The sequence below is a fragment of the Methylicorpusculum sp. genome, assembly GCF_030651835.1.
GTDB lineage: Bacteria > Pseudomonadota > Gammaproteobacteria > Methylococcales > Methylomonadaceae > Methylicorpusculum.
The window spans coordinates 1-46,308 of sequence record NZ_JAUSBX010000052.1; the positions used below are offsets into that span (position 1 = coordinate 1).

The 46,308-nt window shown below is 48.7% G+C and carries 28 protein-coding genes and 3 pseudogenes; 28 read left to right on the forward strand and 3 right to left on the reverse strand.

Translation table 11 applies throughout. The features are described 5' to 3' along the window. The 5 genes and pseudogenes from Q7V32_RS06840 to Q7V32_RS06860 form a co-directional block, all read left to right on the forward strand. Window positions 1–432 (forward strand): annotated as a pseudogene (locus Q7V32_RS06840) (hypothetical protein); the annotation flags it as partial. A 393-nt stretch (window positions 433–825) separates the two neighbouring features. Beyond that, window positions 826–978 (forward strand): hypothetical protein, encoded by a 153-nt coding sequence (locus Q7V32_RS06845; protein ID WP_304896237.1) that lies wholly within the window; start codon window positions 826–828, stop codon window positions 976–978. Between the two features lie 29 nt (window positions 979–1,007). After that, window positions 1,008–1,709 carry a UPF0149 family protein gene (locus Q7V32_RS06850; protein WP_304896238.1) on the forward strand — a complete coding sequence of 234 codons (702 nt, stop codon included), beginning with the start codon at window positions 1,008–1,010 and terminating at the stop codon, window positions 1,707–1,709. 190 nt (window positions 1,710–1,899) lie between these two features. Further along, a complete protein-coding gene (locus Q7V32_RS06855; protein WP_304896239.1) occupies window positions 1,900–2,697 on the forward strand; it encodes a J domain-containing protein in 798 nt (265 codons plus the stop codon). Between the two features lie 5 nt (window positions 2,698–2,702). Next, window positions 2,703–3,137, forward strand: a complete 435-nt coding sequence (locus tag Q7V32_RS06860) for an HIRAN domain-containing protein (protein ID WP_304896240.1) — start codon at window positions 2,703–2,705, stop codon at window positions 3,135–3,137. Between the two features lie 586 nt (window positions 3,138–3,723). Here Q7V32_RS06860 and Q7V32_RS06865 read toward each other — a convergent pair. Together Q7V32_RS06865 and Q7V32_RS06870 are read right to left on the reverse strand one after the other, a co-directional pair. Continuing rightward, window positions 3,724–4,125: a type II toxin-antitoxin system MqsA family antitoxin gene (locus tag Q7V32_RS06865; protein ID WP_304896241.1), complete on the reverse strand. Its 402-nt coding sequence runs from the start codon at window positions 4,123–4,125 to the stop codon at window positions 3,724–3,726. Window positions 4,126–4,127: 2 nt separating this feature from the next. Next, window positions 4,128–4,424: a type II toxin-antitoxin system MqsR family toxin gene (locus tag Q7V32_RS06870; RefSeq protein ID WP_304896242.1), complete on the reverse strand. Its 297-nt coding sequence runs from the start codon at window positions 4,422–4,424 to the stop codon at window positions 4,128–4,130. Window positions 4,425–4,630: 206 nt separating this feature from the next. Between Q7V32_RS06870 and Q7V32_RS06875 the strand changes: the two genes are divergently transcribed. The 17 genes and pseudogenes from Q7V32_RS06875 to Q7V32_RS06955 all read left to right on the forward strand — a co-directional run bounded on the left by Q7V32_RS06875 (window position 4,631) and on the right by Q7V32_RS06955 (window position 39,924). Next, window positions 4,631–5,104: a transposase gene (locus tag Q7V32_RS06875; protein WP_304896243.1), complete on the forward strand. Its 474-nt coding sequence runs from the start codon at window positions 4,631–4,633 to the stop codon at window positions 5,102–5,104. A 463-nt stretch (window positions 5,105–5,567) separates the two neighbouring features. After that, window positions 5,568–5,813 (forward strand): MbtH family NRPS accessory protein, encoded by a 246-nt coding sequence (locus tag Q7V32_RS06880; RefSeq protein ID WP_304896244.1) that lies wholly within the window; start codon window positions 5,568–5,570, stop codon window positions 5,811–5,813. Beyond that, window positions 5,813–6,721, forward strand: a complete 909-nt coding sequence (locus Q7V32_RS06885) for a 4'-phosphopantetheinyl transferase superfamily protein (RefSeq protein ID WP_304896245.1) — start codon at window positions 5,813–5,815, stop codon at window positions 6,719–6,721. Before Q7V32_RS06880 ends, Q7V32_RS06885 begins: the two co-directional genes overlap by 1 nt. 8 nt (window positions 6,722–6,729) lie before the next feature. After that, the gene (locus Q7V32_RS06890) at window positions 6,730–7,710 is read left to right on the forward strand and encodes a cupin-like domain-containing protein (protein WP_304896246.1); all 981 of its coding nucleotides are present in this window, start codon (window positions 6,730–6,732) and stop codon (window positions 7,708–7,710) included. Between the two features lie 10 nt (window positions 7,711–7,720). After that, window positions 7,721–16,993 carry a non-ribosomal peptide synthetase gene (locus tag Q7V32_RS06895; protein WP_304896247.1) on the forward strand — a complete coding sequence of 3,091 codons (9,273 nt, stop codon included), beginning with the start codon at window positions 7,721–7,723 and terminating at the stop codon, window positions 16,991–16,993. A gap of 282 nt (window positions 16,994–17,275) precedes the next feature. Next, window positions 17,276–19,480: a TonB-dependent siderophore receptor gene (locus Q7V32_RS06900; RefSeq protein ID WP_304896248.1), complete on the forward strand. Its 2,205-nt coding sequence runs from the start codon at window positions 17,276–17,278 to the stop codon at window positions 19,478–19,480. Window positions 19,481–19,777: 297 nt separating this feature from the next. Next, window positions 19,778–21,097 carry a PepSY domain-containing protein gene (locus Q7V32_RS06905; protein WP_304896249.1) on the forward strand — a complete coding sequence of 440 codons (1,320 nt, stop codon included), beginning with the start codon at window positions 19,778–19,780 and terminating at the stop codon, window positions 21,095–21,097. Window positions 21,098–21,192: 95 nt separating this feature from the next. Next, window positions 21,193–21,312: pseudogene (locus Q7V32_RS20795) on the forward strand (PepSY domain-containing protein); the annotation flags it as partial. Window positions 21,313–21,486: 174 nt separating this feature from the next. Then, entirely contained in the window at window positions 21,487–22,896 is a 1,410-nt protein-coding gene (locus Q7V32_RS06915; RefSeq protein WP_304896250.1) for a cytochrome P450, read from the forward strand. Window positions 22,897–22,955: 59 nt separating this feature from the next. Beyond that, window positions 22,956–30,728, forward strand: coding sequence for a non-ribosomal peptide synthetase (locus Q7V32_RS06920; RefSeq protein ID WP_304896251.1), 7,773 nt, complete (start codon window positions 22,956–22,958; stop codon window positions 30,726–30,728). A 15-nt stretch (window positions 30,729–30,743) separates the two neighbouring features. Next, on the forward strand, window positions 30,744–33,119 hold the full coding sequence (locus Q7V32_RS06925; protein WP_304896252.1) for a penicillin acylase family protein: 2,376 nt from the start codon (window positions 30,744–30,746) through the stop codon (window positions 33,117–33,119). Window positions 33,120–33,123: 4 nt separating this feature from the next. Then, the gene (locus Q7V32_RS06930; protein WP_304896253.1) at window positions 33,124–34,836 is read left to right on the forward strand and encodes a cyclic peptide export ABC transporter; all 1,713 of its coding nucleotides are present in this window, start codon (window positions 33,124–33,126) and stop codon (window positions 34,834–34,836) included. A 233-nt stretch (window positions 34,837–35,069) separates the two neighbouring features. Further along, window positions 35,070–36,500, forward strand: a complete 1,431-nt coding sequence (locus Q7V32_RS06935) for a diaminobutyrate--2-oxoglutarate transaminase (protein ID WP_304896254.1) — start codon at window positions 35,070–35,072, stop codon at window positions 36,498–36,500. A 223-nt stretch (window positions 36,501–36,723) separates the two neighbouring features. After that, window positions 36,724–37,512: an energy transducer TonB gene (locus Q7V32_RS06940; protein WP_304896255.1), complete on the forward strand. Its 789-nt coding sequence runs from the start codon at window positions 36,724–36,726 to the stop codon at window positions 37,510–37,512. A 13-nt stretch (window positions 37,513–37,525) separates the two neighbouring features. Next, window positions 37,526–38,191, forward strand: coding sequence for a MotA/TolQ/ExbB proton channel family protein (locus tag Q7V32_RS06945; RefSeq protein WP_304896256.1), 666 nt, complete (start codon window positions 37,526–37,528; stop codon window positions 38,189–38,191). Between the two features lie 2 nt (window positions 38,192–38,193). Next, the gene (locus Q7V32_RS06950; RefSeq protein WP_304896257.1) at window positions 38,194–38,604 is read left to right on the forward strand and encodes a biopolymer transporter ExbD; all 411 of its coding nucleotides are present in this window, start codon (window positions 38,194–38,196) and stop codon (window positions 38,602–38,604) included. 306 nt (window positions 38,605–38,910) lie between these two features. Further along, window positions 38,911–39,924, forward strand: coding sequence for an IS4 family transposase (locus Q7V32_RS06955; RefSeq protein WP_304896264.1), 1,014 nt, complete (start codon window positions 38,911–38,913; stop codon window positions 39,922–39,924). On the opposite strand, the gene Q7V32_RS06960 is transcribed toward Q7V32_RS06955, so the two are convergent. Further along, a complete protein-coding gene (locus tag Q7V32_RS06960) occupies window positions 39,862–41,994 on the reverse strand; it encodes a recombinase family protein (RefSeq protein ID WP_304896258.1) in 2,133 nt (710 codons plus the stop codon). The genes Q7V32_RS06955 and Q7V32_RS06960 overlap by 63 nt on opposite strands. A 283-nt stretch (window positions 41,995–42,277) precedes the next feature. Between Q7V32_RS06960 and Q7V32_RS06965 the strand changes: the two genes are divergently transcribed. The 6 genes and pseudogenes from Q7V32_RS06965 to Q7V32_RS06990 form a co-directional block, all read left to right on the forward strand. Beyond that, window positions 42,278–42,640, forward strand: coding sequence for a hypothetical protein (locus Q7V32_RS06965; RefSeq protein WP_304896259.1), 363 nt, complete (start codon window positions 42,278–42,280; stop codon window positions 42,638–42,640). Continuing rightward, the gene (locus Q7V32_RS06970; RefSeq protein ID WP_304896260.1) at window positions 42,633–43,178 is read left to right on the forward strand and encodes a hypothetical protein; all 546 of its coding nucleotides are present in this window, start codon (window positions 42,633–42,635) and stop codon (window positions 43,176–43,178) included. Before Q7V32_RS06965 ends, Q7V32_RS06970 begins: the two co-directional genes overlap by 8 nt. A gap of 418 nt (window positions 43,179–43,596) precedes the next feature. Continuing rightward, on the forward strand, window positions 43,597–44,058 hold the full coding sequence (locus Q7V32_RS06975; RefSeq protein ID WP_304896261.1) for a hypothetical protein: 462 nt from the start codon (window positions 43,597–43,599) through the stop codon (window positions 44,056–44,058). 77 nt (window positions 44,059–44,135) lie between these two features. Further along, window positions 44,136–44,633 (forward strand): DUF4755 domain-containing protein, encoded by a 498-nt coding sequence (locus Q7V32_RS06980; protein WP_304896262.1) that lies wholly within the window; start codon window positions 44,136–44,138, stop codon window positions 44,631–44,633. Between the two features lie 82 nt (window positions 44,634–44,715). Further along, a complete protein-coding gene (locus tag Q7V32_RS06985) occupies window positions 44,716–45,084 on the forward strand; it encodes a hypothetical protein (protein ID WP_304896263.1) in 369 nt (122 codons plus the stop codon). 732 nt (window positions 45,085–45,816) lie between these two features. Next, window positions 45,817–46,308 (forward strand): annotated as a pseudogene (locus Q7V32_RS06990) (hypothetical protein); the annotation flags it as partial.

The window sequence follows — 46,308 nt, forward strand, 5'->3', positions numbered from 1 at the left end:
CTTAAATCCCGTCATCCATGCCTGGAGGTGAGTGCGATCGATACCGGTATTGATACGCCTCATGAACGCAACGCATGGATGGCTAAAAACGTAGCGGCCATGCCCAAAGATCGGCCCGTGGTCGTTTTGGTCGGCTCACACCATACGTTAAAAGAAATTAACTGGCTCACCAGCAAAGGCGTACCATCAACAGCAGAAATATTGCATAAACAAGGTTTTCTCGTGAAATCGTTTCCTCAAATCTGGATACCGAAAAAATGCAATAGCGAGTATGACAGGGCATACCGTTTTGTCAGCATTGATAAACCGGAAGCTTTGACTTTACTTGTCGATGACCTTTTTGCAACGCTCAATGCCAAAGAGCCGGAACAAGTCGAGGGGGTTGTCGACGGGTTAATTTTGTGGGCGTGCGACAACCTGACGCGCGACTAAAAGCCACATTCCATATATACCGATTAGTAGTTAAAATGGTGGTAACCCAATTGCGATGCGATTGTACCCATATATCTACCCTCTCAAATGCGGCTTTTTAGCCGCATTTTTTTGCCTAAAATTAGGCATAGGCTGATGGAATACTTTCATTTTCCGTGGTGATAGTTAACTTCTAAGTTTGAAAGTAGACAATTTTAGTAAAATAAATTTTAAATTTTTGAGGCGAGTTGCAGTAAGCGAAAGCGGAGGCCTTGCGCGATTACCTGAATCTGACCCAGACCCAGGGGTGATGACGGTGCAGTTTAGGCGAAGGTACGGGGAATACTCGGTGGAAATCAACAATACAGGCTACAATGCGCTCGGTTCAGTGCCCACTACACTTCGTGATTTGTTATGAAATACCCCGATTGTGAAAACATTATTGAAATCGAACCCTGGATGGTTGACGAACTTTTCGGATGCCCTCATTGTTGGGCGATTCTCCAACTTGTAACGGATAAAGGTGGTTATTACAACACCAATGACAAACGGTTTGGTGCTTTGTGATTACGTCTGAGCTAAACCTAATATCGCCATTGACCAAAGCCGAACAGGATAAACTCCAGCAATTCTTGCTGACAAGCACGACCTCGAATGAAACGATGTTACTGGATAACTTGAACGGCTATTTGACGGCGATTGCCATTGGTCCTACGACATTACCGTTTGATCTTTGGTTTTCGCGCATTTGGGGACCAAACGAAGAAGATATGCCGAATTTTGCTTCGCAAGAGGAGGCTCAGCATATCTTTAATCTAATCATGCGGTACTTCAATAGCATCATTGCCGTGCTAGAACATGACCCAGACAGCTTTGAACCGGTCCTTGATAGTTATATTTCGCCCGAGGGAGAGAAATGTTTCGACGGTGAGATGTGGGCTTATGGTTTTATAGAAGGGGTTAATTTGTGTCAGCAAGATTGGCAACCCCTGATTGAAGACCCTGAGGGAAAAGACGCTTTTTTACCACTCTTCTTATTGGGTTCCGATGAGATTTCGCCTGAGCAGGAAAAATTGGTCGAAACCCGCATGCAAACCGCCGCATTGTCCAAATACATTCCGGAATGTATTGCTTTCATTTATCGATTCTGGCAACCCTACCGGCTAGCTATGCTAGAACGGACAGTTGCTAAACAAGCAAGGAGAGATGGCGTCAAAGTCGGGCGAAACGATCCTTGTTCCTGCGGCAGCGGCAAGAAGTTCAAGAAATGCTGCGGTGCTGCGGCGGATCTGCATTAATGGTTAACTCATGACATTGATACATCGTTAGCGTTGAGCTTTTAGTGTGGGTCAGAGCTGTATCAATGCCAAGCATGTTAAAGGTCATGTAAGCTAGGTTGCTTCCTCTATCGCAAATCGGAGCTAAGTGGACTAAAATTCTCCTTTCTCGTCCAAAACAGACCCTTTGCTAGCCGCTTGGAAAAAAGTCATGGATCAAACCGGTAGTGAGCAAGCAGAAATCGTTCTGCTATCGCAACAGCTTGCTGCGCTCCTGGAAAATCTGGAGCAGATGCTGCAGCAGGAAAAGCCCTATTTAGTGGCACTCTATCAGTCAAACCTGGGTGAATTGGAGTATCGCTTGCTCGGTTTACAAATCGAATGCCGCGCATTAAAAGAGCGTATCGAGTTGGCTACACGCACCCTAAATCAGGGTGAAACCCTGACCCAAAGCCATTTAGATGCCATTGAAGAACAAATTAAGCAAGCTTTCCTTCTCTGGCAAGTGCAACTTAACGAACAAGCGCAGGCTCTTTCAGACAGTTTTACTTATTTAAACGGTTTAGTCCCGGTCGATGTTGCGGTGGTAAGTCGCGCCAAAAAGGCTTACCGTCGACTTGCGCGCTTGTTACACCCCGATGTCAGTCCAAAGCATCAGGCGCTCTTTGAGCATTATTGGCCATCGGTACAAGACGCTTATCGAGCTATTGATGCCGACTTATTAGAGGCTTTGCTACACGTTATAGAAACTACGGCGATACAAGATACCGGCAACGAGGATGCAGAGGCCACTAAAAATAGGCTTATCCACATGATCGCTAAAGAAACTGAACGCCTACTGACGCTACGCAACGATCCACCTTTTTGTTGGGCCGAACAGTTGCAAGACGCGCATTGGTTGAATGAGCGGCGTGCGGTGTTGGATTTGGCTATTCAGCAGGAAAGTGAGCGCTGGGCGGCACTGACCACTCGTTACGTGGGCATTACAGCCCAAGTCAATCAGGAGTAGCTCCTATGAAAGACCTGCTGCCCTTGTCTGTATTAACACAGCAATTAATGCAGCGTAGCCTGCAAAAAAAGGCTATTGAGCTACCGTTTGCCAAAACTATTTTCTTGTTAGAAACCCACATTGCTGGCCTACACTACCACGACATCAAACAAGTAACAGAAACAGTGCAGGTCCATGATGCGCTGAAATTGCGCAGGGAACCAGCCAACACTTATGATGAGCTGGCTATCGAAGTCTTGACCATAAACCAGTGTAAACTCGGCTACCTGCCAAAGCATCGTAACCCTATCTTGGCAAGGTTGATGGATGCCGGCAAGTCTTTGATAGCCGAAGTGGCCAGCATTAAAAAGGGCGATGATAGCTTGCCATACTATCGGCAAGAACCAAGCGAAGACAATGCCATCACTGATATCCGTTTAAAAATATCTTTATATGAATAAATGGGTGATAGGGGGGGTAGATCAGTTTGGTAAGACTGTGGGTCATTGACAATTACCCACCCCATCAATTCCCCATAATCGCCTTGTAGCGATGTCTTTCCGAAGACGTAAAGGATTCCTTCGTAGGGGTTAGAAATCAGAACGATTCCTATTTTTTAATCGCGCCGTTTTTGCAAAACAGGGTTGGATCGTTGATGAGCGAGGTAGCTTGTTATGTGCAATAGTTGGTTGGGATCTCAATGTTCGTTACCGGCCAAAACCGGACTGCTGTCTATAATTTTGAGAGACAGTAATTGAATGAGTAACCGCCTTTCAAATTAGCCCTACATGCTTGTTTGAAAGACCTGACCCGATTTCCCTGACAATAGTCTGGATCGTATTATGGAATTGCTTGGGTATGGCCTTTCCGTTAGGAAGATTGCCGAAGTGTTGGGTTATTCGAGTCACATCGCGCTCAATACTTATATCAATAAACGCGGTTTACAGCCGCTTATTAAGAAGGTTGGTCTAGATTCATGTGATTTTGCCAAAAAGTTATCTTAACTGTTTGATACATAAAACCCATCTCGTTGAATTGTTATATGCCTCAGACGGATCTTACTTCGTTGAGTAGATCAGGGTGACGGTCTAGCAGCTTGAGCAACTTAACCAAGGCCAGTGGGGGCTTAGTCTTGCCACTCTCATAGCGTGAGAAGGCATTGATGCCCCCGCCAAAGATTTCAGCGGCTTCGCGCTGATCCAGGCGAAGCTTCTTGCGTACATTGGTGATAAAACCTGGATCGACATAGGCAGCATTCACTTGTTTGTTGAATTGCAGCATCAATTCGTTGATGCGGATCGATTCAGCCATATCCAGAACAGCTTCATCACACACAGGACAAAAGTCGCCGGTAACCGCTTCGATAGTGATAGTAACACCCTTGTAGGTATAGGGCTGGTCGCGGGTATCATGGATCAGTTCCGCCGCACCGCAAACAGGACATTTCATGGTCAAAGCTCCTTAAAGGATACAATTAGCACGTCATCGATGACCGTTAATTTCAGGTATACGTCACCTGCCTTTGTACTCGGCCGGTACACATCCTGCCAGACCGTATGATCGGCATGGGTGGTCATACTCTTGTAGAAATCCGCTGTCGTGAGTGCCTGTACGACAGCCAGCATATCGGATACGCTCAACCCCATTTGCGCCGCTCCCTGTTCTGCCGAGTAAGTGGTTCGCACTTTGCCCGTTTCAACCAAGGTTTTGATCACTGATAGCTTGCAATGAGGGGTTAGTTTCTCCATAGGTTAATGCTAACCTAGTTGGTTATTTTTGGCAAATTGGTTAATTGAAATAGAAGGAGAAAGCTATCGGAAAAAACAGCGCCTAAAAAAATGACCCTTATTTTTAACTAAAACCGGCCAGGGTAATTGACGTCAGCCGGCCAAGATAGTTGACGCCGGACAAGCTCCGCCTAATACGCGTTGAACTGAACAATGGCGAAGTTGAAGTGTTGATCACCAACTTGATGGCTGAACAGGCTTTTCCGGTCGACGAATTCAAGGAATTGTACCATCTAAGATGGGGGGCGGAAGAAAACTACAAGCGTCTTAAACAGTGGGTAGAAATTGAGAACTTTTCCGGCAAATCGGCTTTGTCGGTTAAACAGGATTTTTATGCCAAGGTGCTCTCGACCAATCTTACCGCCGTGGTCGCCAATAGCTCTCAACGACAAGTAGAGAAGACAGCCGCCCATCGACAGCACGACTACCAGGTCAATTTCGCGCAAGCGCTCACCAAAATGAAAAACACACTGATTGAACTCCTTTTACTTTCAGTTCAGCAATTGCAGCGCCGACTCGAAGTGCTGATTGATTACATTGCCTGCACTATAGAGCCCATACGTAAAGGAAGAAGCTACAACAGATCGTGCTCAAAATCAAAAAACAGAATTTTCTATTGTAGTTACAAGAGGGCAAAATAAATCAAAGAGTTATCTCTTAACTTAATGACATTGCTCCGGGTAGGGTTTTAAAATGAGAATTGCTGAGGTTTTGGGTGTTCAAATAAATCTGAATACGCAGGCCGGAATAAGTACACGCCGTTAACAGTTATTAACCGCACTGATTGCGGTTCGAAAAAATATTTTTTCAAACAAAAATGCAGCGGATTTTATTAAAATGTGGTTTATGCCATAAAAATTTTTTAGTGTTGTGTGGCCTAACATAGTTCTTGATTCTCTGGCTGCGACAATATACCGCGCGACATTTTGTCGCATTTAGTTCCCCGTCTTCAATGCCTAACATCACTCCCGGCTCTTTAACGAGTTCATAGACCTTTTCCAAGCGGCGACACCTCATCACCGCTCTTTTTGGAAATTTTGTCCAACGAAGTTTGGCGCACTCAATTCAGCGCCAGTCTTAGATGCTAATGAAAGTGGGTGGAGTATGGCTTGGGACGAAGACGAAGATACGACGATCTATCATGTGGTTGTTAATCACGAGGAGCAATACTCCATCTGGCCGGAGTACAAGGAGGTGCCTAAAGGCTGGAAAACTGTCGGCAGAACCGGCCCGAAACAGGAATGCCTGGATTACATTAAAGACGTTTGGACGGATATGCGTCCTTTGAGTTTGCGCAAGGCAATGGCGGAAAACGCGGAGCTTAGCGACATCGGGGCAGCGAGCTGTTAATGGCAACGCTCATCCAGGCAGCCGGACGGGTAGAGGTCGGGCAAAGCTGTTCGCACCTTCTACAGTCGTTTGAAGAGGAGACTCAAAAGCTCCCGGAGATTGGCGAAGTTCATGTTTGGTCGGCTCGGCTGACCCTTCGGCAAGGCTCAGGACAGGTTTCGACGCAAAATAAATTTGAAATCTTCTATGGATCATTGTCGACGGATGAACGCAAACGAGCGGAAAGCTTCGTTCAAGAACGCGACAGAAACCGATACATTATCGCACGCGGGATCTTGCGAGAATTGTTGGGACATTACCTCGGCATGGCTCCTGAACAAGTTTGTTTCTCTTACGGGGCCAACGGAAAGCCTTATTTAGCCGATTCACTGGCCGGGAGCGGACTGGAATTCAATCTCTCTCATGCGGCCAATTCAGCGGTCTATGCGTTCGCCAACCGCACGCAAGTAGGAATCGACATAGAGCCGCTAAACAAGGGCCTGGCTTGGCGGGAATTGGCGCCGATCGTGTTTTCTGAGAGGGAGCAGGCGGAACTGGCCGAAATCCCGGACGATGAAAAAGCGGAAGCCTTCTTACGGGGATGGACTCGTAAGGAAGCGTTTGTCAAAGGATGCGGTGCAGGTTTGTCGTTAGACCTTAATGCTTTCGACGTACCCTTGGGACGGCTCGAAAATCCGAGTCCCGTTCAACTAGCTAACAAGCAAAAACAGTCTGACGTCTGGTGGCTATGTCCGATCGATCCGATTGCGGATTTCGTGGCGGCGCTAACCGTGAACGGCATGCCGCCGCTACGCGTCATAGCAAATCGCTGGATCGATTGGCCAACCCTGGTCAACCTGACCGTGACAGCCGTTCAGCAATCCGTAGGAGCGATGCCTCCGGCGCGATTAGAGAAAAATCCACTTTAGGAGGCCACATGGAAAATTTGATGGCATTGAATCCGACTGCCGACTTACCGGTGGTACCGCCTTCGAAGGCGACATTGTTAAAAAACCGCTATCCAGTGGTGGAACGCAGAGAGAACCTATCCTCGATAAGTTTCTTTTCCGATTTTGTGGCAAAGAATCGTCCCGTGGTGGTTCCGAAGGCATTGAAACATTGTCCGGCGCTCTCCCGCTGGTCAGCCGATCATCTTCGAAAGATTGCCGGCAGCCGCACCGTCAAACTCAAGCAAGGTTTGAACGAGGAAGGTGTTGTCGGCCTGAAAACAATAGCATCACGATTGAACGACTATCTGGATTGTGTGGAGCTTTTTGAAACCCGGCTGCAACGGAACGAAGTATCGGCCAAAGATAGGCCGCCCTATTTGCACGACTTACCGTTATTGAGTGTTCTGCCCGATGCTGCAAACGATCTCGACGGATTTCCGTCCGACTATTTTCCGGACTGGTATCGGACCGATTGGTTTAAGTTCGCCCAATTCTTCCTTGGGCCGAGTCATAGTTTAACGCCCTTACATTTCGATTGCCTGCTCACTCACAATCTGTTCTTTCAGGTCAGAGGACGCAAACGCTTCATCCTATTGCATCACGACCAACTGCCGTTCTGTTATCGCTATAAATGGCGCTGGTGCGAGGTCGATGCCGAAAGCCCCGATTTTATGCGCCATCCTCTTTATCGGGAAGCGCAAGTTCAAGAATGTATTGTAGAACCCGGAGACATGCTTTACATGCCGCCGGGGATGCTTCATCACGTCCGCAGTCTCGACTGTGCGATGTCATTTAATGTGGATTGGCATACGCGCGGTAGCGCTATTCAGGGGATGTTAGCGCTGAGGCGGGGAATGCCCATTAAAAACGTTTATTACAATGCGGTCATCGCCCTTGGGCAATGCACCGGACAATCGGCCGGACGGGTGCTTCCCTGGTACCGTTCATATCTGAACTACGTCTCATAGAGAGGTCATTGTGCGCTTCATTGAAGAACCCGGACTAACTGCGAATATTCAAACAACCTACCCCAACTTTGTGGAGCTGGCGTGCAGCAGGGCGAATGAAAAGCCTGAGCAGACGGCATACGTTTTTCTGCAGGACGGTGAAAACGAAAGTGGCCAGTTAACGTTTGCCGAACTGGATCGGCGCGCCCGCGCTATCGCCGCCCGGCTTCAAAGTATGGGCATGACCGGCGAACGGGCTCTGCTGCTGTATCCGCCGGGGCTTGATTACATCGAGGGCTTTTTCGGTTGTTTGTATGCAGGAGTTGTCGCGGTACCTGCCAGCCCTCCTACGCGTCGGCAGAAATCCCGGCTTTTGGCCGTGATTAACGATGCTACACCGGCCGTTATCATGACCACAGCGGATCTCGCAGCGAAATATCGGACAAATTCGCCTGGAGCGAATTTGAACAGCCAACGGCTGGCCCGAAGGGTGAAATACAAGGATGTATTTCATAGTGAATTCGAAGGAATGGCTGAGCGCAACAATAACGGCTTAAATTTAAGCAGTGGAAAACCCTCTCCAGAGGGAGAAGGACGCGACGAGACTAAAGCGGGTACACCGGCATGGTTTACCACGGATAAACCGGAAGTCGCATTTGCCGAAAGTTGGGTTAAACCAGCGCTTAGCTCCGACAACCTTGCTTTCCTCCAATACACCTCTGGGTCTACTGGGGATCCCAAAGGCGTGATGGTCAGTCACGGCAACCTGATGGCCAACCAGGAGGCCATCAAACAAGGTTTCGGACATACCGAACACACCACGGTAGTCGGCTGGCTACCCCTTTATCATGATATGGGTTTGATCGGAAATCTACTGCAGCCGCTTTATCTGGGAGCCACCGCTATTTTAATGCCGCCCATGGCGTTTCTGGAAAAGCCCATACGCTGGCTTAGGGCGATTTCAAATTATCAGGCGAACACTTCCGGTGGCCCCAATTTTGCCTACGACCTTTGTCTGCGCAAGGTGACTGCCGAACAAATGCAAGGTTTGGATTTGACTGCCTGGAGCTTGGCTTTCAATGGTTCAGAACCGGTACGTGCCGCCACCATGGAAGGTTTTTCAGAAAAATTTGCCGATTGCGGCTTTCGCCGGGAAAATTTTTTCCCTTGCTATGGTTTAGCCGAAGCCACGCTGTTTGTGTCAGGAGAAAAACTGCCCTCTGTTGGGTACGCCAAGCACCCCGAAGAAAAGCCCCAAGTCCGCTCGATTTCTTGCGGCTCAACGTCTGACCATCACGAAATCCGCATTGCCGACCCCGAAACAGGTAGCCCTTGTCAGGAAGGCCGCATCGGTGAAATCTGGGTGGCAGGCCCCAGTATAGCCAAAGGATACTGGAACCGCCCGGAAGAATCGGAACAAACCTTCCGTGCCCGATTGGCCGATAAGACGGGTATGGATCGGTCAATTATTGACTCTCTTTCCCACAAGAAAGAAAACAACACGCAACCTTTTCTTCGCACCGGTGATTTGGGGTTTCTCGATAACGGCCAGCTTTACATCACCGGTCGCATCAAGGATTTGATCATCATCCGTGGCCGGAATTTTTACCCGCAAGACATCGAACAAGCACTGACCGAGGAAATTCCGGCACTCATTCCCGACGGTTGTGTAGCGTTTTCGGCAACCCATGAAGACGAGGAACAGCTGATTGTGGTCGCCGAGATCACGCGTGTGGCAATGCGCTCGGGCGACTACGAGGCGATTGCCGCCGCAGTGCGAAAAGTCCTTGCCGAAGTCTGCGAACTGGCTGCCGCCGAATTAGTCCTGGTGCAAGCCGGTACGGTCCCCAAAACGTCCAGCGGTAAAATTCGGCGCCAACCCTGCAAACAGATGTATTTGGAAAATTCATTGCCTGTGTTGTTCCGTTCGGGCGAACAACCAAGTGCTAAATACTCTGGAGTGAGAGAACAGACTAATACTGTTGACTTAAGCACTGCAAAGCCCTCTCCAGAGGGAGAGGGTTGGGTGAGGGGAAATCAGAATAAGGAAAAAAATTTGATTATAACCCCAATGAAACAGAGCAGCCCTACTTCATCGCCGGACCATTTCGCCGGGAGCGAAATGGGACGCGCAGCGGCCCGTCAGGGCGGAGTCCATGGAGGGACTCCGCAATATCAAATCTTGCAGCAGGCGCTATTGGCCGTGCCTCAAGCGCAGCGTGCGCCATTAATCACCCGTTTTCTTAGCCATAAGATTGCCCTTCTGTTAAAAGTTGAAGAATCAGCTCTATCTACTGATTCGCCCTTACGATCATTGGGGCTCGACTCTCTCAAAGCGGTCGAGCTCAAACATGCGACAGATGATCTACTGGGCATGGATGCGGCTTTGTCGTTGTTTCTATCCGATGATTCGCTGGAAAAAATAGCCGAAAAACTATCTGAAACCGCCGAATCTACAGCAGGGTGCACCGTACACACCGATCCTTCAGCCGCTACTGAGCAGGATGCTCACAGCCCACTTTACAATTCAAACCTGTCTGCGACCCAATTCTCCATGTGGACGATGCAGCAATTAGAGCCGAACAGTATCGTCTACAACCTCCATCTGGCATTGCGCATCGCCGGAGCGATCGATCAAGAACGGCTAAAACAAGCTTTCCGTTATCTGACGGCCCGTCATACTATGCTGCGTACATTGTATCGCGCCGGCGACAATGATGAGGTTATTCAACAGGTACTGCCAACGTCCGAATTACCGGATTTCTTTACAGCCATCGACGCATCCGCGTGGACGGAAGCTCAACTTCAGGATGATATGGCCCGACGGGCCAGAGAATCTTTCGATTTGGCGATAGGGCCGCTACTCCGTATCACAAGTTATGGGCATGGAAAGCAAGGTAACGGTCAATCTTTACCCACTGACACCTGCCATACCCTTTTAATTTGCGCCCACCATATCGCCGTCGATCTGTGGTCGGTGCTCATTCTCGTCAGCGAACTAAAAACAATCTATACCGAGTTGTCCTCCGGCAGAGAGCCGCTATTAAACGATCTCAATTCAAGCTATACCAATTTTGTCGCTTGGCAACGGCAGTATCTGGAAAGTCCGGCCTGTGATAAAGCCTGGAATTACTGGCATCGGCAATTGACCGGAGAGCTTCCCCTGCTCTCTCTGCCGACGGATAATCCGAGACCAGCGGTTTCGGATTATCGCGGCGCTTCGGTGGCGTTCCGGTTGAATCGGGACGAAACCGAACGACTCAAAAAACTGGCCGGACAGCAGGGTGTGACGCTGTTTGCCTTGCTGCTCACAGCATATAAGGTATTGCTACATCGCTATACCCATCAAAAAGATGTAATCATCGGCGTTCCCACCAGCGGACGCAGCCAATCGCGTTTTGCCCCGGTCGTTGGAAATTTCGTTAATCCGCTGCCCTTACGCAGTTACCCTTCCGGCAACAAAGCCTTTACGGATTATTTGGCGGAAATCAACGAGACCTTGTTAAGTGCGCTGGAATACCAGTATTTTCCTTTTTCCCTGATGGTGGAACGCCTGCAACCCGAACGCGTCGCCGATCATTGGCCGATTTACCAGACTTTGTTTGTGTTGCAGCAGGCTCAGGCGGGTATTGATACTGAACTTGCACAATTTGCTCTGGGAGAGGATGGCAAAACTTCGGCTTGGGATGATATGCAAATCAGACCCTTAGCGATACAACAGCGGGTCGAGAATTTCGACATTAAACTGATGGCGGCAGAGTGTGAGCATGGATTGCAGTTTTCTTTCCAGTATCGCAGCGATTTATTTGAGCCAAGTACTATTGCAGCTTGGTCTACACATTTTCAAGGACTAATTACAGGTATCATAAACAATGCCAATGTAAAATTGAGCGAGTTGCCTTTACTCTCTACCGATGAACGACATAAATTAACGGTTGATTGGAATGCAACAAAAACTGAATATTCAGGCGCGAGTTGTATTCATCAATTATTTGAAACACAGGTAGAAAAGACTCCAAATGAAATTGCCTTAATCTATCAAGGTCAGCAACTTAGCTATCGAGAATTGAATGCTCGTAGTAACCGTCTAGCCCACGCATTGGTAGCGGCAAAATTTAAGCCTGATACGCCTATTGGGATTTGCGCTCAGCGGTCATTAGAAATGGTGATTGGGTTACTGGGAATACTAAAAGCAGGCTGTGCTTATTTACCGCTAGAGCCTGGCTATCCACATGAACGCCTTTCAGCAATGCTGGACGACTCCGATGCACCTTTAATTCTGGTTCAAGCAGAGTTTGCTCATATATTCTCTGATTTTACGGGAACAACTCATACGCTTGATGCGGAATTATCAAGTTTTATTGATTTTTCTGAACAGAACCCTGATGTTCAAATCAATGAGGGCAACTTGGCTTATGTGCTGTTTACTTCTGGTTCTACAGGACGACCTAAAGGCGTAGCAGTGCCTCACAAAGGGGTTCAAAACCATCTTCTTTGGATGCAAGAACACTTTAGTCTCAATGAAAGTGATACGGTAATGCAAAAAACACCGTACACCTTTGATGTTTCGGTCTCAGAGTTCTTTTGCCCTTTGATAGCGGGCGCACGTCTGCTGATGGCCGCTCACGATGATCATAAAGATCCTGAACGGCTGGTAGATCTGATTGAACAATACGGTGTCACCACACTGCACTTTGTACCTTCTATGCTGGGGGCTTTTCTTGGTGCGGCTGATTTTAGCAAATGTATATCTTTGCGGCGGATTATTTGTAACGGTGAAGCATTGAGTTTTGACTTACAAAAACACTTTCATGAGTGTTCCAATGCCCAACTTTACAATCTGTATGGTCCTACCGAAGCCTCTATTAATGTTACGGGATGGCTCTGCGACCGAGATCAACTAGAAAATTCAATTCCGATTGGTAGACCCGTTGGCAACACACAGATTTATGTTTTGGATGAACAGTTTAACCCAGTGCCGATAGGCATTATCGGTGAACTTTACATAGGTGGTATTCAATTAGCACGCGGGTATTTAAACCAGCCCAGTTTAACTGCTGAACGGTTTGTACCGAATCCATTCGCTAATACAGGAGAGCGTTTATATCGTTCGGGCGATTTGGCTTGCTACCGCCGGGACGGTGCTGTTAATTATCTGGGTCGAGTTGACCATCAAGTTAAAGTTCGTGGTTTTCGGATTGAACTAGGCGAAATAGAATCCGTATTGCGACAAAACCCTAACGTTAAAACAGCCATTGTAATGGTACGCGAAGATGGCCCTGGCGGTAAGTATTTGGCAGCATACTGGGTAAGCAATCAAGAGAAAAACTCTCCTGATACAGAGGTGTTACAGGATTTTCTTAAGGAACATCTTCCTGATTACATGATTCCAGCGGTGCTAATCAAACTAGAACATCTTCCCTTATCAGCTAATGGCAAGCTGGATCGCAAAGCGTTACCTGTGCCAGATTTTAGCTCACAATTTGCCGACCGGTACGTTGCGCCACAAAATGAAGTGGAATACATGTTGGCTCAAGTTTGGTCAAACCTGTTAGGAATCGAACGAATCGGCATACATGATAATTTCTTTGCTTTAGGCGGCGATTCTATTCTTAGTATCCAGGTTTCAAGTCGGACTCATCAAGCTGGCTGGTCTGTTACACCACGGCAGCTCTTTAAATATCAAACAATCTCTGAACTAGCGACTGTGGTTGAAAAAAACTCACAAGAATCAAGCGCTACTCAGCTTGAGCAAGATAGTAAAGATTATGTTCCTTACTCAATAAGCAAGCTTTCTCAAATAGAGTTGGAATCTTTATTAGAAAGTCATGTAAATATTGAAGATGCTTACCCTCTTTCTTCCATGCAGGAAGGAATATTATTTCATACGCTTAGCAGCCCGGGGTCAGGCGTTTATGTGATGCAGGATCGCTATGAAATCTGTGGAAAAATTGACTTGGAAGCGTTTCGTCTAGCTTGGCAAAATGTGATGGATAATAACCCTATCTTGCGCACCTCATTCGATTGGAATTTAGGAACACGTCCGTTACAAATAGTAAATCGTGACGCTATTCTGCCTTTCGAGTATCTGGATTGGAGTAATTACAACGAGGCAGATCAACAAGTTCGTTTAGAAACCCTATTACGCTCAGAGCAGGTAAAGGGTTTCGATCTTGGCAGTGGGTTGTCATTTCGTATCCGAATTATAAAATGTGGAGACCAACGTTATTTTTGCATTAGAAGTTATCATCATATCCTTATAGACGAATGGTGTACTTCAACTATGTTTCTAGAGTTCCGAGAATATTATGGGGCTTTATCTCAAGGCAAGCCTCTTCCCGTTATACAAACACATCCATTTCGAGACTATATTGCTTGGCTTGAATGTCAAGATAAAGCGAAAACTGAATCTTACTGGCGTAGTTACTTGCAAGGTTTTACCGAACCGATGGCGTTGAGTGAGAAACAAGGCTATCGCCCGACTCATATCGAAAGCACGGTAGACGATATTACAGTACAGCTCTCTACTGCTGATACCGAAGCACTCAATATTTTGGCGCAACGGTATCGACTTACTCCCAATACATTTGTACAAGGTGCGTTAGCATTATTGCTCTGTCGGTATGAGGGACGCCCGGAAGTTCTTTTCGGTGTAACAGTGTCAGGAAGACCTAGCACTTTAGCGGGTGCCGAGACAATGCTTGGGCTATTAATTAATGCATTACCTCTTCGTATTGCCATCAATGTTGAGCAACCTTTGTTGGAATGGTTGCAAGATTTATTAGAACAAAATTTAGACATGCGTCAATACGAATATTCTTCACTTGTTGATATTCAATCCTGGAGTTCTATTCCCCGTAGTGAAGGAGAATTATTCCAACATCTCCTGACATTTGAGAATGCGCCTATCGATTCCAGTTTGTTGACTGAAAATGACATCATTAACATGAGTTTGGTATGGAATCGTGTTCATACGAATTATCCGATAACATTCGTCGCTATTCCAGGTAAACAATTAAACCTACGGATTACTTATCAGACAGCACAGTTTGATTCTCAGTATATCAAACGGATGATTGGACATTTTCAGACTCTGCTGGAAGAAATGATCCATCATCCTGACAAGCGAGTAGGGGAAGTGAACATACTTGCTCGTCATGAACATCAGCAAATTCTACTGGATTGGAATCAAACGAAACATTCGTATCCAGAGCCGTGCGATATTGTGGTACTTTTCGAAGCGCAAGCGGTGCTGACACCCGATGCTATCGCCACCGCTTTTCAGGGACAAGAGCTTACTTACTTCGAACTCAATAACCGCGTCAACCGTGTTGCCCATGCGCTATTGTCAGAAGGTGTTGGTCACGAAACGCTGATTGCTATCTTTAATGATCGCGGCATCGATTATCTGGTGATGCTGCTGAGTGTATTCAAAGCCGGTAGCGCCTATCTTCCGCTCGATCCCAGCCACCCCGACGGAAGAATTGCACAGGTGCTGAAAGAAAGTGGAGTCGGATTGATATTGACCGGCACTTCCTATTTTGAACGTGTACTGGCTTTGGCTGGTATGGTTGGAGATAGCATGGATACAGGAGGTGGGGTTACGCATGGCGCAGTTTCCGTGGAACAAACGCCAACAACTCGGGCGTGCGCTTCGTTAAGCGTTCAGTTGCTATGCCAACCTGACGTGCTCCTCCTGGAGGAATTGGAATCCTGCGAAAACGAGGTAGAAAACCCGCCCGGAGGCCATACCCCGGAAAGTCTGGCTTTCGTCATCTTCACATCGGGTTCTACCGGTATGCCGAAAGGCGCCATGGTCGAACACAAGGGCATGTTTAACAACCTTATTACCAAAGTCCCGACTTTGGGATTAACGGGAGGTGACGTCATCGCGCAAACGGCCGGGCAGTGTTTCGACATTTCCGTTTGGCAACACCTGACCGCGCTGGTGTGCGGAGCGAGAGTAGAAATATTCCCTGATGAGATTGTCAAGGAACCTAACCAGCTACTAGCGCAACTGGCGGAGCGCGGCGTTACCGTTTTGGAAGCCGTTCCATCCATGATACAGGCGTTGTTGGATATAGCTGACGATGTCCTTGAACTGCCAAAATTACGCTGGTTGATCGCTTGCGGCGAGGCATTCCCGCCGGAATTATGTAGGCGCTGGATGGACCGGTTTCCTCATGTCAAGGTGCTCAACGCCTACGGCCCCGCCGAATGTTCGGACGATGTGTCTTACTATGAAGTACCCGCTAGACCGGGTGATACGGAAACCCTCGTACCAATCGGTAGACCGGTCCATAACACTCGATTGTATCTTCTGGACCGTTGGCTGGAGCCTGTACCCATCGGCGTGCCGGGCGAAATCTGCGTGGCCGGCATTCAAGTTGGGCGCGGCTATCTCAATCGTCCGGATTTTACGGCCGAAAAATTCATTCCGGATCCCTTCGATGAAGCAGGCACGCGGTTGTATCGCACCGGCGATATCGGCCGTTATCGCGAGGACGGTGCTATCGAATTTCTGGGCCGGATCGATCATCAGGTCAAAATTCGTGGCGTTCGCATCGAACCCGGCGAAATTGAGGCGCAGCTCCTGACCTTTCCTAACGTGGAACAAGCCCTGGTCACGGTCCGGGAGGACGGTGTGAGCGGTAAACGCCTAGTGGCTTATATCGTATGCGGCGAAGAGGACATAAACAGTGACGCTGAATTAATCAGTCGCATCGATTCCCTACCGATTGCGACCCTTCTGACCTCCATGGATGGAGGAAATGCCGACGACGGCCGGGAGCAGTCGCGGCCGCCCCCCTTGGCAGTCGGAAAACTGCGCGAGCATCTGGCCGCCAGATTGCCGAACGCGATGATGCCGTCGGCTTTCGTCCGGCTGAATGCCATGCCGCTTGGCGCTAACGGCAAGATCGACCGCAAAGCATTGCCGGAGCCGGATATGGCAGGGCAAAGCGACCGTGCTTATGTCGCACCGCGCAATCCCGCCGAGGAAGCGCTAGTCGGTATCTGGAAAGAAGTACTGGGTATCGAAAGGGTCGGCGTCGCGGATAACTTTTTCGATCTGGGCGGCCATTCGCTGTTAGCGGTGCAGGTGTTGTCACGGCTACGCCGAGCTTTTGGCATTGAGGTGCCGCTACGTCGGCTTTTCGAAGCGTCCACTATCGAGGCATTGGCGCTACTGGTCGAAGAGCTTCTGATAGAACATTTGAACAGCCTGTCGGAAGAAGAAGCGGAGGCCTTATTGATTGATGATGAAGAAGGTGTTTCGACGGACCTCAAACAGCAGAGAGATTGAATGGATCCATCGTTCCCGAGCTCTGCGTCACTGCCTGCAGTTAAGTCGTTCGTGCTGAGCTTGTCGAAGCATGAACAGCTTAACTGTGGGCTTGAGATTTTTCCATTCACCCTTCGACAAGGCCTTTAGTTCTGAGCGCAGCCGAAGGATCAGGGCGAACGGAAAATTCCTTAACTTAATGGCAGTGACAGAGACCGTGGGAACGATGCAGGTAAGAAAATATAAAAAACCGTTGCTGAAGTGCAAATACTAATACCAAAAACAACCTTACACGGAATGGAAATGACAAGAAAAAAAACCAAATGCATCCTTTTACATCCGGCCTCATTAACACTAGCTTTGCTAATGTCCGATCCCTGCATGGCCGCCGATGAATTAAATGATAAAAAACTACCTGCCAAGAATACCAAAGAGGCTGCGTCGGTTTCCAAAACACCCGATACCATCGAGCTGAAGGCGATGACAGTGACAGGGGAGGCAGTTCAAGATCCGAATGACCCTTATAACGAAAGCTACACCGTCACTAACAGCTCTATTGCCACTAAAACCGACACGCCGATTATGGATACGCCGTTGTCGATTGAAGTAGTAACCCAAGAAGTTCTAAAAGATCAACAAGCATTCCGGATACAGGATGCAGTAAAAAACGTCAGTGGTGTTCAGCAAATAGCTAATGATGGATATGATGATTTTATTATAAGGGGGTTTAATACAACTCGAATTGGATATCGTAATGGCGTTAGGGTTCCACTATTAAATCTTGATTTTGCCAACATACAACAGATTGAAGTTTTGAAAGGGCCGGCCAGCATTCTGTTTGGCCGGATAGAGCCTGGTGGAGTAATCAATGCGGTTACCAAGCGTCCTCAAGAGGAAGCCTATTATTCACTGGAACAGCGCTTTGGTTCTTATGATTTTTATCGGACTGAAGCGAATGCTACCGGTGCTATTACCGATGATAAATCGTTATTGTATCGCTTAGATTTCTCCTATCTGGATAAAAACTCCTTCCGGGATTTTGTTTTTAATGATCGTATTTTTATTGCCCCCAGCCTGACTTGGAGGCCTTCTGATCGCACCGAATTCAATTTATCCTATGATTATCTCAACGAAGATCGTGTATTTGATCCTGGGCAACCGGCAATGGGTGGCAGTGTTGCTCAGATACCGATTAGTCGCAACTTCGGGCAGCCCGGACTTTCCGATCATTTTGGTAGCGATGTGATTGATTTTAACTGGAGCCATAAATTCAGCGATCAATGGCAAGTACGTAATGGTGTAGTCGCAACGTTTCTGGATGAAGATTGGAATGAAATTTATACATTTTTTCCGAACGATGAGAATCGTACTGTCGATAGGTTTAGCTGGTTTGGCGGACGGACAACCAGTTCGCAGACGGTTTATCTGGATTTGAACGGTAAGTTAGACACCTTCGGTATAAAACATAATATCTTGATTGGAGGCGATTATTATTCTCTGGAGCAAGACGGAACTGCAACAGATCAGTTTGTTGATACTGTTGATGTTTTCAATCCAGTTCGTTCGGATTTGGATATCGATGCTTTGAGGAATGGTCCACGTGGTTTCAATAACGTGGTAGAGAATTCGTGGTATGGCATTTATTTTCAAGATCAGATAACGTTATGGGATAAATTACATATCCTTGGCGGCGGTCGTTATGATATTACCACTTCAGGTAGCGGTTTTTCTGGCACATCTCTCGCTGATGCCCACGCAAATTTTACCGATATTGAAATAAACAAATTCAACCCAAGGGTAGGTATTTTGTATCAACCTTGGCAGTGGCTCTCGGTATACGGAAATTATGTCGAATCGATTGGAGCTGGGAATCAAGGGGCTTCAATATCTGGGACACCTTTTAATCCTGAAACTGCCGAGCAATATGAGGCTGGCTTTAAAACGGAATTGTTCGATAGCCGTTTGACTTCGACAGTGGCGTTCTTTCATCTGACTAAAGATAATATTCTCACATCTGATCCCGTTAATCCTAATTTCAGGGTTGCGATTGGAAAAGCACGAAGCCAAGGTATTGAAGTAGATGTTTCGGGGCAAATTACGGATGAATTGAGCCTGATTGGCACTTATGCGTGGACTGATACCAAGATTTTGCAAGACAACTCAGGCAATCAAGGCAATCGCCTCGGTCTTGTTCCACTCCATTCCGGCAGTCTTTGGCTTAAATACGATTTTCAACAAGCATTTTTAAAAGGATTCAGTTTTGGCGCCGGAGTGTTCGCTGCGGACAAGCGTTTCGGTGATAGCGCAAATAGCTTTTCTGATGGCGCCTATGCGCGTGTCGATATGATGGCAGCGTATAAATTCAACATTGGCCCTACGCGGCTCACCACGCAAGTTAATATCAACAATGTTACTGATGCTGAGTATTTTTTATTGCCAAATGATAGGGCTAGAAACATTCCTGCCGAACCTTTGAGTGTATTTGGCTCAATTCGTTTGGAGTATTAGTATGCAGCGACGTTGGGCTACCGTCTTTTTGGCAACCCAACACTTATGTATTACGGGTTTGTTGGGTTAACGATACCAAAAGCAGGCGCTTTAGGCGAAGCTGTTAGCCCAACCAACTCACTGACGTTTGGGATCCGAATGTCACATAACCGCTACTGCGGCAATGTGACCTACGGTTCTGTGTAATCGCGACGATATAACATGATGAATATTTTAATCGTACTCTCGTACCCGTGTTATCAACCGACAACGCTAAAAAAATTACAAAATTAATGTCTTACGAAAAAGGAATAGGCCATGACACGTTATTTCTGGGTGTTGCTGCACCGTTACGCCGGTCTGGCAATGGCCGGGTTCCTGATTATTGTCGGCCTGACCGGCAGCTTGCTGGCGTTTTTCACGGAACTTGAGCGAATCATTAATCCACACTGGTATCCCGTTCATACCCAGGAAAAGGCGCTGGATGCTGCTACGCTGGCCGAATGGGTCGGAATGCGAGAACCGCGCTTGCAGGTTAAAGAAATCAATCTTGAAAGTTTCTACGGTGGCGCCACGGGAGCTTGGGTTACACCGCGCACCGATCCTGCAACGGGCGAACCTTACGAATTAGGTTACAACCATATCATTCTCGACCCTGTTACCGGCGCTGAAATAGAGCGGCGTACCTGGGGTGTGATTAGTGAAAGCTGGGGCAATCTGATGAGTTTTGTGTACAACTTACACTATTCTCTGGCGCTGGACATGACCGGCATCTGGATACTCGGTATCTGCGCCTTGATCTGGACACTGGATTGCTTTGTCGGTTTTTATCTGACACTACCAGCGCGGCGAAAGCCACGTAGTCTGGATGCAGCCCGACAAAATCCGGGGATTACCGTGGACAGCCCGCTACCGGATTCCGCCCGCGCTGTATCCGGGCGACAAAGTAACCGCTCTTTTTGGCAACGCTGGCAACCGGCCTGGAAAATCCGCTGGCGGGCAGGCAGCTATAAGCTCAATTTCGATTTACATCGAGCCGGGGGCTTATGGTTGTGGGCGATGTTACTTATTTTTGCCTGGTCGAGCGTGTACATGAATCTGTGGGATACGGTTTATACCTGGACAACACGAGCGGTGTTCGATTACAAAGCGCCTTGGACTGAACTTCGGCCTTTGGCCAAACCCATCGAGCAGCCGCTTTTAAGCTGGCGGCAGGCGCAGGCCAGAGGTGAGGCTCTGATGTCCGAGCAGGCACGTTTGCATGATTTTGTTGTGGAACGTCCGGTTGCGCTAAAGCTGGATCGGGAAACCGGCACTTATACTTGGCAAGTGCACAGCAACCGGGAAATCGACGATCATAGTCGCCGCTACACGACGCAAGTCATTTTTGACGCTAACAATGGCGAACTTAAACTGGTCTTACTGCCTAGCGGCCAATACACCGGCAACACCGTCAGCAATTGGCTCTATGCCCTGCATATGGCAAACGTTTTCGGATTACCTTACCGGATTTTTGTTTGCCTGCTGGGTTTGGCGATAGTTATATTGAGCATCACCGGCATTGTTATTTGGCTCAGGAAGCGACGGGCGGCACGCTTGATGAGGAAAGCCGGGGCGGTCAGTTGCGATTGCGGTTAAGCTGTCTGTCAAATGCCCAGCGGACATGTTCTTTCACCATGTCGGAATTGGTGGCAAGGCCGTAAGCTAGGGTACGCATTGCGTATCTACGGAGCTCAGGCCAAGCGTTCGGCTGGACGGAGCGTATTCTGGTATTTTTAAGTGGCTTGGTTTGCCCGGTGCTATTTGTGACTGGTGTGATCCGCTGGCTACAAAAGCGTCAAGCCGCCCAGAAAAAGCGCCATAAAATCGAAATAGGTATTAATACTGGAGAAATTGATCGAGAAACTTCTGGCAGAGCCGTTGGAAAACTTGAGCTTGGAAAAAATTTTGGGCATTTTGATCAGCGCCGATAATCGCGAGCCAGCGGAGGCGATTTAAACTTTTAAACTAGAGGATTACCCACATTTATGAGCATTACCAAAAACATTTCTGAGCTTCCCTGCCATCCTGACCCAGTGACAATGAAACCCGATTTAGACCGGGCTCATGAAATATTTGAGCAATTGGCTGACCAGTATGGAAAAATTTTCATGGTTCAATTTGCGAACCAACCTATGGTGGTTGTCTCAGACGCTAAACTGATCAACTTCGTTCTTTGCAAAAGGCAAGAGCTTTTTGGCCCCTATCACAGAAATAGCAAAATTCTTGAAGCCATAAAATCAGATGGAATCGAAGCCGCTGACGACCATGACTGGAAGCAGCAAAGAGAGATTATAGCGGCATCCATGGAGTCCAGCCACCTAAACCGATACTTCGAGAATATCAAGGCGGTTACCGAAGATTTGAAAAACCGCTGGATAGCCTATGGAGAAAACCTTTCCAAAACCGATCTGGAAGCGGAGATTTTTGGCTTCTCAATTTCAGTATTTACGGCGATAGTGTTCGGCGACATGGCAGATAAGCCAGAGGATGAGCGGGAGACTGCCAAAAATCTCTTGCATAACTTGCTCGTCATCTTAAGCAAACGCATTGATGCTCTGCTACCGCAAATGCACCTAGAAAGCTTCACCAGGGATAAGGATTTCGACGAGCAGATAAAGGAGGTCTTGATCATCATCGAAAGCCTTATCGCACATAATAGAAATCTTTTGACCGACAATAACGGAACTGGCAAAGCGGCAAATATGCTTCAGGTTCTCATTGAAATCATGGAAGAAAAGGGTGTGGATATCCGCAATGTAAAACTTATCGAAAATATCCTACTGATACTGCTAGCCTCAGAACCTACCACGGCGGACACGCTGCTCAGGGTGCTCCACTACATTGGCGCGAATCCTCAAGTTCAAAAAGAAATTCAGGATGAAGTCGATGCCATATTGGGCAAGTGTGACATTATTGAGAACATCAAAGATATCAAAAAACTCAGATGCATTGATGCCGTTATTTATGAGTCGATGAGAATGTCTCCGGTAGCTCGCTTTGTTCTTGTCGAGGCGAAAGTGGATTTGCTATTGGATGATATTGAAATACCCTGCGGAACTCCACTGGTGCTACTGATCGCGTATTGTGCTATGGATGAGGAAAACTTTCATCAAGCTGCAACCTTTGAACACCGGCGATGGTGTAGCGAAAGTAAAGAGGATTTCTCGCATAACAACAAGGCCTTTTTAGGTTTTGGAGCCGGACCACGTTCCTGTCCGGGGCGTGGTTTGGCGATGCTGGTTATGAAAACCGTCTTAGCAATGATTTGCGGAAATTTTCAAATCTGCCTCGTATCCGGAAAACCGGTTCTCGATGAAACCGTTTCCAAAGACAAGCCATTTCCTTTGGATTTTACCGTCGAAATTCGTGGCAAGAACCACGACTTTGAAGCTTAGGAGGCGTTAACCTTAATGCTTTACCAATAACTGGTTAATCATATTTTTGGAATAACATCATGTCTAATGTTTTGGTTTCACATAAGTCAAACCTTTCCCCAGCCAAACAAGCTGTCCTGGAAAAATACCTTAAGGCAAGGATAAAAGGCCAGCATCTTAGCGAAGGAATTCCCAAAAAAAACGCTGCAATCGCGCCTCTTTCTTTTGCCCAGCAACGCTTATGGTTGCTTTGCCAATTGGAACCCAATAGCGCTGCCTATAACATTCCAACAGCCTTAAGAATATCGGGGAAGATTGACCTTCCTGCTATGGAGAAGGCCGTTAATGAAATCATTCGTCGGCATGAGATATTAAGAACCAAGTTCGTGACGATAGCTGAACAGCCGCAGCAAGTGATTGTTCCGGAAATTAAGATTTCAATTCTTATCGACGATATCAGCGAATTTCCAGGTGGACTGAGGGATTCGGAGGTGCAAAATAGAATCAAAGCGGAGGGCTTAAAACCATTTAATCTTAGCGAGTGTCCGCTATTTCGTACAAGTTTGCTTCATTTGGGGCAATCGCCTGGAAAAGAAGAGTATGTATTTCTTATTACTATGCACCATATTATTTCCGACGGCTGGTCTGCGGCAATTCTATTCCGCGAATTTACTACGTTATATACCGCTTACCGCAACGGAATGCCGCCTTCTTTAGCTGATTTACCGGTTCAATATGCCGATTTTGCTTGCTGGCAACGCAATTGGCTGCAGGGCGAACGACTTGAAGAACAATTAAATTACTGGCAAGAACAATTGAGAGGCATACCGGGCTTATTAAAGCTGCCTATCGATCATCCTCGTCCTGCAGTTCAAAATGAAAATGGCAAAACTCATGCATTCTCTATTTCCAGTGATTTAACGCAAAACCTCCATTTGTTTTGTCAGCGTAGGGGAGTGACTTTTTTTGCAACCCTGCTTTCCGCTTTAGATATCCTTCTGTACCGCTATGGCGGGCAAAGCGATATTTGTGTCGGCATACCGGTTGCGAACCGAAACCGTCTCGAAACGGAAGGTTTAATAGGTTTTTTTGTTAATACCTTGGTGTTACGGTCTGATTTGTCAGGAAACCCTTATGTCAAGGATTTGTTGCGGAAAATCAACCAAACTGCCCTGGAAGCCCAGAGCCATCAAGATCTACCGTTCGAGAAGCTGGTCGAGGCTATCCAACCGGTACGTGACCTCAGTTATAGCCCTCTTTTCCAGGTCATGTTCGTGCTTCACAATGTGCCATTGGAAGCCCTGGCTATTGAAGGCCTGACTATAAGCCCTTTAGACGTGGATTACGGCACTTCCAAGTTCGATTTGCTCTTACATATCACGGAGCGTAACGGGCAGGTCGATGCTGCGTTGGAATATAGCACCGACCTTTTTGAACAAGAAACCATAATGCGTCTTGCTGTCCATTTCGAGGCTTTGTTGAAAGGCATAGTCCAAGCATCTGACTATGTCAGGCTATCCCAATTACCGCTGCTATCGGATAGCGAACGCCAAAGAATGCTGGTTGAATGGAACAACACAAAAACAGAATTTTCCAAAACCCTTTCCTTCCCCGGTCTTTTTGAAGCGCAGGCGGCCACAACACCAAACGCACAGGCCGTTGTTTTTAGGAATGAATCCTTAAGCTATAAAGAGCTAAACCGGCGCGCCAACAAGGTTGCACATGCGTTAATCAAATTGGGCGTTAAGCCCGATATGACCGTTGCTTTATTGGCTGAACGTGGCATCGACTTGCTGACGATGATTTTAGGTGTCTTCAAGGCTGGCGGCGCTTATTTGCCGCTTGATACGAACCATCCGGTGCAACGGCTACAAGAAATACTCGATTTGGGCCGGATATCCTTACTGGTAGTGGAAGAGAATCATTTTGGTAAAAGTAGTGCAATGCTTGGCTTTAAAGAGAAAACAGCTTTATGCCAAGTGGTGTCATTTGGTTCTCTGCTATTTGGAGAGTCAAATGAAAATAATCCCAAAGTGTCGGTATTACCGAATCAGCTTGCCTATGTCATTTTCACTTCCGGTTCCACTGGAATACCGAAAGGTGCAATGGTAGAACAGAAAGGGATGCTCAACAATTTACTTAGTAAGGTTGCTACACTGAATTTGACAACATCCGATGCCATAGCCCAAACAGCGTCGCAATGTTTCGATATTTCCGTCTGGCAGTTCCTGGCTGCTCTGGTTGCCGGAGGCTGTATTCACATTTTGCCAGACGAGGTTTCTCACGATCCTCAGAGGCTGTTAGAAATTGTTGAAGGTCAAGGCATAACTGTGCTTGAAAGTGTGCCTTCACTAATCAAGGAAATGTTGGAAATTGATTCGCATGTTTTATTATCGAAACTGCGTTGGATGTTGCCAACGGGAGAAGCTTTACCTCCAGACCTATGCCAACGATGGCTAAAGCGCTATCCCTATATCCCCCTTTTGAACGCTTACGGGCCTGCTGAGTGTTCCGATGATGTGTCATATCATCTCATTACTGAAAGTCCTGGATCCGGTGTGGCTCAAATGCCAATAGGGCGTCCGATCTCAAACGTCCAGCTATATATCCTGGACAGTTTTTTAGAGCCAGTACCGATAGGCGTTGTCGGCGAGCTCCACTGTGCAGGTTTTGGTGTGGGCAGGGGATATCTAAACGACCCTTTAAGGACTGCAAAATCCTTTATACCAGACCCCTTTACATCGCATCCAGGGGGCAGGATTTATAAAACCGGAGATCTTGCCCGTTACCTTCAAGACGGCACCATAGAATATCTTGGTCGAATCGACCACCAAGTCAAGATTCGGGGTTTTCGCATCGAACTGGGTGAGATCGAGGCGCGGCTATTGCAACATTCTGAAGTTAAAGAAGCCGTTGTAGTCGATTGGGGGGACACGCCGAGTGACAGACGCTTGGTCGCTTATGTAGTGAGCAAGGAAGAAAATCTTGCCATTGCGGCACTGCGCGATCATTTGAAAACGGCCTTGCCTGACTATATGGTGCCCGCCGCGTTTGTATTTCTGCCAGCTTTGCCGTTGTCACCCAACGGCAAACTGGATCGCAAGGTTTTGCCCGATCCCGATGTTACGGCTCAATTTATCCATCAGTATGTGCCGCCGCGTAATGCTACCGAAGAAATCCTGGCCGGGATTTGGGCCGAGGTGTTAGGTGTGGAACGCGTTGGCATTTATGACAACTTCTTTGAACTCGGTGGACATTCGCTGTTGGCGGTGACCTTGATCGAACGTTTGCGTAGACGGGGGTTGTTGGTGGAGGTGAGAACGCTGTTCGGCACGCCGACGGTAGCAGAGATGGCTGCGGCGGTAGTGAAAGGAGAGTGTGTTCTTGAAGTACCACCCAATGGGATTCCAGACCATTGTGAGGCAATTACACCGGAAATGTTGCCGCTGGTGGATCTGTCGCAAGTCGAGATTGAGAACATCGTCGGGCAGGTGCCGGGAGGTGCTAAGAATGTACAGGACATCTACCCTCTGGCACCTTTGCAAGAAGGCATTCTTTTTCATCACTTAATGGCGACCGCAGGAGATGCCTATCTGTCTTCCACCCTGCTGGCGTTTGATACGCGCGAACGATTGGACGGGTTCTTGATTGCTTTGCAGGCTGTGATTGATCGGCACGACATCCTGCGCACAGCAATAGCTTGGGAAGGGACACCGGAGGCGATTCAAGTAGTCTGGAGGGATGCGCCCCTGTCCATCGAAGAAATCTTGCTTGATGCCGGGGCGGGGGATGCCGCTGAACAATTGTGTACCCGCTTTGATCCGCGTCGTTTTCGCTTGGACGTGCGCCGGGCTCCGCTCCTGTGTGGTTTCATGTCCAGCGATATAGCGCATGAGCGTTGGCTTCTGCTGCTTCTTGTTCACCACTTGGCTCTTGATCATACGGCGCTGGAAGTCGTGGTGGAAGAAATACAGGCGCAGGTGCGCGGTGAAACCCATCGGCAGTTTGAGTCGCAGCCATTTCGGAGTTTCGTCGCCCAAGCTCGTTTGGGAGTGAGCCGAGAGGAACACGAAACGTTTTTCCGGGCGATGCTCGGTGACGTAGAGGAGCCTACGGCACCGTTTGGGTTGCTCGATGTTCAAGGGGATGGGGTAGGTGTCGAGGAAGCGAGTTTGCTACTGGATGTGGAGTTGGCCGGTCGTCTTCGTCGCCATGCACGGGTTCTGGGAGTCAGCGCGGCGAGTTTGTGCCACTTGGCTTGGGCTCAAGTATTGGGGAGGGCTTCCGGACGCGATGATGTGGTGTTCGGTACAGTTTTGTTTGGGCGTATGTATGGTGGAGAAGGTATCGACCGTGCGTTGGGATTATTCATGAATACCCTTCCGATCCGTAACCGGCTTGAAGAAGGAGTCGTAAAGGCGGTAAAGGATACGCACGCTCTATTAGCCGAATTACTGCAGCACGAGCACGCATCGCTGGCGCTAGCGCAACGGTGCAGTGGGGTGTCGGCGCCGATGCCGCTGTTCTCAGCCTTGTTGAACTATCGCTACGACTCGCAGGGGCATCCCACTGCTTCGTCCCAACCTGCCTCGCCATGGGAGGGGATGGAGGTGTTGGTGAGCGAAGAACGCACCAACTATCCACTTACCTTATCGGTGGACGATTTTGGTGACGGGTTCCGGCTGATCGCGCAGGCGCAATCGCCGATTGAGCCACAGCGTATTTGCAGATATATGGAGACAGCGTTGATTCATCTGGTGGTTGCGCTGGAAACGGCTCCGAAAACAGCAGTACGATCCATCGAAATATTACCCGATCTGGAGCGTTACCAGCTCCTTGAGGACTGGAACGCAACGCAAATCGAGTACCCCAAAGACAAACTCATTTATCAATTGTTTGAGAGTCAGGTGGAACAAACGCCTGAGGCTGTTGCACTGCTGTTCGAAAACCGGAGCCTTACCTACCTGGAGCTCAACGCTAGGAGCAATCAACTAGCTCATCACTTGCAGAGTCTAGGCGTTGTTTCGGACACCATCGTGGGTCTGTGTGTAGAGCGCTCCTTGGAGATGGTTATCGGCATTCTTGGGATTCTGAAGGCAGGTGGAGCATACTTGCCGTTGGACCCGGACTATCCGAGGGATCGGCTGGAATTCATGCTGGCCAATGCCAAACCGGCGGTGCTGTTGAGTCAGGCGAAATGGCGAGAAGCCCTGCCCGAGTATCCCATGGTTATCTATCTGGACAGCGACTGGTCGAAGATTGCAGTTGAGCGAGAGCAAAATCCAATGAACCGGATGGATGCTCGTAACTTGGCTTATGTCATCTACACCTCGGGGTCTACCGGCAGGCCCAAGGGGGTGGGCGTGCCCCACGAAGGCCTGTTAAACCGCCTGCAATGGATGCAGGAACGTTTCGAATTAAATGCGTCCGATGCCGTGTTGCAGAAAACCCCGTACAGCTTCGACGTGTCGGTGTGGGAGTTTTTCTGGCCGTTGATTGCTGGTGCACGGCTAATCGTCGCGGGCCCGAATGACCATAAAGATCCGGAACGGCTGATTTCTCTCATCGAAACACACTCGGTTACCACAATCCATTTTGTGCCTTCGATGCTGCGCGTTTTTCTAGAAGCGACCGCCGCAAATTGTTGTCCTACGCTCAAGCGGGTTATCTGCAGCGGCGAGGCGCTGACGCCAGAGCTTCGGCAACTGTTTTTCTCACGGCATAATGCCGAGCTGCACAACCTTTACGGCCCAACTGAAGCCTCGATCGATGTTACGGCCTGGCAATGTCAAAAAGACGATTCCGCCCCCTGTGTACCTATCGGACGTCCGATCGCCAATACTCGTACCTATATCCTCGACCGTTATTTTAATCCTGCGCCGGTAGGCGTTCCCGGCGAACTCTGCCTTGGCGGGATACAGTTGGCAAGAGGTTATTTAAATCGCCCCGATCTTACGGCGGAGCGATTCATTCCTGATCTATACGGTGAGCTCGAAGGTGAAAGGCTCTATCGGACGGGTGACCTGGCCAGTTACCGGGCCGATGGGGTTATTGATTATCTGGGCCGTATTGACCGCCAAGTTAAAATTAGAGGTTTTCGGATCGAACTCGGCGAGATCGAAGCCCGGTTGCTGCAACATCCTCTAGTCAAGGAAGCAGTTGTGATTACTCAGGAAGGGCAGTTGACAGATAAACGTCTGGTGGCCTATGTGGTGGGTCGGGAGGAATCTATTGGCAGCGAGGCGCTTCGAGAGCATTTGAAAGCGGTTCTTCCCGAATATATGGTGCCTGCCGTTTTTATATTTCTGCAAACCTTGCCTTTGACAGTTAGCGGTAAACTGGATAGGAAAGCATTGCCTGCGCCGGATAGCAGTCATTTATCGACGACCCGATATATTGCGCCAAGAAATCAAGTGGAACAAACGCTGGCGGGACTCTGGAGCGGCGTATTAGGTATCGAACGGATCGGCATCCATGACGACTTTTTTGCGTTGGGGGGACACTCCATTTTAGCAACGCAGTTATTATTCAGGATCAGAGAGTCGTTTAGTTGTAATCTGCCTTTACTCGATTTGTTTCAGGCATCTACCATAGCTTCTCAGGCTCGGTTATTGGTTGCGGATAATGTTAACGAATACTCGAATGAGGATTCGATTGATTGGAAAGCCGAGAGTACGCTCGATGAGTCTGTCTGCCCGGCTTCTCAGTATCGTCCCGAATTTGCCTTAAAGTCCGTTTTTTTGACTGGCTCAACCGGTTTTCTGGGCGTATTTTTGTTGAAGGAATTACTGCAACAAACCCGGATGAACATTTATTGTCTGGTCCGTGCTGCTACACCTGCTCAAGGGTTTGAGAAAATAGAACGAAGCCTTGATAACTATGGTCTGTGGGATAGCGATTATGTCTCCAGGATTTATCCTGTGTGCGGCGATTTATCCAAACCCCGTCTCGGTATTCAAACCAGTCAATGGCAAAAATTAGCTGGGGAAATCGATGCGATATACCATAATGGTGCATTGGTTAATTTTGTTTATCCCTATGCAACCTTAAAGCCTGCCAATGTGTCAGGCACCCAGGAAGTGTTGCGTTTGGCTTGCACGGCAAAGGTCAAACCTGTGCATTATATTTCCTCCGTGTCAGTGTTCGAAGACGATTCGAATTTCGATTTGGGGATAGTTATGGAAGACAATTTCCCTGAAGACGGCACCGGACTGGTCGGCGGTTATGCGCAATCAAAATGGGTGGCGGAAAAAATGGTTAGAATAGCCGGTTCCCGTGGGTTGCCCGTCTCCATTTATCGCCCTTCCATTATTACTGGTGATAGTCGTTCAGGCGTTTGGAATACCGGAGACTATCTGAGCAACGTTATCGGCGCATGTCTGTTATTAGGCAAAGCTCCTATGCAGGAGTCGTTGTTTAATACTGTTCCCGTAGATTATGTTAGCCGGACTTTGGTCTTTTTATCGGGGCAACCTCAAGCCATTGGTAACACCTATCATTTGACTAATCCTGGTCTTCTATCCAGCAATCAATTAATTGATTGGGCATGCGCTGCCGGCTTACCGTTGGAAAGAGTCGATTTTAACGATTGGCTGACGGGATTGCGTGATCTTGTCGGAAACTCATCTGATCATCCGTTTTTCTCTCTATTGCCTATGCTCGATCAAGAAGAGATGAATTTTACAAAAAATGAAGATTCAGATATCCGTACGCCTACTTACGATTGCAAGAATGTAATCGCAGGATTAAGCGGAACAGGGATTATTTGTCCAACGCCCGACGAGCGTTTATGGTCTGTGTATTTTAAATATCTTCAAAAGGCTTATGCCGGACATCCGTCAGTGGCGGTTTAGAAATCGGAGCGGTGGATGAAACAAAAAAGATTTTGGCGAGGGTTTGTTTTCACGATCGTATTACTCATCGGCAGTAGTTGCTTTGGAATATTTCTTTTCCTGCAGGAATCGTTATCCTCACTGAAAGACGAATATCGTTTGTCGAATCTTTCTTCCCAAGTCACAGTGGCATTCGACGAAAAAGGCATCCCCAGTATATCGGCAGGATCCCGTGAAGATGCATTCCGAGCCTTAGGTTTTGTGACAGCACGCGACCGCTTGTTTCAGATGGATTTGTTACGTCGGCATATGGCTGGGCGCTTAGCTGAAGTGATGGGACCGGCATTGAAAGAGTCCGACCGTCGGCATCGGTTAATGGGGTTCGAGCAGGTGGCGAGCGCTATTGTTCAACGTCTTCCGCAAGATCAAAAGCAGGTGTTGGAAGCTTATGCGGAAGGCGTCAATCAGGCTGTGGACTCTTTAACGGTTTTGCCGCCCGAGTTTTGGCTGTTGGGTTATAGTCCTTCCGCTTGGCGGCCAGAAGACAGCTTGCTGGTGGTGCTGGGTATGGAGGAGGACTTAGGCTGGACCGGCGACGCGGAACGCAGGTCCAGCATTATGGAAGCGGCTTTGCCAGAATCGGTAATGAGGTTTTTTATACCGCCCATTGATCATTACACCGACCGGCTGCTGAACGGTAAAGCGTCTGCAATGCCGTTACCTTCTATCCCTGAAAATGAACTGTCCGCTTTGTTGAATAATAACGGCGGCTCTGAACATTACGTCGGTCTGGTGACGGATGTTCCACCGCCTAAAGGATCGAACGGCTGGGTGGTCGGGCCGTCAAAGACTTGGGATGGTCGGGCTATTCTGGCTAACGATATGCATTTATCGCTACGGGTTCCAAATATTTGGTATCGGGCCGAAGTTCGTTACGGGGATGTGCGGCTCACCGGTCTTACTTTACCCGGTGTTCCCCTGATTGTCGTGGGCTCAAATGGTAAAGTAGCTTGGGGGTTTACCAATATTGAAGGCGATTTCGTGGATCTGGTGTCGTTGGAACTTGATCTCGTCGATCCCGGAAGCTATCGCACTCCAAAAGGTAAGGTTCGTTTCGGCGAACGCGAGGAAACGGTACGCGTTAAGGGTGAGGTGGATTTTACGTTCAAGGTGCAGACTACCGAGTGGGGGCCTGTACTGCCCGAATCTTTGCTCTCCAAACCGGCGGCGGTGCATTGGGCGGCACTGGATCCCGATGCGACTGATTTGCACCTGCTTAATTTAGATGCAGTCAACGATGTACAGGAGGCGCAAACGGTATTTAACCGGGCTGGCGGCCCGCCCTTGAACGCGTTGACGGCGGACAAGCAAGGCAACATCGGCTGGACTTACACAGGCAAAATCCCTAAACGTTTCGGGCTGGACGGTTCGGTTAGTCGTTCATGGGCAGACGGCTCAAGAGGTTGGGCAGGTTATATTTTACCGGAAGAACTGCCGCGTCTAGTGAATCCTCCATCCGGTTTCATCGTTAACGCCAATCAGAGGATGCTGGGTGACGGTTATCCCTACGTGATCGGACATTATTTCGACCAAGGGCACCGCGCTTACCGGATCGCCGAGCGTCTTAGCGATGCGAAGAACCTTACCGAACGGGATATGTTTGCTTTGCAATTGGATACGAAGGTGGAGTTTTACCGTTTTTATCAACGGCTGGCATTATCTCTACTACATGAGCATAACGATAAAGTGCAAGTTCAGCTTAAACAGAATCTGACAAACTGGGACGGTTTTGCCGAGCGGGACTCGGTGGGATTTGCTGTTCTAGTGGAGTTTCGTAAGCTGTTGCTTGATGCTGTGATTGCGCCTTTCATGACGAAATGCCGGGAATACGATCCGGAATTTCGATTCGACTCGGCTATGATCGATGAGCCTTTACAGCAGTTATTGGAGGCAAAATTGCCGGCATTGCTGCCCGATAAGATCCATTACCGGGATTGGGATTCGTTTTTGCTTAATTTGCTGATTCAGGCTGAGGGTAATGTGTCGGCGCATAATTCAGCCGATTTTCCGAAAAGTTTGGCTTGGGGTGCGGTCAATCAGGTAACTATCGCCCATCCTTTTTCGGATTCGTTGCCGTTGTTGAGAAACTGGTTGGATATGCCAAAGGTTGCGGTGCCAGGCTGTGTGCAGTGCGTACGCATGGGTGAACCCGGTTACGGAGCCAGTGAGCGTCTGGTGGTGTCGCCGGGGCGTGAAGGCAATGGCATTCTGCATATGCCCGGCGGTCAATCCGGTCATCCGCTTTCGCCTCATTATGGCGATCAGCAGCAGGCGTGGGTGGAGGGAACGGCTTTACCGCTGGAATCGGGGACAAGCGTTCATCGGCTGGAACTTGTACCGCACGGTGGCTAAAAATATGATCCGCTTTTTACTGCGCAACTCGGGCTGGCTTCTGGTTTTGTCGGTGTTCGCTGGTTTGCTCGGTGGATTGACCGGCGCTGGCTTAATCGCTGTCATTAACATGGCTTTGGATAGCGAACAAGATGCTTTGACCCAACTGGGTTGGATTTTTGCCGGGCTGTGTACATTGTTATTACTGGCACGGATAAGCTCGACCTTTTTATTGACGCGACTTGGCCAGGATGTCATTTTTGATCTGCGCCTGAATCTGAGCCGACAGATTTTACGAACCTCTTTTCCGCGTATGCAGGCCGTTGGGCCAGCGCGAATGCTGGCCTGTCTGACTCAGGATGTCGCCACTATGGCGGAAGCGTTCCGGTTGTTGCCGATGCTCTGTGTGGATGCTGCGATTGTTGCGGGCTGTCTGCTCTATTTGGGCTGGTTGTCCTGCGCTTTGTTGGTTCTTGTTCTATTCGCGATAGTCGTAGGCGTGAGCGGTTTTCGGCTGATCGAAAACCGGGCGCTACATGGGCTAAGAATGGCGCGGGAATCTGACGATGCTTTATACGGTCATTTTCGCAGCCTGACGCAAGGGATGAAGGAGCTGAAACTGCATGAACGGCGGCGCAATGCTTTTCTATCCGAATGCCTGGAAGCGGCCGCCTTAGGTTATCGACAGCATTATCTAAAAGGGACCGGTTTTTACATTCTGGCTGACAATTGGGGCACCAGCTTGTTTTATCTGTTGATCGGTGCGGTACTCTTCTTGTTGCCGAATGTCCCGGAAGCCGCTGCCGGATTGGCGAAGACTATCGGGTTGGAAATTTCCGAACTGTCTATTGGGTTGGAGATGGGATCTGAGATTGCGCGCGGCTATTGTTTGACCATTCTGTATATGATGTCTCCTTTAGCGGCTTTAATGGAGGGACTGCCAGTCCTGGCCAGAGGGAATATCGCATGGAAAAAGATCGAGACTTTGGGTTGGGATTCCCGCGAACCTGAATCCATAAAGCCAAGTGACCCATTACCGTTTTCTCACCCGGCTGTGCTGAAGCTAAGCGGTGTGGCTCACCGTTACAGACGGGAAGGCGAGGACCGCCCTTTTACTTTGGGGCCCCTCGATCTGACGTTGCAGCCCGGCGAGGTAGTTTTTCTTACCGGCGGCAACGGTAGTGGGAAGACTACGCTGGCGCTGTTATTGGTCGGTCTTTATGTGCCGGAGCAAGGGGAAATCCGATTGGGAGAGCAGTGTATCACCGACGCCAATCGGGAAGGTTACCGTCAGCAATTCTCGGCCGTTTTTTCCGATTTCTATCTGTTTGATAGCCTACTTGGTTTTCAGGGGAAAGAGCTGGATGCCGAAGCGCTTAGCTTTTTGAAGCGTTTGCAGTTGGATCATAAGGTTCGGATCGAAAACGGGGAATTTTCGACATTGGATTTGTCGCAGGGGCAGCGCAAGCGGTTGGCGCTATTAGTTGCTTATCTGGAGGATCGGCCTTTTTATCTGTTCGATGAATGGGCCGCCGATCAGGATCCGGTATTCAAGAAAATATTCTACACGGAACTATTGCCCGCGCTGAAAGCCAAGGGCAAGACCGTGGTGGTGATTTCACACGATGACCATTATTTCCATCTGGCCGATCGGTGTTTGAAAATCGAGGACGGAACGCTCAGTGAAATTGGGGTTGTGGAAAGTAAGCACGAGAGAGTTAGGGGGCTTCAAAGGTGATGTGTCAATGTCGTAAGTTAAGCGGTTTGATCCATCTTTGCTATTGGAAGAAAGTCATTTTCAGTGAGAGAGTCCGGTAGGTTGGGTTAGGCGATAGCCGTAACCCAACGGCATATGTTGCGTTACGGCTATCGCCTAACCCAATCTACATGTCCGAACTTGTTGATAGTGTGGATACGGGGCCTGGAAGTTAAAAAGGGCAATAATTGAAAAAATAATGCGGAGATGTCGCCATGGTGCAAGAAGTTATTCAACCTGAAATGGGTTACGCTTTCGATGGAGGGCCTTTATTACAGCCGGCCAGCGAGGAAAAAAAGGCTGGTATCGAAACGCAGGGAAATGACTATTACCTGGGGCGACAGTCGGGGTTCGAGTCTAACGCCCGAAGCTACCCTCGACGTCTTCCTATCGCCATTCGCCGGGCGGACGGTGTGTTTGTTGACGATATGAATGGCCGTCGTTATATGGACTGTTTGGCCGGAGCGGGGGCGTTGGCGTTAGGTCATCATCATCCGGTAGTCGTGGAGGCGATTCGACTGACTTTGGCGGATGGCGTTCCTTTCCAAACGTTGGATCTGACGACGCCGGTTAAAGACCGGTTTGTCGAGGCGCTATTGTCCAGTTTGCCTAAAGCGTTCGCCGATCAGGCCCGCATTCAATTTTGCGGCCCATCCGGCGCCGATGCGATTGAAGCCGCCGTTAAACTGGTGAAGACGGCTACCGGGCGGCGATCAATCCTGGCTTTTCACGGCGCTTACCATGGCATGACGCACGGTGCATTAGGGTTGACCGGCGAAATCGGTCCTAAACTGCACGTATCCGGGTTGATGCCGGATGTGCATTTTCTACCTTTCCCGTATGTTTACCGATGCCCTTTCAGCTTGGGCGGCGAAGTCGGCTGGCGCTCATCTTTAGCCTATATCGAACGGCTCCTGGATGACAGCAACAGCGGTATTACGCCGCCGGCCGCAATGATTTTGGAAATTGTACAAGGAGAGGGCGGTGTTATTCCGGCGCCGGACGAATGGCTGCGGGAAATCCGCCGAATGACCCGGGAGCGGGGTATTCCGTTGATTATCGATGAAGTACAAACCGGTATCGGGCGGACGGGACGCCTGTACGCTTTCGAGCATGCCGGCATCCTGCCGGACGTGTTGGTACTCTCGAAAGCGATAGGTGGCGGATTGCCGTTGAGTGTGGTGGTGTATCGCAAGGAATTGGATCGTTGGCAATCCGGCGCTCATGCAGGCACCTTTCGCGGCAACCAGCTCGCCATGGCTGCCGGTACAGCAACACTTCAGTACGTAAAAGAGCATAGGCTGGATCTCCATGCGCATGAAATGGGCGAACAGTTGATGGCTATTCTTCGAAATATTCAAAAAGATAAACCGCAAATCGGCGATGTGAGAGGGCGAGGACTGATGATCGGTGTCGAGGTAGTCAATCCGGTTGACCCGCCGGATGCGCTCGGTGTCTATCCGCCCAATCGGAAGTTGGCTTGCCGCATCCAGACGGAATGTTTGAAGCGGGGGCTCATTGTGGAGCTGGGAGGACGCCAAGGCAGCGTGGTACGCTTTTTGCCGCCGTTGATCGTGACGGCCGATGACATTGATCGGATCGCTACTCTGTTTGCCGAAGCTGTTCAAGCATCGGTTGTTGCGTAACCGAGAGGGCTAGAGATAATACCGTTAAGTTAAGCCGTTCGTGGTGAGCTTGTCGAACCATGAACGGCTTAACCGATCACCCTTCGACAAGGCTCTCCTGAGCGTAGCCGAAGGGCTCAGGGCGAACGATTAATCCTTAACTTAACGGCATTGGGGTTAGAGAGAGGATGTTTATAAAATCGACAATGCTGTTCAAACACTATAAAGGAAAGCGATAGTCCCTATGTATTTATTCAATAACCACGAAGGCGGCCTGAACAAGCAGGCAAACCGCCTTCCGGTGGCGGCAATCGCAATCTCGGGCAAACTACGAACCTTTTTCGGCATGTTAACCGGCGAAGAAAACCCTCGCTCGATCGCTGGTTTATTACTGATTTTAGTGCTGTCGCTGCATCTGTGGGGAGCGCTTCGGCTGCTGCAACCGGCAGAGCCTATCACGCAGGCGAAACCTTTGATGATGGAAGTATCCCTGGTTTCCGCACCGGGTCAACAAGCTACAACCGCACCGTCGGCGCCGCCCAAAGCGCATGAACCGAAAAAGCCGCCGGCTAAAAGGCCAGTGAAGAAAGATAAGCCGGTGAAACGGGCAAAGTTACCAAAACCGGTGATAGCCAGTGATGCAATGCTGCCCGCACCATCACTTACTGAATCGTTTGCGGATGCTTCGGAGACGAGTAGTGATGCCGCAAAATCTGCAAGCGGAACGCAGGTCAATCCAGAGTCTTATAGCGAAGCCAGTTTTAACGCCAATTACGGTACCAATCCCAAACCGAAATATCCTGATATTGCCCGCAGACGAAACTGGCAGGGCAAAGTGTTGCTTCGGGTTAGGGTAACTGCCGACGGATTGAGTGAAGCCGTCAGCGTTCACCGCAGCAGTGGTCACGACGCATTGGATGAGTCGGCCATCGCCGCAGTGAAGAACTGGCGGTTTATTCCGGCCAAACGAGGCAATACCGCAGTGGCCAGCACGGTCATCGTGCCCATCATTTTTACCTTAAATAAACACTAAAAGGAAAGAGAGCATGCCTTACCATATCGAACCCGAACTGATCATCGACGGGACTTTGTATACTTTGCTGGCTTTTTCGGTGCTGACCTGGACGGTGATTCTGTTCAAAATCTGGGAATTCAGCAAAGACAGTTATTACAATCGCCGCTTTTACAACCGGTTTTGGGATGTGCCCGACCTGGCTGCTGCTAAAACACTACCTGGCCATGTATCCCGCGGCTCTCTGGCAAGGCTTGCAAACAAGGCTTATGCTTGGTTGGACGGACGCCAACAGTCATTTGGTCAACACCTTAAATATCGAGGCGTTCCGGCAGAGCTATTGGAACAAACTTTAACTCTACAGATGCAGAAAGAACAACGTGCCATGGAAAGTGGCCTGACCCTGCTTGCCAGCATCGGCAGTACTGCGCCGTTTGTCGGCTTGTTCGGCACCGTGTTGGGCATCATGCACGCGATGCATGAAATCACCCAAAGCGGTTCGACCAGTCTGGATGTCGTCGCAGGCCCCATCGGTGATGCCCTGGTCGCCACCGCCATCGGTATCGCGGTCGCCGTGCCGGCGGTGCTGGCCTATAACTTTTTCCTGCGCCAGGTCAAACAACAGCGCGGGGATTTGGAAAACTTTGTCGCCAGCTTCATGCATATCGCCTTCACGCCCGATAATCAGCACCAGGAATAGCCATGGCCTTTAAACCTCACTCAGACAACGAAGAAAGCATGAGCGAAATCAACGTCACACCGTTGGTCGATGTGATGTTGGTTTTGGTGATCATTTTATTGGTGACCGCTCCGCTGTTGACGCAATCCGTGCATGTGACCCTGCCCAAAACTGCCGAGACCACGGCAGATGTAAAAGAGCAGCCGTTGCAGTTGGGTATCGACAAGCAAGGGATGATTACCTTCAACAAATTGCCCCTTGCCGATCTCAGTGCGTTAGAAACGACCTTGAAGTATGAACTAGCACAAAACCCGGAAGCCGCGTTGCATTTATACGCTGATCAAGCGGTGGTTTATGCCAAGGTAGCTGAAGTGATGGCGACTGTTCAGCATGCGGGGATTGCGAAAATAGCTTTTGTGACGGTGGAGCAATAGATTGCATGGCTTATAGAAAATATTCAGGACTCCAAAACGTTATAGTTCTTAGGATGCGCATCAAGCGCGATTGAGATTGATGGACTGCATCGATGATGACATGACGCTGAAACGCCCTGGGCTGCGTTACCATGCAATGCTGTTGACTTAAGAAAAATAAAGACATAACACATTGTTTTTATTATAATAAGCGCATGAAATCACTACAAAGAGACTCATTTATGACCAGCACCGCAAACATGGCACAAACATCGCTTTGAAACTTCATGCCAACTGTCGTCTTATCTTGAACAATTTCGCCGTTTAATTCCGCAGACGTTAGCCGATGATCAAAAGCAATCGGCTGAGCACTTTACCCGCACACGCAAACTTTCCCTACCCAACCTGATTACCTTGGTGTTATCACTGGTCGCCGGTGATAAATCCGCTGGCGTAGATATCCACTCCGGCGAATTCTTCAAACAAGCGCGGCGAAGCGGTTGTTGGCCTGAAGCTGAAGCCGTGCATCGGAGCGCAGTGACGAAAGCCCGTAGCCGATTAACGTGGTCCGTCTTTGCCAATCTATTAGCCGATAGCGTGCAGTTAGCTTATTCGCTTTGGCCGGACGCGCCGGAATATACGTGGCATGGCATGACGGCAGTGGCTTTTGACGGTTCCAAATATCACTTGCCGGCCTCGCCTGAACTTCGCCAAGCCTTTGATCCCGACAGCGGCTTGACCTTTCCCGGCAAAGGCCACTATCCACAATGCCTGGTCTCGACTGCATTCGATGTCTTTCGACGGTTGCCCATCGCTCGAGCGATCAGTCCCTTGGCGGAAGGCAATGAACGCGAGGATGTTAAAGAACTGCTACCGCAACTCCCCGATCGGCCTTTGGTCTTATTGTTCGACCGCGGTTATCCCAGCTATGATTTGCTTTACTATTTGCGAGACACGACGCCGAACTCGGCTTTCGTGTTCCGCTGTCCGGCCCAATCGACCTTTAAAGCGGTCGAGAATTTTGTCCAATCCGGTCGCTCAGAGGCCGTCATCTGGTTGGATACGGCCTCGCGGATTCGACGGAAACGACCGGACCCAAAAAGCATCAAATTGCGCGCGGTCCGTTTGGAAAGCCCGGATGGTAAGCTGTCGGTCTTATTAACCAATCTTACCGATAGCGCTCAGTATCCCGCCGAATCACTGGTTCAGCTGTATTTCCGGCGCTGGCGAATTGAAATCGACCAGCCATATTGCCTCCATAAGAATAGTTTTAGAAAATTAGTCTATCGGTTCCGCGGCTGGTTTGACCCAGGTACGTTTTACAGCCCGCAATTTGCGTAATTGCTCCAGCTCGTGCTGATTTGCAGTGATGATCCAAAATGATCGCGCATTCACTTCAATCTGCCGGGCTCTTACCTGACCTTTTTTTATCCAAGCATAAAGCGTCGGTTCCGGCATCTTCAATTCATTAGCCAACGCTTTCAACGTCCACTCATCAGCGCCCAGCGGAATAGTTGCGGTATGCTGCTGTTTTTGGGTGCCAATCCGGATGCCTTGCCGATTCAATAAGCAACGAACCATGGGGGCGTTAAAGGTTTGTCGTCGTTTTGGCGGTTTCCAGCCTTCTGAGTTTAATTTTTCAGCGATTTGGGCGGGCGTGCGGCCTTGGGATTGAAGTTCTTTTACCCGCGCCATCATGGCTGGATAGTCGGCCATTTGCTCTAATTTGGCGACAGGCCGATCCAGCCATGCCTGCGTTATATGGCCACCATACCAGTGAATTTCGGTTTGCACTTTTTCTGTGTTATCAATAACAGTCACCAAAATGCGTTCGATGAGTTGACGAACGATTGTTTGACGATCCATGGCCGTTGTGGTTTCCGCTTGCCACAAAGTTGGAATATCCTGTGCCAAATGCCGAATGGCAACCCGCTCTTCCTCGGACAAGACGGCGGGCTGTTTTTGCAGAAATTGCTCATAGTGCGCCTTAAGTTCTAACTCGGCATTCAGGGTTTCTTCCCATTGTCGCTCAAGTGTTCTCGCTACCAGGCGATTTTCAGGCTCAACCGCATGGTATTGGCGAGCGGCACGCGCGGTGTCGATATGAGCTCGCTCTAAACGCTGTAACCAAAACTTTTGTTGTTTTTGACGTTCTGCGGCTTGATCTTCGGCTGCCGCCAGACTGATTTCTAACGCAGCCGGTTGTAAGGCTTTGAAAATCTGTGCAGTGACGTAGTCATCCAAGGTTAATCCGGCGAGGGATTGGCAAGCCGCTTCTCCATAATCAAGCCTCATTCGATCACAGCAGTAACGATATTGGCCCGCCTGTTTGCTGTAATGCGGCGCCATGCGCAATCCGCAACGGCCACAAATCAGCAAGCCCGATAACAGCGCCGCGCCTTTACGTACCACGCCGAAGGCTTGAGCCGTATTGGCTTGCAATTGCCGAACATTACGTTCATATTGCGACCAACTGATATAGGCAGGATGATGGGCTTTGATCAAAACCTCCCAGTCATTGATCCCCGCGACTGTTCGCCCCGTTGCCGGGCGACCGGGAATTTTTTTACGCGGATCGGTCGGGCGACGTCCGTACGCATAAGCGCCGGCATAGATAGGGTTGTGCAACAGATTACTGAGCGTTACCCGATTAGGGCGACGCCAAACCAGATCGCCTTTATTGAGACCACCGCTCACGCGGTGCGGCATTTGGATTTGTTGTGATACCAGCTCAAGCAAAACGCCATTAATCGTTCTTTTTCTTTCGAACAAGTCGAAAACGCGCGCAATGACACTTTGAGCTTGTTCGTCCGGGTCTTTAACGATGAGGCCAGATAGTTGCCGAACGAAACCCATTGCGACGGGCATGCCTAATTCGCCACGACGCGCTTTGGCTCGTTTACCCTCCAGCATGCGCTGTTTAAGTATGTGTAATTCCGCTTCAGACATGGTTCCTTTGAGTCCTAATAACAGTCGGTCATTGTAAAGGCTAGGATCATAAATACCGTCCATATCACCGATAAGTGTACTGAAAATGGCGCAGACTTCCAGCAATTGATACCAATCGCGTGATGAACGGGATAGTCGAGACATCTCCAGCCCCAAAACCAGGCCCACATGGTCGAGGCCCACTTCTGTAACCAGTCGCTGAAAGCCTTGCCTACCCGCCATTGTGCTACCGGAGCATCCCAGGTCTTCATCAATGATTTCAATGTCGCTCCGTGGCCAACCTAATAAAACGGCTTTATCTGCCAGTCCGTATTGCAGTCGGGTCGATTCTTGGTGCCGTTGGACTTGTTGTAATGTCGATTGCCGGATGTAAATGATGGCTTTTCGATTGAGGTGTTGAGCCTTGATCTTTCCGCTGTAATCCAGTTGATTAATGGCGCGATTGGGTAAGACTGCATTCATGACAGCCCCCTTTCGATTGGGTTGGTTTTGTCAATTGGCGCTGAACCAGTTCGGCTACCAAGTTGATCAGAAGTTTTTTTTGAGGAAGGGGTAGGCTCTGCCAGAGACTGGAATCCAGATTCGCATTCATTTGGCTTGAGTTTTTGACCATGTGCTTGGCTCCATTGGACCAGAGACATGAGTGTATCTGTCTGAATTATTGGTAGAATTTCCTCGTTTGTCAAGAATTCGTTTATAGGTGTTTTTATGATGGGGTATCGAAGAACAGTATCGCGATGAAAAATTGCACCTCGACATCGAAACGTTCCACAGTCACAGTGAAAACGGCATAAGACAAGAGCTGTTGGCTGTCCTGGTCATGTGCGTGATCAGTCGATCCTTGATTGCGCTGCTCACCGACCCGAATCCCGATCGCTTATCGACGCCCCAATTTAAAAATGCCGTGCGGACTCTAGCGAGCGAGGTCGTGGTATTTACTGCAGCTTATCCAGAGATCGCACGTAACGTATTTCGCGAGCTGCTGGAGGAAATCGCGCGCGTTCAGTATTACCATCCGAAGAAGCCTCGGGAATCCTATCCTCGTGTATCACGCAAACCCATCAATAAATGGCAGCAGGATAAGTCTAAAAGGATCGCTGATGCTTAAGTCAACAGCATTGCCGCTAGGGCGCGGCCTATCTTTACCAGCGAGCGACTGCAGTGGATCGAGAAGGATAGTCGGCTGGTTTTCCGTCTCCCAAAACCCAGGCCCGATGGGCAAACTATGCTTTATGTTACACCCCTGGAGTTTTTGGATAATCTCGCTGTTTTTGATACCACCACCACGCAGAAATCGCCATCGCTATCATGGCGTTCTGGCTCCGAACGCCACATTACGCCAAGCCGTGAAAACCTATGCAAGGTTGGCCTTGGGTGATGAGTCCGTCTCAGCCGATCAAGCGTCGGTTGCCGATGAAGACCTGTCGGAGGTTGGATCCAAGACGCCTTTCTATGCCGCATCTCTTTGGGCGATGCTGATTGCAAGGATCTATGAAGTCTTTCCGCTGGTTTGTCCCCAATGCGGTGACGAATTAAAGATCGATGCGTTTCTCACCGAGGCGGATCCGATTCAGCGCATTCTGAATCATATCGGTGAACCGGTCACACCGCCCCAAATCGCGCTTGCCCGTGGACCACCGGACTAGTTTGACGAGGATTTTGATTCAACCGATCTCAATTAATCGGAACAAGTGGAACCCGTGCCGGAGTTTGAGTTCGATCAAACGGTGAGCTGGTAGCCTCACGGCGCCAATGCCAGTAGGTCATTCTGACGGGCAGAGGTTCTGTCGTCTGCAGGTTTCAGATAACAGTCTGAAAGGCATCATTCACGCCCAAAAATCCCACAATAGTTGAGTCTACATCCTCAGATACCTAGGAAGCAGTCAAAAGCCTTGCCAAACAGATCAACTTGGAGTACCGTTCCCCAGGGATTGGTTGGAAGGTGGCTTTGAAATTCCTATCCTTCAACAAAGTTGTTGTTTGGAAAGCAGAAAGTCCGTTATTTGATAGCCTGATTAGTTGTGTTTTGATAGTTCTTGGCCATAAAACTTGGGGGGAGGGACAATGCCGATTTATACAGGAATCGTAAAGGAAATAGGTAGTGGAAATATCGAGGGAGACAACTCTAATTTTCTGTATGTGAAACGTGAGTACATTGATATTGGAGATGAGCATCTCAGGAAGGTACGGCTTTCTCAGTATCTGGATGACACATTAGTCAGCGCTAAGCAATCCGGTGAGCCAGTTTCAATAAGTGCATTCAGCTTGATAGGCATTCCAATGCTAACAGTGAGTGCTATCAAACTCGCTGATGGGCGTGTTCGCACATCAGAATCACTGTTTTTAACGGTGATTTTTTGTTTGCTGGCCATGCCAATTCTGGGGTTACTCGCAGGTTTTATTGCTTTTGTTGTGCTGAGCTTTGTGTTTGGCGTATCTCTGTCGATTATTGCCGCAATGATCTGCGCTATAGCCTATGCGGCGCATGGAATCATTCGTTATTTGAAAGCCAAAACTGCATTTTGAAGTCAAAAAATATTTCGCACATAGCTGATGAAGTAAACGTTTGGCAACCGTTTTTAACCTGAAATGAGGTCAGGAGTATGAGTCTAGTAAAAGGATGGTGGTTCATCGCCGCAGGTATCATAGTAAGTCTCATACCGTGGACGTTCTGGATTGGTTTGTTAATGATTGGCTGGGGAATCTGGAAACTATGGCGAGATAAACAGCCGGGGAACGATCCTTGGTTAAAGGAAAAAGAAGGCTGTCAGTTTAAAACGACATATGACGGTACCGGATTAGCATTAGATACTGCCACTAAAACCATTTACCTGAAAAACAAGAAGGTTCAAAAATCCTATCCGTTTGAGGACATACGCGAGTGGAAATATAACGTTCAAACCGGTGGACAAATAATAAACGGGGCTGCCGGTACTAATTATGGCATTCATCTGAGGAATAAGGCCGAGTCTGGTTTATTCGTAATGATGCGGGATATTGAGCACCCACAATGGAGAATTGCTTTTCCATACAACAAAAAAATGGAAGGTGAGCTGATGAAGTGGATGGAGATTTTTCGTCAGCATGTCAACAATGAATAGTTTCTTCAGGCTTAATTACTTCTACATATTGTTTTTGGCATTGACGTCAGTGTTGGCATGTTCTCCAGCAACCGAGGAGGACTTGCAAGACCAATCAGCAGTTGCCCCCGATGATACGATTCTGGCATGGGCGCGCGAGCATTACGGTGAGCAAGTTTATTCTCCGGTGGAAACCTTCTATGGTGATTTCACTGGTGATGGCTTGGATGATGCATTAGCCTGGATACTTTATCCCAGCGGTGGCAATAGTGACTATCTGGTTGTAGCTTTATTCCGTAATGAAGGTGGCGTTATGGCCTATCACCGAAGCATTGATAACGTCTTTGGCGGTAATCCGCGCGACGTGGTTTTTGAAAAAGGATCAATCAGATTGACCTCAACAATGCCAACGCCAGATGACCCGCGCTGCTGTCCAACCGGCTCACAGGATTGGGTGATCGATACGGACTGACAGTCCAGATCAAGCACAAGCAAATAAAGGTGTTTCCTAAGAATTAGAGTAATTCTGTGGTTCTTAAATTAAACAGGGGAATCGTAAAACAAAAAGCCAGCCAAATAGATTTAGCTAATGCCGCCAATATCTACACTCGGAAAAAACGATAGAAATACCGTAGATTTTCCTGAGCTTCTTCCAACGGAATCTGAGTAAACCTGACTTCGGTATTGGCTTGTTGCTGGGCCAGTAGGACAAACAGCGTGCCTAATTTGGGGTGCTAATCAACAAAAGGCTCTAAAGCTTCATAGAAATCTGCTGAAAAGCTTATCCAACAAGACTTTTAGCTTGTTTTCAACTTTTCAAAAATAGCCCGTTCTGACGGTGTAATTTTTTGGAGATTTAAACTGGCTGACATTTTCGTACCAAAAATAAAGAATTCATCTTAAATATAGACCGACTTAGAGATTCATAGAGTAACGAAAACTCAGGCTATATGCCAAATGGTTTCATTAGTTTGTCCACGTGCCTCACATTTGCGGTCGCTTATAAAGCCTATGAAACTTTAGAGCCTTTTGTTGATTAGCACCCTATTTTATATGACGACAAATTGATCGTCACAACCCCTTTTTTTAGTTATTTCCATTTTTATTTGAATCGCACCACAAAAGCGCATCACTTTGTACGTTAATATTCTATGCTTTTTTAATTCCTTTTTCTCGTTCACCGCCCCATCAAAAAGGGTAAACCATGGAAAAATTATCTCGCACAAACAGCATGATATGGTTTCATATCATGCTATTGTTTCCCTTACTTTCCACCGCCTATGAGCACGATGAAATCCAGGAACACATCAAGCCAGGCACCATCACGTTTATCGGAGAAACTCATCAACATGCTGAATCAGTTTTACTGATCAAGCGGCTGATCGAAGCGTCTGTCAATGACAGTCAGTGTCCGATTCTTGCGCTCGAAATTGACGACAGACAGCAGGGAGCCATCGACAAGGTAATGACTTATAAAGGCCCAATTAGAGATATTGTCATATCCAGTATTATCGATCACCGCCATTATCGACGCTTGTTTAAACACTTGGCCAGACTTAAATCCCGTCATCCATGCCTGGAGGTGAGTGCGATCGATACCGGTATTGATACGCCTCATGAACGCAACGCATGGATGGCTAAAAACGTAGCGGCCATGCCCAAAGATCGGCCCGTGGTCGTTTTGGTCGGCTCACAC

Bases quoted from the DNA above. Each gene is read 5' to 3' on its own strand.
- Q7V32_RS06925 (WP_304896252.1), top strand. From the start codon at position 30,744: ATGAAACAAAAAAGATTTTGGCGAGGGTTTGTTTTCACGATCGTATTA.
- Q7V32_RS06920 (WP_304896251.1), top strand. From the start codon at position 22,956: ATGTCTAATGTTTTGGTTTCACATAAGTCAAACCTTTCCCCAGCCAAA.
- Q7V32_RS06855 (WP_304896239.1), top strand. From the start codon at position 1,900: ATGGATCAAACCGGTAGTGAGCAAGCAGAAATCGTTCTGCTATCGCAA.
- Q7V32_RS06975 (WP_304896261.1), top strand. From the start codon at position 43,597: ATGCCGATTTATACAGGAATCGTAAAGGAAATAGGTAGTGGAAATATC.
- Q7V32_RS06915 (WP_304896250.1), top strand. From the start codon at position 21,487: ATGAGCATTACCAAAAACATTTCTGAGCTTCCCTGCCATCCTGACCCA.
- Q7V32_RS06945 (WP_304896256.1), top strand. From the start codon at position 37,526: ATGCCTTACCATATCGAACCCGAACTGATCATCGACGGGACTTTGTAT.
- Q7V32_RS06865 (WP_304896241.1), bottom strand. From the start codon at position 4,125: ATGAAATGTCCTGTTTGCGGTGCGGCGGAACTGATCCATGATACCCGC.
- Q7V32_RS06870 (WP_304896242.1), bottom strand. From the start codon at position 4,424: ATGGAGAAACTAACCCCTCATTGCAAGCTATCAGTGATCAAAACCTTG.
- Q7V32_RS06960 (WP_304896258.1), bottom strand. From the start codon at position 41,994: ATGAATGCAGTCTTACCCAATCGCGCCATTAATCAACTGGATTACAGC.
- Q7V32_RS06880 (WP_304896244.1), top strand. From the start codon at position 5,568: ATGGCTTGGGACGAAGACGAAGATACGACGATCTATCATGTGGTTGTT.
- Q7V32_RS06980 (WP_304896262.1), top strand. From the start codon at position 44,136: ATGAGTCTAGTAAAAGGATGGTGGTTCATCGCCGCAGGTATCATAGTA.
- Q7V32_RS06885 (WP_304896245.1), top strand. From the start codon at position 5,813: ATGGCAACGCTCATCCAGGCAGCCGGACGGGTAGAGGTCGGGCAAAGC.
- Q7V32_RS06950 (WP_304896257.1), top strand. From the start codon at position 38,194: ATGGCCTTTAAACCTCACTCAGACAACGAAGAAAGCATGAGCGAAATC.
- Q7V32_RS06905 (WP_304896249.1), top strand. From the start codon at position 19,778: ATGACACGTTATTTCTGGGTGTTGCTGCACCGTTACGCCGGTCTGGCA.
- Q7V32_RS06935 (WP_304896254.1), top strand. From the start codon at position 35,070: ATGGTGCAAGAAGTTATTCAACCTGAAATGGGTTACGCTTTCGATGGA.
- Q7V32_RS06845 (WP_304896237.1), top strand. From the start codon at position 826: ATGAAATACCCCGATTGTGAAAACATTATTGAAATCGAACCCTGGATG.
- Q7V32_RS06890 (WP_304896246.1), top strand. From the start codon at position 6,730: ATGGAAAATTTGATGGCATTGAATCCGACTGCCGACTTACCGGTGGTA.
- Q7V32_RS06930 (WP_304896253.1), top strand. From the start codon at position 33,124: ATGATCCGCTTTTTACTGCGCAACTCGGGCTGGCTTCTGGTTTTGTCG.
- Q7V32_RS06860 (WP_304896240.1), top strand. From the start codon at position 2,703: ATGAAAGACCTGCTGCCCTTGTCTGTATTAACACAGCAATTAATGCAG.
- Q7V32_RS06900 (WP_304896248.1), top strand. From the start codon at position 17,276: ATGACAAGAAAAAAAACCAAATGCATCCTTTTACATCCGGCCTCATTA.
- Q7V32_RS06970 (WP_304896260.1), top strand. From the start codon at position 42,633: ATGCTTAAGTCAACAGCATTGCCGCTAGGGCGCGGCCTATCTTTACCA.
- Q7V32_RS06940 (WP_304896255.1), top strand. From the start codon at position 36,724: ATGTATTTATTCAATAACCACGAAGGCGGCCTGAACAAGCAGGCAAAC.